This window comes from Bifidobacterium hapali (assembly GCF_002259755.1).
Classification (GTDB): Bacteria; Actinomycetota; Actinomycetes; order Actinomycetales; family Bifidobacteriaceae; genus Bifidobacterium; species Bifidobacterium hapali.
The window spans coordinates 115,343-173,013 of sequence record NZ_MWWY01000025.1 but is presented as its reverse complement, the minus strand read 5'-3'; the positions used below and the strand labels follow the sequence as shown (position 1 = coordinate 173,013).

The 57,671-nt window shown below is 51.9% G+C and carries 47 protein-coding genes (2 of these 47 running past the window's edge); 41 read left to right on the top strand and 6 right to left on the bottom strand.

The features are described 5' to 3' along the window. The 6 genes from BHAP_RS06880 to BHAP_RS06855 form a co-directional block, all read left to right on the top strand. Window positions 1–701 carry the 3' portion of a peptidoglycan-binding domain-containing protein gene (locus tag BHAP_RS06880; protein ID WP_094729994.1) on the top strand. It extends 424 nt beyond the left edge of the window, so only the last 701 of its 1,125 coding nucleotides appear in the window; the start codon falls outside the window, past its left edge; it ends in the stop codon at window positions 699–701. Next, window positions 698–1,396 carry an ABC transporter ATP-binding protein gene (locus BHAP_RS06875; protein WP_094729993.1) on the top strand — a complete coding sequence of 233 codons (699 nt, stop codon included), beginning with the start codon at window positions 698–700 and terminating at the stop codon, window positions 1,394–1,396. Before BHAP_RS06880 ends, BHAP_RS06875 begins: the two co-directional genes overlap by 4 nt. Further along, on the top strand, window positions 1,393–2,610 hold the full coding sequence (locus BHAP_RS06870) for an ABC transporter permease (protein WP_094729992.1): 1,218 nt from the start codon (window positions 1,393–1,395) through the stop codon (window positions 2,608–2,610). The genes BHAP_RS06875 and BHAP_RS06870 overlap by 4 nt, the downstream gene beginning before the upstream one ends. Window positions 2,611–2,688: 78 nt before the next feature. Continuing rightward, entirely contained in the window at window positions 2,689–4,209 is a 1,521-nt protein-coding gene (locus BHAP_RS06865) for a DUF3375 domain-containing protein (protein ID WP_094729991.1), read from the top strand. 9 nt (window positions 4,210–4,218) lie between these two features. After that, complete coding sequence (locus tag BHAP_RS06860; protein ID WP_094729990.1) at window positions 4,219–5,121, top strand: DUF4194 domain-containing protein; 903 nt, start codon at window positions 4,219–4,221, stop codon at window positions 5,119–5,121. Window position 5,122: 1 nt separating this feature from the next. Further along, entirely contained in the window at window positions 5,123–8,674 is a 3,552-nt protein-coding gene (locus BHAP_RS06855; protein ID WP_094729989.1) for an ATP-binding protein, read from the top strand. 75 nt (window positions 8,675–8,749) lie between these two features. Here the strand turns inward: BHAP_RS06855 and BHAP_RS06850 are convergent, their stop codons facing one another. Beyond that, complete coding sequence (locus BHAP_RS06850) at window positions 8,750–9,115, bottom strand: phage holin family protein (RefSeq protein WP_094729988.1); 366 nt, start codon at window positions 9,113–9,115, stop codon at window positions 8,750–8,752. A gap of 59 nt (window positions 9,116–9,174) precedes the next feature. Between BHAP_RS06850 and BHAP_RS06845 the strand changes: the two genes are divergently transcribed. Continuing rightward, window positions 9,175–10,062 (top strand): deoxyribonuclease IV, encoded by an 888-nt coding sequence (locus tag BHAP_RS06845; RefSeq protein WP_094729987.1) that lies wholly within the window; start codon window positions 9,175–9,177, stop codon window positions 10,060–10,062. A 173-nt stretch (window positions 10,063–10,235) separates the two neighbouring features. On the opposite strand, the gene BHAP_RS06840 is transcribed toward BHAP_RS06845, so the two are convergent. Beyond that, window positions 10,236–11,195: an aldo/keto reductase gene (locus BHAP_RS06840; RefSeq protein ID WP_094729986.1), complete on the bottom strand. Its 960-nt coding sequence runs from the start codon at window positions 11,193–11,195 to the stop codon at window positions 10,236–10,238. A gap of 309 nt (window positions 11,196–11,504) precedes the next feature. Here BHAP_RS06840 and BHAP_RS06835 point away from each other — a divergent pair, with 309 nt between their 5' ends. The 23 genes from BHAP_RS06835 to pyrE all read left to right on the top strand — a co-directional run bounded on the left by BHAP_RS06835 (window position 11,505) and on the right by pyrE (window position 36,748). After that, window positions 11,505–12,266: an SDR family oxidoreductase gene (locus BHAP_RS06835; RefSeq protein ID WP_094729985.1), complete on the top strand. Its 762-nt coding sequence runs from the start codon at window positions 11,505–11,507 to the stop codon at window positions 12,264–12,266. A 175-nt stretch (window positions 12,267–12,441) separates the two neighbouring features. Beyond that, a complete protein-coding gene (uvrA, locus tag BHAP_RS06830) occupies window positions 12,442–15,447 on the top strand; it encodes an excinuclease ABC subunit UvrA (RefSeq protein ID WP_094729984.1) in 3,006 nt (1,001 codons plus the stop codon). 23 nt (window positions 15,448–15,470) lie between these two features. Then, entirely contained in the window at window positions 15,471–17,783 is a 2,313-nt protein-coding gene (gene uvrC, locus BHAP_RS06825; protein WP_094729983.1) for an excinuclease ABC subunit UvrC, read from the top strand. Window positions 17,784–17,850: 67 nt separating this feature from the next. Further along, a complete protein-coding gene (locus tag BHAP_RS06820) occupies window positions 17,851–18,792 on the top strand; it encodes a shikimate dehydrogenase family protein (RefSeq protein WP_094729982.1) in 942 nt (313 codons plus the stop codon). Next, entirely contained in the window at window positions 18,786–19,715 is a 930-nt protein-coding gene (gene rapZ / locus BHAP_RS06815; RefSeq protein ID WP_094729981.1) for an RNase adapter RapZ, read from the top strand. The genes BHAP_RS06820 and rapZ overlap by 7 nt, the downstream gene beginning before the upstream one ends. 186 nt (window positions 19,716–19,901) lie before the next feature. Then, complete coding sequence (whiA, locus tag BHAP_RS06810; protein ID WP_094729980.1) at window positions 19,902–20,849, top strand: DNA-binding protein WhiA; 948 nt, start codon at window positions 19,902–19,904, stop codon at window positions 20,847–20,849. Between the two features lie 194 nt (window positions 20,850–21,043). Then, complete coding sequence (locus BHAP_RS06805; protein ID WP_094729979.1) at window positions 21,044–22,249, top strand: phosphoglycerate kinase; 1,206 nt, start codon at window positions 21,044–21,046, stop codon at window positions 22,247–22,249. A 90-nt stretch (window positions 22,250–22,339) separates the two neighbouring features. Continuing rightward, window positions 22,340–23,146 (top strand): triose-phosphate isomerase, encoded by an 807-nt coding sequence (gene tpiA / locus BHAP_RS06800; RefSeq protein WP_094729978.1) that lies wholly within the window; start codon window positions 22,340–22,342, stop codon window positions 23,144–23,146. Between the two features lie 166 nt (window positions 23,147–23,312). After that, window positions 23,313–23,570, top strand: a complete 258-nt coding sequence (gene secG / locus BHAP_RS06795; protein ID WP_094729977.1) for a preprotein translocase subunit SecG — start codon at window positions 23,313–23,315, stop codon at window positions 23,568–23,570. Window positions 23,571–23,733: 163 nt separating this feature from the next. Next, the gene (locus BHAP_RS06790; protein ID WP_094729976.1) at window positions 23,734–24,684 is read left to right on the top strand and encodes an L-lactate dehydrogenase; all 951 of its coding nucleotides are present in this window, start codon (window positions 23,734–23,736) and stop codon (window positions 24,682–24,684) included. Then, entirely contained in the window at window positions 24,684–25,562 is an 879-nt protein-coding gene (locus tag BHAP_RS06785) for an HAD family hydrolase (RefSeq protein ID WP_094729975.1), read from the top strand. Before BHAP_RS06790 ends, BHAP_RS06785 begins: the two co-directional genes overlap by 1 nt. 153 nt (window positions 25,563–25,715) lie before the next feature. Then, on the top strand, window positions 25,716–26,486 hold the full coding sequence (hisF, locus tag BHAP_RS06780; protein WP_094729974.1) for an imidazole glycerol phosphate synthase subunit HisF: 771 nt from the start codon (window positions 25,716–25,718) through the stop codon (window positions 26,484–26,486). Between the two features lie 97 nt (window positions 26,487–26,583). Continuing rightward, on the top strand, window positions 26,584–26,994 hold the full coding sequence (gene hisI / locus BHAP_RS06775) for a phosphoribosyl-AMP cyclohydrolase (protein ID WP_420807720.1): 411 nt from the start codon (window positions 26,584–26,586) through the stop codon (window positions 26,992–26,994). Then, window positions 26,991–28,547 (top strand): anthranilate synthase component I, encoded by a 1,557-nt coding sequence (locus tag BHAP_RS06770; RefSeq protein ID WP_094729972.1) that lies wholly within the window; start codon window positions 26,991–26,993, stop codon window positions 28,545–28,547. The genes hisI and BHAP_RS06770 overlap by 4 nt, the downstream gene beginning before the upstream one ends. A gap of 161 nt (window positions 28,548–28,708) precedes the next feature. Then, complete coding sequence (locus BHAP_RS06765) at window positions 28,709–29,512, top strand: DUF1287 domain-containing protein (protein WP_094729971.1); 804 nt, start codon at window positions 28,709–28,711, stop codon at window positions 29,510–29,512. Between the two features lie 63 nt (window positions 29,513–29,575). Then, window positions 29,576–29,875 carry a DUF2316 family protein gene (locus tag BHAP_RS06760; RefSeq protein WP_094729970.1) on the top strand — a complete coding sequence of 100 codons (300 nt, stop codon included), beginning with the start codon at window positions 29,576–29,578 and terminating at the stop codon, window positions 29,873–29,875. Between the two features lie 176 nt (window positions 29,876–30,051). Further along, window positions 30,052–31,014, top strand: coding sequence for an aspartate carbamoyltransferase (gene pyrB / locus BHAP_RS06755; RefSeq protein ID WP_094729969.1), 963 nt, complete (start codon window positions 30,052–30,054; stop codon window positions 31,012–31,014). Further along, window positions 31,014–31,448 carry an aspartate carbamoyltransferase regulatory subunit gene (locus BHAP_RS06750; RefSeq protein WP_094729968.1) on the top strand — a complete coding sequence of 145 codons (435 nt, stop codon included), beginning with the start codon at window positions 31,014–31,016 and terminating at the stop codon, window positions 31,446–31,448. The genes pyrB and BHAP_RS06750 overlap by 1 nt, the downstream gene beginning before the upstream one ends. Window positions 31,449–31,569: 121 nt before the next feature. Then, window positions 31,570–33,006, top strand: a complete 1,437-nt coding sequence (locus BHAP_RS06745) for a dihydroorotase (protein ID WP_094729967.1) — start codon at window positions 31,570–31,572, stop codon at window positions 33,004–33,006. A gap of 70 nt (window positions 33,007–33,076) precedes the next feature. Next, complete coding sequence (pyrF, locus tag BHAP_RS06740) at window positions 33,077–34,042, top strand: orotidine-5'-phosphate decarboxylase (protein ID WP_094729966.1); 966 nt, start codon at window positions 33,077–33,079, stop codon at window positions 34,040–34,042. Window positions 34,043–34,181: 139 nt separating this feature from the next. Beyond that, window positions 34,182–35,012, top strand: coding sequence for a dihydroorotate dehydrogenase electron transfer subunit (locus BHAP_RS06735; protein WP_094729965.1), 831 nt, complete (start codon window positions 34,182–34,184; stop codon window positions 35,010–35,012). After that, entirely contained in the window at window positions 35,000–35,971 is a 972-nt protein-coding gene (locus BHAP_RS06730; protein ID WP_094729964.1) for a dihydroorotate dehydrogenase, read from the top strand. The genes BHAP_RS06735 and BHAP_RS06730 overlap by 13 nt, the downstream gene beginning before the upstream one ends. A gap of 78 nt (window positions 35,972–36,049) precedes the next feature. Next, window positions 36,050–36,748 carry an orotate phosphoribosyltransferase gene (pyrE, locus tag BHAP_RS06725; RefSeq protein ID WP_094729963.1) on the top strand — a complete coding sequence of 233 codons (699 nt, stop codon included), beginning with the start codon at window positions 36,050–36,052 and terminating at the stop codon, window positions 36,746–36,748. 98 nt (window positions 36,749–36,846) lie between these two features. Here the strand turns inward: pyrE and BHAP_RS06720 are convergent, their stop codons facing one another. Continuing rightward, window positions 36,847–37,152 (bottom strand): HigA family addiction module antitoxin, encoded by a 306-nt coding sequence (locus BHAP_RS06720; RefSeq protein WP_094729962.1) that lies wholly within the window; start codon window positions 37,150–37,152, stop codon window positions 36,847–36,849. Next, window positions 37,124–37,411, bottom strand: coding sequence for a type II toxin-antitoxin system RelE/ParE family toxin (locus tag BHAP_RS06715; protein WP_094729961.1), 288 nt, complete (start codon window positions 37,409–37,411; stop codon window positions 37,124–37,126). Before BHAP_RS06715 ends, BHAP_RS06720 begins: the two co-directional genes overlap by 29 nt. A gap of 94 nt (window positions 37,412–37,505) precedes the next feature. On the opposite strand from BHAP_RS06715, the gene BHAP_RS12225 reads away from it, so the two are divergent. The 4 genes from BHAP_RS12225 to BHAP_RS06700 all read left to right on the top strand — a co-directional run bounded on the left by BHAP_RS12225 (window position 37,506) and on the right by BHAP_RS06700 (window position 43,063). Beyond that, complete coding sequence (locus tag BHAP_RS12225) at window positions 37,506–37,838, top strand: Mbeg1-like protein (protein WP_476693324.1); 333 nt, start codon at window positions 37,506–37,508, stop codon at window positions 37,836–37,838. 299 nt (window positions 37,839–38,137) lie between these two features. Next, a complete protein-coding gene (locus BHAP_RS06710; RefSeq protein ID WP_094729960.1) occupies window positions 38,138–39,061 on the top strand; it encodes a LysR family transcriptional regulator in 924 nt (307 codons plus the stop codon). A gap of 136 nt (window positions 39,062–39,197) precedes the next feature. Next, on the top strand, window positions 39,198–41,144 hold the full coding sequence (locus tag BHAP_RS06705; RefSeq protein ID WP_211279699.1) for an ABC transporter ATP-binding protein: 1,947 nt from the start codon (window positions 39,198–39,200) through the stop codon (window positions 41,142–41,144). Window positions 41,145–41,173: 29 nt separating this feature from the next. After that, window positions 41,174–43,063: an ABC transporter ATP-binding protein gene (locus BHAP_RS06700; RefSeq protein WP_094730021.1), complete on the top strand. Its 1,890-nt coding sequence runs from the start codon at window positions 41,174–41,176 to the stop codon at window positions 43,061–43,063. Window positions 43,064–43,145: 82 nt separating this feature from the next. Here the strand turns inward: BHAP_RS06700 and BHAP_RS06695 are convergent, their stop codons facing one another. After that, on the bottom strand, window positions 43,146–43,775 hold the full coding sequence (locus tag BHAP_RS06695) for an HAD family hydrolase (protein ID WP_094729958.1): 630 nt from the start codon (window positions 43,773–43,775) through the stop codon (window positions 43,146–43,148). Window positions 43,776–44,274: 499 nt separating this feature from the next. Between BHAP_RS06695 and kdpA the strand changes: the two genes are divergently transcribed. From kdpA to BHAP_RS06670, 5 genes are all read left to right on the top strand, one after another. After that, complete coding sequence (gene kdpA, locus BHAP_RS06690; protein WP_094729957.1) at window positions 44,275–45,951, top strand: potassium-transporting ATPase subunit KdpA; 1,677 nt, start codon at window positions 44,275–44,277, stop codon at window positions 45,949–45,951. A 1-nt stretch (window position 45,952) separates the two neighbouring features. Continuing rightward, complete coding sequence (gene kdpB / locus BHAP_RS06685; protein WP_094729956.1) at window positions 45,953–48,127, top strand: potassium-transporting ATPase subunit KdpB; 2,175 nt, start codon at window positions 45,953–45,955, stop codon at window positions 48,125–48,127. Window positions 48,128–48,158: 31 nt separating this feature from the next. Next, window positions 48,159–48,785, top strand: a complete 627-nt coding sequence (gene kdpC / locus BHAP_RS06680; RefSeq protein WP_094729955.1) for a potassium-transporting ATPase subunit KdpC — start codon at window positions 48,159–48,161, stop codon at window positions 48,783–48,785. A gap of 184 nt (window positions 48,786–48,969) precedes the next feature. Beyond that, window positions 48,970–51,882 (top strand): DUF4118 domain-containing protein, encoded by a 2,913-nt coding sequence (locus BHAP_RS06675; protein ID WP_275542102.1) that lies wholly within the window; start codon window positions 48,970–48,972, stop codon window positions 51,880–51,882. Further along, window positions 51,879–52,577: a response regulator transcription factor gene (locus BHAP_RS06670; RefSeq protein WP_094729954.1), complete on the top strand. Its 699-nt coding sequence runs from the start codon at window positions 51,879–51,881 to the stop codon at window positions 52,575–52,577. Before BHAP_RS06675 ends, BHAP_RS06670 begins: the two co-directional genes overlap by 4 nt. 90 nt (window positions 52,578–52,667) lie before the next feature. Here the strand turns inward: BHAP_RS06670 and BHAP_RS06665 are convergent, their stop codons facing one another. Then, window positions 52,668–54,560: a bifunctional ADP-dependent NAD(P)H-hydrate dehydratase/NAD(P)H-hydrate epimerase gene (locus BHAP_RS06665; RefSeq protein WP_420807721.1), complete on the bottom strand. Its 1,893-nt coding sequence runs from the start codon at window positions 54,558–54,560 to the stop codon at window positions 52,668–52,670. Between the two features lie 258 nt (window positions 54,561–54,818). Between BHAP_RS06665 and BHAP_RS06660 the strand changes: the two genes are divergently transcribed. Both BHAP_RS06660 and BHAP_RS06655 read left to right on the top strand, forming a co-directional pair. Continuing rightward, on the top strand, window positions 54,819–56,267 hold the full coding sequence (locus BHAP_RS06660; RefSeq protein ID WP_094729952.1) for a UTP--glucose-1-phosphate uridylyltransferase: 1,449 nt from the start codon (window positions 54,819–54,821) through the stop codon (window positions 56,265–56,267). 193 nt (window positions 56,268–56,460) lie between these two features. Next, window positions 56,461–57,671: the 5' portion of a helix-turn-helix transcriptional regulator gene (locus BHAP_RS06655; protein WP_094729951.1), read on the top strand. The gene runs 733 nt beyond the window's last position; 1,211 of the gene's 1,944 nt are visible here — the first part of the coding sequence; its start codon is at window positions 56,461–56,463; the stop codon falls past the right edge of the window.

The window sequence follows — 57,671 nt, the reverse complement described above, 5'->3', positions numbered from 1 at the left end:
CTGACGTCAAGCAGCTCGAAGAGAATCTTGCCGAACTCGGTTTCTTCACCGGCACGCCAGACGCTCATTTCGACTGGTTAACTCGTGAGGCTGTTCGCCAATGGCAACGCTCCCTCGGCCTGACGGCAAATTCAGTGGATGGCGTATTCCAACCAGCTTCAGTAGCGGTAGTCCCGGCTACACCGATTCGTATTACCACAGTGAACGCAAAACTCGGCGCTTCCGGCGCCAGCCCAGCCAGTTACACCGGTACCGCACTGCATGTTGCAGCCACGCTCACCGCTACACAGGCTGCCACGTTCAAAGCTGGCGATGCAGCGCAAGTCGTCCTGCCGGACAATACGACGATCGACACAACATTGTCCGCTGTCGATCAAGGAGGACAGGCGACCGGTAAAGACGGCCAAGTCACCTCACCATCGGCGCGCATCGACTTTCCTGACCAATCTAAAGTTGCCGCGTTCGGCGCAACATCAGTCAACCTGATCATTCCCAATGCATCCGCTACGGCAACCAGTGAAACGCTGATCGTACCAGTAACCGCGCTTGTTGCGAGCGCAGGCAACTCGTACGCGGTTGACGTCGTACGAGGAGAGCGACTCGAACGTATTGCGGTCGAGATCGGATTAGTCGCGAACGCACAAGTACAACTGACTAAAGCAGACGGGTTGAACGTTGGCGATAAGGTGGTGGTGTCGTGACTGATGACGCACTGCTTGCCTTAGATCACGTAACGAAAGCGTTTGCCGGCCAAGAAATACTGCATCCAACAACTTTATCCATTGCCCGAGGTGAACGCGTGGCAATTGTTGGACCATCAGGCTCGGGTAAATCAACGCTCCTGTCTTTGCTTGGCACGCTTGACATGCCAACATCCGGGTCGGTGTGCTACGACGGCGATGATATTGCGGCGATGAGTGAACGACAACGCAGCGCACTGCGTTCAACACGTATTGGTTTCATCTTCCAGCAGTTTCATTTAATTGCGACAGTGTCCGCATTAGACAATGTGATGACTGGATTGCAATACACGGCATTGCCGCGTAGTACTCGCCGTGATCGCGCAATCAATGCGCTCACGCAAGTGGGATTAGACCATCGGTTGCATCATCGTCCATCGCAATTATCCGGTGGCGAACAGCAACGTGTAGCTATTGCACGTGCGTTGGTCAAACATCCCGACATTATGTTCGCGGACGAACCGACCGGAGCACTCGACAGTGATACTGGACGCACGATTATGGACCTGCTGTTTGCAGCGAGCGACAATGGCGGTGCGAGCCTTGTCGTGGTTACCCATGACATGCATATCGCCGCACGGTTTCCACGACAATTACATATTCACGATGGGATTGTCAGCGAAGTCGTTGATCAGTATCAAGGAATTCAATCATGAGTAACCGTATCAGCGTGAGCAAGCCATTACATACTCGGTTGGCTGATCTTTTCCACACGGCATGGATTGGAGCAACTGGCCGCATCTCACGCACTATTCTTGCCTCATTGGGAATCGCGCTTGGCGTAGCCGCCTACGTAGCATTATCCGGTATCGCCGCATCCAATCAAGCGGCACTGCTCGCCAAGCTGGACGCACTCGGTGCGAATCTGCAAGTTGTTGCTCCCGGGCAAGATGCTGCTCGGCAAACCATTCCGTTGCCAAGCTACGCGCCTGAAACACTCGCACGTCAACCATCGGTCGAACAAGTCGGCGTGTTCTATACACCACCTGACAAAATGCAAGTGTTCAAAAACGATCTCGTACCTACAACCAACGGTAACGCGATCGCGGTAACCATCATGGCACCCCATGCACTCGATGCGCTCGGTGCAACATACGCACACGGGCATGGCATTGACCGCAATAACGAACACCTGCCGGTGGTTATTCTCGGTTCTGAAGCCGCATGGCGTCTCGGTATCACCAACGTTGGCGATCGCATCATCATCGATCATGAATGGTATGGAGTAATCGGCATTCTCGACCCGATGCCTCAAGCTGACACACTCAATACATCCGTGTTCATCGGGCATGCTTGGGCGCTCGCACACTATCCGGACCAAGCTGCTCGCATCGACAGCATTAAAGCCATATACGTGCGCACCACGCCCGGTGATACGGAACAGACACGGCGTATACTCGCCCACGCAGCCAACATTAGCGGTGGCAACGTGCTCGTCACCGCGTCCGCAGACCTGTCCAAAGCACGCAACACTACTGACGACTCACTGACCACACTGGGTTTGATGATCGGTATTATCGCGCTCGCAATTGGCGGTATGAGCATTGCTAATATGATGATCGTCACCGTAATGGAACGCCGTGGCGAAATCGGTTTGCGACGTGCGCTTGGTGCCACTGCAGGCAATATTCGCATGCAATTCGTGACGGAATCGGCTCTATTGTCTGCGTTTGGTGGATTTGCTGGTATTGCGATCGGTGTTGCGACAACGCTAAGCGTTGTGGCGGCGACTGGAATACCATTGGGTTTAGATTGGACAGCGTTGCCATTGGCTTGGTGTGCAGCGGTATGTGTTGGTATTATTGCCGGTCTCTACCCGGCTTCACGCGCCGCACGACTGACACCAACTGAAGCATTACGAAGCGAGTGAGACGCGGCGTGCTCCCGTATATGTGCTAGCGTCGAGTCGTTACTGTGGAAGCTAGCGTGGAAGATGTAAAGGAGCGGCATGGGCGATGTCAGACGGGAGATGGAACGGTTACGACCGGTCTACGAAACCGGAGTGCTTCGCCTGTTACTACGCCAAAACGCTAAACTGTATATCGCATTATTGCGTTCCGCATTCGACCCGTTAACCGGCGAGCTGCCGCGCGAAACCCTTGAGGAACGATTCTCACAAAGTCTGGTCATGCTCGCTAAAACCGGCGACTATACGCCTAAACTCGAGCAAACATATGCGCAAGCTGCGCATCAAATCCTTGTTGACTTAAGTCGAGAAGGCAACGGAGATTACGCGTGGCTTGCCAACTCACTTGATACCGCTTCGCACCGATTCCTGTACCGGCTCACTGCACGAGCACATCGGGCCATTGAAGCATTAAGCCGTCTAGAAGACGAAACTCGCACGCTATCAGGCGCGCAGGCCAACAGCATCATCATGGAAATCGAACATGCACGCATGCAGCTGACCGCCGATCCCGGCGAACGCGTTCGACTACTCAACCAAGAGATCAAAGAACGTAAGCAGGAAATCAAACGCATCCGGCAAGGTCAACAGCATGCTACGCTCAACGATGCTCAAGTCGAAGACGTCATCGCGGTTATTCACAACACCTTGCGCGGAGTACCCATCGATCTGCGCGAACTCGTGCTCGCCGAACGAGACAACGGCGATGCGCTACGCCGACGTATGCAAGCCGGAGACATGAGCGTTGACGAAATCCTCACCGCATACCACGACGAATATCGTCGCTCATTTCAAGAATCAGATTCCGGCCGTCGATTCAACGACGCATTCCAAGTCATCATCACCGACGAAGGTCGCCGACAAATCGACGACGCGCTTCGAGACATCGCCAAAACCCCATATCTGGCAGGCGAATCCGGTGCACTACTCGACCAAATCCGCGACGAACTCGCCCGCATCTATGACGGTTTGGAAGCCGTACGCCGTCAAATGCGCGTCTCGGATGAAGCTGTCAGTCGGCTCGTCCGCCAACAAACCGACACACGATACCGCACGATGCTCAGCACGTTAAACCAGCTCATCGTACAGCTCAACAATGATGCAAGAGCACATCCCAACGATGCATCACGACCATACGCCACCGGCAGTGCAGGCGCACAATTCGCTGCTTTACCAACCCGCCCCGCGCGATCAATGGCACGCGCCGTCACACCAGGACTGTCAGATACGCGCGCAACAGCAAACGACATGTCACCAGTTGATCTCACCGCCATGATCATCGGTGGAGGCCCACGACTCAAACGCATGGCAACCCTCATCCAGCGCAATCCGGTAACCCTTGCGGACGGTCGCATCGACATGGCCGCAAGCTTCAACCAACTCCCCGACGATGAACGCCGAGAAAGCGAACTCGTCGGCTTCTTAAGCGCCATGCCATGCGCAAACGGTAACGACAGTGCCACATGGCATTGCCTCTCCCTAGACGGACAGGCACGCGACTGGATAACACGACAAATACTGACCGACAGTCAAGAACTCGACAGGATCGCGAGGGAAGGATAAGACACGCCGATGCGACCAACAGACAACATCACTCAAGACGAGTCAACACGCGCACAAACAGCATCCGAGACGGCATCCAAGGCAGCATCCGTGCAACCAGCAGACTTGCCGAGCGCCGACCAGCAGAGCGCTGTCAACCCATACGCTCTCTTCGAAGGCGACAGCGGCGACATGACCGCCGACGCACGTCGAGCCGCAATCGCACTCAAACGCGAACGTTACATATCCGGCGACCTCTACGACATCGTGCTCGACAATCGTGACGCCGTCATCCGCTCCCTCAACAACGACCTACTCGAACTGGTCATCAACGAACGCTACCGCATCATGATCGCCATGCCCGTCACCGGTCCAGACATCACCTTGCGCGCACTCAAAACCCGTACCAGTCTCAAACGAGAGGAAGCAGCAACACTCGCCTTCCTACGCATCCGCGTACTCGAATACGAAAACGCGCGCGAAACAAGCGAACGATGGCTCGTCAGTTTTGAAGAAATCCGCGCGGCGCTCGCAACCGGTACCGGCTTTCTTGCGGGACGTAACGATGAGGAAACCGTACTCAAACAGGTTGGTGCAATCGTATCGGCCATGTGTACGTACGGATATCTTGAACGCACGACTGACGATGAGACAATGTATGTGATCACACCGCTCGTGCCAGTGGTTTTGGATCGTGAATTGGCTCGCGCATGGATGACGGTTGCTGATGAGGACGTGCAAGACATTGACGGGACCGTTGACAGTAATGCTCATCAGGATGCAAACGATGCAAGCATTGATGTCGATGACAGTGCCAATCGTGAGACGGCGTTCGCGGAACCGTTATTTGATGGCTTCGATGATGTTGATGATGCAACTGATACGGATGACATGAATAACACAGATGAAGTGGCTGATAGGGCAGGGCAGTGACATGGCAAAAGATATACAGATGATCGCTGATCGATGGATGATGGAGAGTCGACAGCTTGTCAACTGGGGTTCATATGAGGGGTATCACGAGTTTCGCCCGTCTATGGACCGTGATTTGCCGGTGACACTACTTGCCGGTGCGAGCGAGTCGGGTAAATCTACGCTCGTGGATGCGCAAATCTCATTGTTGTATCCGACTGGTACACCGTTTAATAAAGCGTCAAACTCGGGCCGTTCCGAGCGCAGTGATTACACGTATCTGCTTGGTATGATCGGTGTGAGCAATGATGGCGATGGTGATCGGCCGGTGTATTTACGTGGGCGTGATAGCAGCGGTGCGCCGCAAGCAGTATGGGGTGCGATCGTCGACACCTATCGCAATTTGACTGATGGACAAACCTTGTCTTGTGGCAAATTCTTGTATCTTATGCCCGGCGATGAGCGGGGTGCGGTGCGTCGTCAATACGTGGTGTGGGATAAGCCGATTGACCCGCGGTCTATGGACCAGTATCGTGATACGCCGTTTACGCCAACCCAGCTGAAAACCGTGTATCCGCAGTGTCTCACTTTTCCGAGTGCTGAAGCATTCCATGAGCATATTTGGTCGGTTATGGGCTTGAGCGCGGAGGCATGTCGACTATTGGCGAAAATTCAGTCAGCAGATGCGCCTTCACGTCTTGACGATATTTTCAAACAAGGCGTGCTTGGTGTACCGGAAGCACTCGAATTGGCTCGTAATACGGTTGATGATTACGATCGGTATGACGAGAATTTTCGTGCTATGCGAGATAACGCTAATCGTATGAGTCGACTGCAAACCATACGTGATGGTTATACGCAATACGAGCAGGCTCGTCGTCTCGTACGTCATTATTCTCCTGTTGACCCGTCTACAAGCGAAGGTGCGGCAGCAATCCAACAGTGGGTGACCGCGCGCATGACCGATGAAGTCGCCGCACAATTGCCCATTGACGAACATGAGCATGCGTTGCGTCAAGCAGATGCGGTCACGGCTGCGCATCGAGTGGACGATATACGGTCGCGTATTGACGTGATTCGCGATCAAATGCAGGGGCTCGATGGCGGCAATCTTGCTCGTCTCGAATACGAACTTGAGACGGCACGACATACGTTGGATGAAGTAACTGTTACGCGCAATCGTATTGCATCCTCGTTCGATGGGGTTGGCAAAACCATGCCGGCTGATGATGCAGCATGGGAGCAAGCGCGTATTGACGCGGTAATGTTTAAACGCGAGTATGAGCAGCGTGATAATGAACTCGAAAACGCGCGTAATACGGCGTTTGGAGTTCGCTCTCAAACAGCACAAGCGTTACATGCGCTCGAACGGGACTATCAGCGCCAGAGCGCGCAGCGCACGCGCATTACGCAGCAGATGGATGAAACCCGTGCCATGCTTTGCCGTGCGACAGGATTGCAACCTGACGAATTACCGTATGTGGCTGAACTCATGGATGTGCGCGACAGTGATGAACAATGGCGTCTTGCCATGAACGTCGTGTACGCGCCGATTGCGCAAACCATTCTTGTTGACAAACGGTATGAGCAAGGTTTTGCTGCGAAAGTCAGCACTATTGACCCGCAGAGTATGACTCGTCGCACCTGGCAGTTCGTTGATACAACACGCGATTACGACGAGAGTGATGATGCGAGCGTCCAAAGTGCGAGCGGTAACAGTGGCGAATGGATGTCAGACAAGTTGCGGTACCGCGATGATTCCCCGTTCGTTGGATGGCTGCGTACACAGACGTGTTCTGACCGGTTCGATGCACGTTGCGTTGCTGCGATTGATGATGCCAATCACGATATACGTCAAGTACAGCTTGACGGTCAGATTAAGTCTGGCAAGCGCGGTCAGCATGGTGTGAAAGATCGTCAGCAGATCATCGGTTTTGTCAACGAACAGTATCTTGATCTGTTACGTCATCAGATTGATCAGGCTCATAGCAAAGCTGATGATGCGCAGCATGCTTATCAGGATGCGAAAACAGCCGTCGAACAGTTGCAGCGAGAGCGCGAACTTGCTGATCAGCTTGCTTATACTGCGTGGGAACGCGTTGATGTGACCGGCGCGCAACAGCATATCGATGATATCGAAACTACCATCGCCTCGATCACAAACGATCCGCAGCTTGCTCGGCTTGCAACTATGCGCGATAGTCTGAGCGAGGAACTTGATCGCGTGCAACGTCAGCGTATAGAAGCTGAGCAAGCTGCACAATCGGCTGCAGCTGCGGCTACCACCGCACGCGCATGGCTGGATACGCAGCAAAACAGCGATTCTTCCGCGCACACTGTACTTGATGAGGATATTGTCGCTCGTCTCACCCAAGCCTATGAGCAGCGATTCGACGGATTTACTGATACAGCATTACGCGCGCACATGATTATCGGTGCTGGACTGAGTACGTCTGCCCCTGCAACATCCGCGCTTACATCCGTGCAACAGTCGTCGACGACGTTCGCTGACCGCGTTATTGCCGGCGTGAGTAAAGATCTTGCCGCGCATATCACCTCGTTACAAGCGGACGCTGATACCGTACGTACTCGCGTTGAACTCAATATGGCTGACTATGTTGACCGATATGCGGCTGATGATGGTGCGCTTACTGCCAGTGTGAATGATTATCGATATTATCTTGAAGAACTTGATAGTCTGTCACGTGTGACGACAGTGCAAGCCACGGGAACGGAATATCGTCGTTGTCTTGACCAGCTGCTCATGAGCTTGTTGACGATTAAACGTGCGATCGATACGGATGCGGGAGATATTCGCGATCAGCTTGATCGCATTAACGCCATGCTTGACGGCCAACAGTTCGGTCCGCGTCACGGTAGCCTGTCACTGCACGCTGACGTGCGCCGTCCGGATCGCGTATTCTCCACGCAACTGCAACGTGCTATCAGAACGCTCAACGATTGGAAATCCGCATCGAATACTGAAACAGTTGACGATGGGTCAAACAGTGCGCAACGAGCGTTTGCTGCGTGCGCGACAATCATCAGTCTGCTACGTGATGAGCTTGCGCAAGTCAAAGACGTGAACGGTATTCGCAATTATGGTGCGCGTGATCTCGACCCTCGTTGCCGTTCCTCATTCTATGCGATCGTGCATCACGACGACGGCGATGACGAGCGCATCACTTCAACAGGAGGACGCTCAGGCGGCGCATTGCAGGAGCTCACGTCGTTCGTATACGGTGCAGCACTCATGTACCTGCTTGGCGGTGGTATGGAACATCGGTTGAAACCCAGCTACACCACACTGTTCCTTGACGAGGCACTTATCAAAGCTGACGGCCGGTACACGAAACGTGCGTTGGGTGTACTGCCGAGACTCGGCTTCCAAGTCATCGTTTCTGCGCCGGAAAGCAAAACAGGCGAAATCCTTGAAATGTCCACCAAAGCATACGTGACACGTAAAGATCCGCAAACCGGCACCACGTCGCTGCATGAAGCCACATGGTCTGGTTACGTTGATGCACTAACAGAACAAGATAATACGAGTGCAGACAGGATAGTGGATAGATAAGAACAGGACACTGTTGGTACTGTCAGCGAATTCACTGACAGTACCAACATGAATGGTGTGAGTGATCATGCTCGGCTATTCGCCGATAACATCGCCGACGATACTGGAGACAATCGCCATAATCAGCGAACCAAGCACCGACCACCAAAAACCGTGGATGATAACGCCCACATCGAACAGTGTGAACGCCAGCCATGAAGCCAACTGCATAAACAACCAGTTGAGTATCAGCGCAAACAAACCAAAACTCACAATGGAAATCGGCAGCGCAAGCACATGCACCACCGGTTTAATCGACGCATTAATCAACGCCATAAATAACGAAAACGCGGCAATACCAAGAATAGGAGGCTCACCAACAGCCTCCATGCCAGGCAGCAGCGCGACCATCACACCGGCCGCAATAGTTAACACCAACCAGCGAGAAACAAAATGACTCATACCTACAATTATCCCAGTACGAATGTTATCGAACCGTAATCATCGCAAGGAGAAACCACATGACAGAATTATTCATCGGCTCACACTTATCAACGAGCGACGGATGGAACGCGCTCCTCAAACGATCTCACGATGAAGGCGGCACCACATTCGCATTCTTCCCGCGCTCACCATACGGTAGCCGCTCAAAATCACTCACTATTGACGGCGCAGCCAACTTCGCGCACCAACTCGTCGCCGAACACTACGGGCCACTTGTTGCACACGCCCCATACGTATACAATCTCGCCGCCAAAGATCAAGAAAAACGAGTATTCGCCATCACTGCGCTCGCTGAAGATCTCCGCCTGCTCGCATCAATTAAGGCAGCCGGACAAGAAATCTATCTCAACATTCATCCAGGAGCACATGTAGGGCAAGGCGCCGAAAAAGGATGCCAACTCATTGCTGAAGGGCTCAATCGCGTCTTCGATGCGCTCGCAGTAGATGATACGAACAGTGACACACACGCTCATGTACCGATTCTGTTAGAAACAATGGCGGGAAAAGGAACTGAATGCGGCCGTAGTTTCGAGGAATTGGCGACGATAATTAACCATGTTGACTCTAGTGTTGCACCCTTGATCGGTGTGACTGTTGATACATGCCATGTGTTCGACGCTGGATACGACGTACTCGATCATTTCGATGACATAAAACGCTTACTCAATGATGTGATCGGCCTTGATCGAGTACAAGCAATCCATGTGAACGATTCCCAGTTCGGATTTGAATCACATAAAGATCGTCACGCCAACATTGGTGATGGAAAACTAGGTCTTATGTTCTTTGAACAACTCGTCAACGATTCGCAATTATCGTCACTGCCGATGATTCTTGAAACCAAAGAACTCACCCCAACCACGCACCGCGATGAAATCGCAACACTGCGTGGATTACGGCACTAATATCCTACGCCATTCATTCGTTACAAATCCGCTATCCTTTAGTTAGAATAGCTCCCCTTGTCAGGGGAGCTGGACGCGAAGCAGTCTGAGGGGTAGTCACACTCTTGGAACGTTCAACTCGTGTGCTTATCGTGTACCTACCCCTCAGCCAGCTGTGACAGCTTGACTGGAATCTACTTGGCAAACGGTGCAGACACCTGATCAAGGGCCGCAAGCTCATCAGCAGTCAAATCGAGCGACACGGAATCAAGCAACGCTGGCAACTGCTCAGGAGTGCGAGCCGAAGCAATCGGACCAGCAACTTCACTCTGATGACGCAACCATGCCAACGAAACAGTAGCAATCGCCGTATCATGCGCTTGCGCTACCTCATCAAGCACGTCAATAAGTGCAAACCCATCAGCGTTGAGATAGTCAGCAACCATACCCTGACGTGCCTTGCCCTCAGCATCAGCCGCAGAACGATACTTGCCCGTCAAGAAGCCAGCAGCCAGCGAGAAGTATGGGAATACTGCAAGATTCTCACGTGCCGCAACCGGGGCAAGCGAACGCTCATAGTTACCGCGAGCCACGAGATTGTAATGCGGCTCCAACGCAACCGGTAGCGCATACCCGTTCTCACGAGCAATACGGAACCACTCCTCAATACGATCCGCTGTATAATTCGACAGACCGATCGCGCGAATCTTCCCAGCCTTCACCAGCTCATCAAACGCAGCAGCCGTCTCCTCGAGCGGCGTGTTCTTGTCGTCGAAGTGGGCGTAATACAGGTCGATAGCATCAACGCCAAGACGTAACAGCGACTCATTCGCAGCGGCAAGCACATTATCATGCGACAGACCCTTGTACTGCGGATGCTCGCTCACCTTGGTGGCAATAACCACATCGTCACGATTGCCGCGCACCGCCAGCCAACGGCCGAGAATAATCTCGGATTCGCCGCCAGCATTGCCCGGAGCCCACGCCGAGTACACGTCAGCGGTATCGATAAAGTTGCCACCCGCCTCAACATACTCGTCCAACACCTTGCGACTGGTGGCCTCATCACTCGTCCAGCCGAACGTGTTACCACCCAATACCAGCGGGAACACCGTCAAATCGCTATTGCCCACTTTGACACGCTGATCGCTCATGCCATCATCCTTTCGTCGTTGACGAGAACGTTCACTTACCGTAACCGGCATACATGGTATACACACAAATAAGCCACGGTAACACTCATTGTTACGCGCACACCACAATCTGAAAAGACCAACACGCAACTTCCGCTCTCGGCTAAGACAGCGTTAAGATTTACAGCCAGCAGATCGCCAATGCCACTGAACAGCCCTCTTCGCTGGCATTAAGACGCGACTATCATAGACACCGACAGAAGGTAGCTGACGCTGACCATCAACTACACGGCATATAAGCATATTCACAAGTTCAAGAGGAGCCTGACCATGAACGACAGTAAACGGGCAGTGGTTACCGGAGCATCAAGCGGCATCGGAGCAGCAAGCGTGAGAGCACTCGTCGCAGACGGATGGGCCGTTGTCGCACTCGCACGACGCGAGGAACGACTCAAAGCGCTCGCTGACGAACTCGGTGACGCAGTGAGCTATGCAGTATGTGATATTACTGATGAAGCTAGTACGCAGGCTGCGGTTGACCAAGTATTAGCCGGTGGCCAAGTTAAAGCGCTCGTGAATTGTGCTGGAGCAGCATTCGGCAAAGACCCTGTTGCTACGGCTAGTCTTGATGACTGGCGGAACATGTACGAGTTGAATGTGCTCGGCACGCTACGTATTACGCAGAAGCTACTGCCAGCGTTGAAGCAGGCGCCGGGTGGCGGCACGGTGCTGGTGATTTCTTCGACGGCTGGTATTGAACCGTATGAAGGCGGCGCTGGATATTGTGCGTCTAAGTTTGCTGAAAAAGTTATGGCACGTGTACTTCGTCTTGAGCAAATCGGCGAGCCGGTGCGTGTGATCGATATTGCACCGGGCATGGTGCACACAGACGAGTTTTCGCTCAAGCGTTTCGGTGGCGATGAGCAGCGTGCGCAAGCTGTATATGCTGGTGTGCCAAGTCCGTTGACGGCTGAAGATATCGCAGAATGTGTGCGTTGGGCACTTGGGCAGCCTGATACGGTCGATATTGATTCCATTGTGGTGCGGCCGCGTGCGGAAGGTTCGTATACAAAGGTATATCGAGAACACTGATAAGTGCTCTTGTAAATGGTCTTGCCGAACGTGGGTTGTTTCGATTACGGCGTGTGGTAGTGAGAGGATACGGCAACACGCCGATCGAACATGTGTTCGAAATCTGTCGTGAGATCGGGTATTCTAGGCACAGAATCGGTCGAAGAAAGTTTCGGATCACGGAAGGCGGACGGTGATGGCAGCGAAACGAGCAACCTCGAATAAAGCTAGTGGCAGGAATGGTAGCGTGACAGTCGAACGCGTGATGACGAGCGATTCGTTTCTGTCGCGTGAAATTGCGAAGGCACCGATGCGCCGCACGGACACTTCGCTTGTAGCAGATATTACGCGTATTCCTAACGATCTTAAGATCACTATTCAAGGTGCGCGCGAGCATAATCTTAAAAATGTAGATCTTGCAATACCTCGTAACCGCATGGTAGTGTTCACTGGGCTGTCTGGTTCAGGTAAATCATCGCTGGCATTTGACACGCTTTTTGCTGAAGGTCAGCGGCGATATGTTGAATCATTGTCGGCGTATGCGAGGCAGTTCCTTGGCCAGATGGATAAGCCGGATGTTGATTTTATTGAAGGTTTAAGCCCAGCTGTTTCAATTGATCAGAAAACTACAAACCGTAATCCTCGTTCAACGGTGGGAACAATCACTGAAATCTACGATTATTTGCGACTGCTATTCGCGCGCACTGGCGTACCGCACTGCCCAGTATGTGGCGAGCCAGTGAGCGCGCAGACTCCACAGCAGATGGTTGATGCGCTTCTTGCGAATCCGGAGCGTACTCGTTTCCAAATTCTCGCTCCTGTAGTGCGTGGTCGTAAAGGTGAGTTTGAAGATCTACTTGAACTGTTGCGTGGTGACGGTTATGCTCGCGCGCTGGTCGATGGCTCGATGGTGCAGTTGAGCGACGATATTACGCTTGCCAAGCAGAAGAAGCACACTATTGAAGTAGTAGTCGATCGTTTGGTTATCAAAGATGGTATCCGGCAGCGGCTTACTGATTCGATTGAAACTGCGTTGCGACTGGCCAAAGGCATCGTCGTTATCGATTATGTGGATCGTGATGAAAACGATCCGTTGCGCCGCCAACCATTTTCAGAAAAGCGTGCTTGTCCGAACGGACATCAGCTTGAACTTGATGAGATTGAGCCGCGCACGTTCTCGTTTAACGCGCCATATGGTGCGTGTCCTGACTGCACAGGTATCGGTTATTCGCTAGAGATTGACCCAGAATTGGTTATTCCTGATCCCAGTAAAACTCTCAATGAGGGAGCAATCGAACCGTGGGGATTGACGAAGGGAACGGGAGAGTACTATCGCCACGTGCTCGAGGGTCTTGGCGAAGAAATGGGCTTCGATCTTGACACCCCGTGGCAGGATCTGCCTGAAGATGTGCGCCATGCCATCATGTATGGGCGTAATTTCGAGGTGAAGGTATCCTATCGTAACCGTTGGGGGCGTATGCGCGAATACTCAACCGGTTTCGAGGGCGTTATACGCACGCTCATGCGGCGGCATGATGAGACTGACTCTGATCAGATGAAGCAGTATTACGAATCGTATATGCGTGAGGTGCCATGTCAGACGTGTAAAGGTCGTCGACTTCGTCCTGAAGTGCTCGCAGTTACGATTAATGGTAAATCGATTGCCGATGTGTGCGATATGTCTGCTGAACGAAGCCTTGCATGGGTGAATGGGCTTGAGCTTACTGGAGCGGCTGCGCAAATTGCGGGGGAAGTACTTAAGGAAATACGTGCCCGACTTGGATTCCTCAATGACGTTGGCTTGAACTATTTAACACTGTCACGTGCTGCAAAGACGCTGTCTGGTGGTGAAGCGCAACGTATCAGGTTGGCTACACAAATTGGATCTGGTCTTGTCGGTGTTATGTATGTGCTTGATGAGCCGTCCATCGGTTTACACCAGCGCGATAATGAGCGGCTTATTGAAACATTGCATCGTCTGCGTGATCTCGGCAATACACTCATCGTCGTTGAACACGATCAAGAAACTATTGAGAAAGCCGACTGGCTTGTCGATATTGGTCCGGGTGCTGGCGAACATGGTGGTGAAGTGGTGTATTCCGGACCCGCATCGAAACTTGTTGAAGCGCCTCGATCTATTACTGGCGACTACATTGCTGGGCGACGTCAAATTGTTGTTCCGGATCATCGTCGCAAAACACATCAGACCAAGCGACTTCGAGTTGTTGGAGCACGGGAAAATAATCTGAAAAATCTCACCGTAAACTTCCCACTCGGTGTGATGACCGTGGTGACTGGCGTTTCCGGTTCCGGCAAGTCTACGCTCGTCAATCAGATTCTGTATCCCGTGCTCGCTGACAAGCTTAATGGTGCGCGTATTGTGCCGGGCAAGCATACGCGAGTCGAAGGTGTTGACCAATGCGACAAAGTTATTCATGTTGACCAAAATCCCATTGGACGCACCCCGCGTTCTAACCCTGCTACATACACAGGTGTGTGGGATAAGATTCGTACACTTTTTGCGAAAACACCTGAGGCTCAGGTGCGTGGTTACGGTCCGGGTCGTTTTTCCTTTAACGTGAAAGGCGGTCGATGTGAAGCCTGCCACGGCGACGGCACGCTCAAGATTGAGATGAACTTCTTGCCTGACGTATACGTTGAATGCGAAGAATGCCACGGTCAGCGGTATAACCGTGAGACACTCGAAGTCAAATACAACGGTAAATCCGTCTCTGATGTCTTGGACATGCCTATTGAGGAAGCTGCGCAGTTCTTCAAAGCATATCCGTCAATCTCACGCTACCTTGACACGCTTGTTGAAGTCGGTCTTGGCTACATTCGTCTTGGTCAGCCTGCTCCAACTCTTTCAGGTGGCGAATCGCAGCGCGTCAAACTTGCTACGGAATTACAGCGACGCTCTACTGGCAAAACCGTGTACATTCTTGACGAGCCGACTACGGGTTTGCATTTTGAAGATGTGAGAAAACTACTCTTGGTGTTGCAAGGATTAGTAGATAAAGGCAATACGGTAATTGTTATCGAACATAACCTTGATGTGGTCAAATCAGCGGATTGGATTATCGATCTCGGCCCTGAAGGCGGTGACGGTGGCGGCACAATCGTCACTGAGGGAACCCCAGAACAAGTTGCACAATGTGAGCAATCGTGGACGGGCCGATTCCTTAAACCAATGTTGAAATAGTGGTACAGCGGAAAGAAATGTGAATGACCAACGACATCGAACGGCATGCGCCAGATGTATGGCGCAAGACGGCAGATGCGCTGCAGCGTGACATGAACGCGGTTGACGCCTCTCATGGAGTCAATCGCAATGGCGCGCCTCTGCTGGGTGATACGCGTGACCTGTTCCGGCCTAAAACGGGAGATATTCCCGCACAACCTGGCGTTTACAAGTGGCGTGACGGTGAAGGTCGTGTGATTTACGTAGGTAAAGCGAAAAGTCTACGCAACCGGTTAACTAACTATTTTCAGCCGCTATACCTTCTCCATCCGCGTACACAGACGATGGTTCTCACCGCGCGAAGCCTCGAATGGACCGTGGTCGGCACCGAGCTCGAAGCATTAACGCTCGAATACACGTGGATTAAGGAATTTGACCCGCGATTCAATGTGCAGTTTCGTGACGATAAAACCTACCCTTATCTTGCGATTTCGGCAGGGGAGAAGTACCCACGCGTGTGGGTAACTCGCAGTCGCAAACGGCGAGACAGTCGATATTTTGGCCCTTATGCCAAAGTGTGGGAGCTGCGTAAATCATTGGACCGATTGCTACGCACGTTTCCGGTCCGCACATGTACTGACAGTGTGTTCCGTAAGGCTGAATTGACCGGACGACCTTGTCTGCTTGCGTCCATCGGCAAATGCTCAGCACCTTGTGTGCACCGTGTTGAACCGGCGGAGCATCGACATATGTGCGAGCAGCTAGTAGGTGTAATGACTGGGCGACTGGGTAAAGCGTATGTTGCACAACTTACTCGAGATATGAAAGCAGCCAGTGCTGAGCTTGAATTTGAGCAAGCGGCACGACTACGTGATGAAATCCAGATGCTGCGCACGGTTATGCAACAGAATGCGGTTGTCTTTGATCAAGATGTGGATGCAGACGTGTTTGGTATGGCATCTGACGAGTTGGAAGCGTCAGTACATGCGTTCTATGTCAGAGACGGGTCAATTCGTGGCGAGCGCAACTGGAGTGTCGAACGAGTTGAGGATGTCAGTGACGCTGAACTTATTGCTGATCTCATCGTGCAGGTATATGCGGATGCTACGAATAACGATACGACTGCATTTGCTACCACTGTTCGTGAACAGCGTGACGCGATTGGATCAACCCAATCGTTGACAGCGACAGATGCGCTATCTCGTGCGCAAGCAACACGCGAACGTCATGAACGTCAAGAGCAAACTGGTAGAGCAGACCTGCTTGCGCCAATCTCGCCAATCCCGCGTGAGGTTATCGTACCGATTGAGCCGGCGCGACGTGAGGAGCTTGAATCGTGGTTGTCCTCACTGCGTGGAGCAGCGGTAACAGTTCGTACTGCTAGCCGCGGTGAGAAGAAAGCGCTTATGGATCGTGCTGTTGACAATGCCGGTCAAGCGTTGCAGCGCAGTAAGATGAGCCGCATTAGTGATATGGGTGCACGTTCTGATGCGATGAACGATGTGGCTCAAGCATTGGGATTGAGCCAAGCTCCATTGCGTATAGAATGCTACGACATTTCAAACACGATTGGTGGAGCGTTCCAAGTTGCTTCGATGGTAGTATTCGAGGATGCTATCGCGAAGAAGTCTGAATACCGGCGTTTTGCTATTCGCGGTAAAGATGGCAACGGTGCGGTGGATGATCTGAGTGCATTGTATGAAACACTGACACGTCGTTTCCGTCACGGCAATATTGCTGGAGATACTGGCGAAAGCATGGATAATGAGCGACGTGAGCAAGTAGCATTGGTATCTTCTGTGAGTAACGGCAATGCGGCGCAAGATAACGAGGACAATACTGAACCAGTCGTGCAACAGAGTACTGATCGTCGTAAATTCGCATATAAGCCTAATCTGATTGTGGTAGATGGTGGTCAACCTCAGGTTATGGCTGCTGCGAAAGCGCTTGTTGATTGCGGTGTTGACGATGTGGCATTATGCGGATTGGCTAAACGGTTGGAGGAAGTTTGGGTACCAGACGACGATTATCCCATTATTCTCAAACGTCAATCTCAGGGCATGTATCTGCTACAGCGAGTACGCGATGAGTCTCATAGGTTTGCGATCACCTATCATCGTCAAACACGTCGTAAAGGTGTGCTGCGCTCAGCTTTAGACGATATTCCAGGCATTGGTGAAGCGTATCAGAAACGATTGTTGAACCATTTCGGCTCTGTGCGCGCTATGCGCGAAGCTGACGTTGAGGATTTTGAACAAGTGAAAGGTGTCGGGCATGCCAAAGCAGAAGCTATTTATGCCGCGTTGCATCAATCTCAGGCACAGTCCCAACCGCAGACTCCAACTCAGCAAGAATGATTGCGGTGAGCGTGCAACAGTAATCCATGAGCACATGCGCTAGGATGGAACACAACGAAGGAGGGGTATGGTCCAGATCAACCATCGATGCGCTGTACTTGGCAGTCCGATTGCCCATTCATTATCGCCCGTGTTACATATGGCTGCATATCAGGCTCTTGGTCTTAATGATTGGGCATATGAACGGCATGAGGTTACCGAACAGGATTTGAATGGATTCCTCAATGGGCTCGACTCGACATGGCGCGGCCTGAGTTTGACTATGCCACTCAAGCGGACTATCCAACCGTATGGCAGTCCAGCAGACGCATGGGTTGCATCGTTACATGTCGCCAACACAGCAGTGTTTGATTGGAATAATGCTGGTAATGATTCCCCTCGCATTCGCCTCTACAATACCGATGTTCCCGGCATCATGTATGCCTTCCAGCATGCTTTTGCTTTGAGCGGTCAATCGTTAGAAGATACTGTCATTGCCAAAGCAGTGGTGATTGGTAACGGTAATACTGCTGCTTCTGCAGTCAGTGCAGTTTCAACGATATGTGGTGCTTGTACTGACTCTCATGAACGTGGAACCATCACGGTAGCGGCACGTCATCCTGGTAAGAATCCTGATCTTGCTCGCATTGTGTCCAACGACGATACTGCGGACTTTCACGAGATCGAGTTGAGTCAGATCATTGAGGAACTGCGCGGAGCAGGTATCGTGGTAAGCACTATTCCTGGTCATGCAGCAGATGTTATCGCTGAATCTATTGCAACTGATGACTCGTTCTTCCCACGAGGAACACTGCTTGACGTAGTCTATGATCCTCGTCCTAGTGCACTTATTCGTGCATGGCGTGCTAAAGGTGGCAACGCGATTGGCGGCGAAGAAATGTTGCTTTATCAGGCTATTCTGCAAGTGCAGTTGATGACGGGTGAAGAAGGTAAGACAGCACTCGGCGGGCGTGATCTTATTGCAACATTGGAACCACCGATGCGACGTGCGCTAGAGGAGGCATTGTGAGTGAGGACGACCGAATTACGAATACGCCGTCGCCTGCCGACGACTTCGAGGTGTTATTGATCACTGGTATGTCGGGTGCTGGCCGTTCACATGCGGCCGATAGTGTCGAAGACATGGGATGGTATGTTGTCGATAATTTGCCCCCCAAACTACTTATCCCGTTGGTAGACATGATGACGCAAGGTGGTGGGCGATCTGGCAACGGCGTGCATAAACTTGCTGCTGTTATCGATGTACGTTCTCGTGAATACTTCGACGATTTGTCCGCAGTGCTCAGCCATCTCGATGATCTCGGTGTGAGAACACGTATTCTCTTCCTTGACGCGAGCAACGATGTGTTGATCAAACGGTATGAGTCGGTACGTAGACCGCATCCATTGCAGCACGGTAACCGACTTATTGACGGTATTCAAGAAGAACGTACACTGCTGATGAATCTCAAAGAACGTGCCGATGTCGTTATCGATACCTCTGCCTTGAGTATTCATCAGCTGTCAACCAAATTGTATGAAGCGTTACTCGGCTGCGGACCTAAAACGGTAGCCGTACATATTTTCAGCTTTGGCTTCAAATATGGGGTTCCTCTTGATGCTGATTTTGTGGCTGACGTACGTTTTCTGCCGAATCCATTCTGGGTGCCAAGTTTGCGTGAACTTACTGGACAAGACAAGCCAGTTGCTGATTATGTACTGAGTAGCGAGGGAGCAACAGCGTTCCTCGATGCATATGAGCAGGCTATTCTCGTGGCGATGAAAGGCTATGCTCAGGAAGACAAGCATTTTGTGACCATTGCTATCGGGTGTACTGGTGGACAACATCGATCGGTTGCGATGAGCGAGGCGTTAGCTGCGCGATTGCGTGCTCACGGACTTGCTGTCAGCGTTTCTGCCCGCGAATTGCAACGCCGTCATGGAGATCGTTAAGGTGATCGTTAAATACACAAGTCTGACCATCAATGACCACATGGCGAGAAAAAAGCGCCCGAAGTATGAATAAATACGATTGAGTTGTCCAAGTGATTAGGTATCACAGTAAGCCGATGGCACGATGGGTTGACGCCCAAGAAAAGGCCGAAACGGCGAAGAGAACGGGAAGTAGGAGGTTGGCTCTTGGCTCTTCTGGATGATGTCAAAAGCGAACTCGCCGCAATCGATAACGAACTGCCAGCGGCCCGCAAGGCGCAGGTCACCGCAATGATTCGTTTCGGTGGCGGGTTGAGGCTCGTACAGCGGCAGATCATCGTGCAGGCTCAATTTGATTCCTTAGAAGCGGCAAAATGGCTGCAGACTAATATTCAAGATCTGTATGGCCATGAAGCAGTGCTTACTCAGGTTGCTCGACAGACTCCTAGCGGCACAGTCCAGCGCTATCTTGTACATGTTGATCGTGGCGGTGCGGCTCTTGCATTGCAGACCGGACTGCTTGATCGTCGTAAGCAGCTTGTGCGTGGGTTACCTGCTGAAATTGTCAACGGTAACATTGCACAGGTTAAAGCAGCATGGCGTGGTGCGTTCCTTGCACATGGAGGATTGTCTGATCCGGGTAAGGCAAGTTATCTCGAAATCACGTGCCCGTGTAATGAAGCTGCTCTCGCTTTAGCAGGTGCCGCGCGTCGTCTTGGTATCGGTGCGAAACCACGCCAGCTACGCAGTTCGGAACGCGTCACGCTTAAAGATCCTGATGCGATCGAACGCATGCTGAACCTCATGGGGGCGCCGCGTTCTGCTCGCGAATGGACTGGCAAGCGTTCCGACGGCGAAGCTCGTGGCAAGGCAAACCGTTTGGCCAATTTTGACGATGCGAACATGCGTCGTAGTGCCAAGGCTGCCGCTGAAGCGAGTGAAAAAGTACGTAAGGCATTTGAGATTCTTGGCGATGATGTTCCAGACAATCTCAAGGCTGCTGGACAGTTGAGACTTGATCACGGTGATGCCAGTCTTGAGGAACTCGGTCGTCTGGCCGATCCGCCTATTACTAAAGATGCGATCGCTGGTCGTATCCGTCGTTTGCTGCAACTTGCAGATAAGACGGCTAAGGCTCGTGGCATAAGCTTCTAAATGATTTCTCAACAAAATACTTAGCTCAACGCCAGTAGTAAGAACGCAACACACCGTCATCGCATCACGCGAATGACGGTGTTTTTGTTCGTTCAGCCTTGTATCATCGCAAGTGGCGTATCCACGTCACCACTCTTCCCGTGGTTTGCAACATCGCAAGATGGTTCAAGCTGCGCGGTTAGGAAAGGATATTCATGAAGACACTCAAGGATCTTGGAGATCTCAAGGGCAAGCGCGTACTCATGCGCGCTGATTTCAACGTCCCGCTGGACGGCACCACGATCACCGATGACGGTCGTATCAAGGCCGCGCTGCCGACCATCAAGACGCTGCGTGAAGAAGGCGCTAAGGTTATTCTGATGGCTCACCTCGGCCGTCCGAAGGGCAAGGTTGTCCCCGAACTGTCTCTGGCTCCGGTTGCTGCTCGCCTCGGTGAACTGCTCGGCATCACCGTGCCGCTGGCTAAGGACACTTATGGTGAGGATGCTCAGGCCAAGGTTGCCGCAATGAACGACGGCGATGTGGTGCTCCTCGAAAACGTACGTTTCAACCCGGAAGAAACCAGCAAGGACCCGGAAGTACGCGCTCCGTACGCCAAGAAGATCGCTGCTCTTGGTGAGGTCTTCGTCTCTGACGGTTTCGGTGTCGTGCACCGTGCTCAGGGTTCTGACTACGATGTGGCCGCTGATCTGCCGGCTGCTGCTGGCCTGCTGGTTGAGAAGGAAGTCAAGGCTCTGTCTCGCGCTACCGAGAACCCGGAACGTCCGTTCACCGTGGTGCTCGGCGGTTCCAAGGTTTCCGACAAGCTCGGTGTTATTGAGAACCTGCTCGACAAGGCTGATCGTCTGGTTATCGGCGGCGGCATGGTGTTCACCTTCCTCAAGGCCAAGGGCTACGAGGTTGGTACCTCCCTGCTTGAAGAGGACCAGCTCGACAAGGTTAAGGGCTACATCGAGACGGCTGAGAAGAACAATGTTGAACTTGTTCTGCCGACCGATATTGTCGTAAACCCGGGCTTCCCGAAGTCTGACGCTGACGTGGCTCCTGAAGTTGTGGCTGCTGACGCAATTCCGGCTGACAAGATGGGCCTCGATATTGGTCCTGACTCCCAGAAGCTGTTCCACGACAAGATCGTGGATTCCAAGACTGTGGTGTGGAACGGCCCGATGGGCGTGTTCGAAGTCTCCGCGTTCGCTGACGGTACTCGTGCTGTGGCACAGGGTCTGGTTGACGCGACCAAGGCTGGCGCATTCACCATTGTCGGTGGCGGCGATTCCGCTTCCGCAGTGCGCAACCTCGGCTTCCCGGAGGATGGCTTCTCGCACATCTCCACTGGTGGCGGCGCTTCCCTTGAGTTCCTTGAGGGCAAGGAGTTGCCGGGCCTGAAGGTGCTCGAGTAGTAATTATCACTCTATAGGTGACGTTATTGTGGCTCTCCTCGCGACTGAGGAGAGCCACAATTGCTAGAAGGAGCTTAAGGAGGTATTTTCATGGTATCCAAGCGGATTCCGCTAGTGGCTGGCAACTGGAAGATGAATTTTGATCATCTTGAAGCAACCTATTTTGTGCAAAAGCTCGTATGGCTCTTGCGTGATGCGCATTTTGACTACCACCGCTGTGAGATCGCTCTTATGCCATCGTTTACCTCTATTCGTAGCGTGCAGGTGCTTGTCGAAGCAGACCATCTGAACATTCGATACGGTGCACAGTCTGTGTCCGTCACGACACAAGGTGCTTTCACTGGTGATGTATCAGCTGACATGCTTGCCGCTCTCGGCTGCTCGTATGTGATTGTCGGGCATTCTGAACGTCGCAAATATCATCCTGAAGATGATGCCAATATCGTGGATCAGGTGCGCGCGGTCCTCACTGCCGGGATGCAGCCGATTTTATGCGTAGGTGAAAGCTATGAAGAACGGCGGCAGGGCATCGAACTTGATTTCGCAGTCGGTCAAGTACATGATGTAACCCGCGATTTGTCAAGTGATCAAGCCGCCAAGCTCATCATTGCTTACGAACCAGTTTGGGCTATTGGCACTGGCATGGTTGCCACTCCACAAACAGCACAGGATGCGGCGCGAGCCATTCGCAACGATCTTGCAGCCACGTTTGATACGAATGTCGCGGATAGCGTACGTATTCTCTACGGTGGGTCCGTATCGTCAAAGAACGCCGCTGAACTCATTAGCGAACCGGATGTTGACGGATTTTTGATCGGTGGTGCGGCACTCGACACGGATGAGTTAGCTGCCATCGCTCGTCTTACGGTTAAAGCAACATCTCAGACTCGTCGTTAGAGATTTTATCGTGGCTCCCTTTGTCGGGGGAGCCACGAACAGCGAAGTAATGAATATAATGAACACAAAATACACGAATATTCCGCTATAGGAACGCATAAGCGCTCTTTTCAAGACCCTGCGCTATTGTGTAGGGCAGTGTGATTTTGAACTGGAGGTTCACCATATGTCCGCTTGGGCCATTGTTAAGCTCGTGCTGCAGATCATCGTCGTTATCTTCAGCCTGCTCCTCACCCTGCTGATTCTGATGCACAAAGGTAAGGGTGGTGGCCTGTCCGACATGTTCGGTGGTGGCCTCACTCAGAATGCAGGTTCGTCGGGTGTTGCTGAGAAGAACTTGAATCGTTGGACTGTGATTATCGCGCTGCTGTGGGTCGCAATTATTATTGCGCTCGGCCTGATGACCAAGTTCAATCTCGTCTGACGTAGTGTTGCGTTAATTCATAACGCATTTGATTCGAAAACATTTATATAAGCCATGATCCGCATTCGATCATGGCTTTTTTCATGAACATCGGTGGTCATTCGCGATCAGAATCACTGACAGCAAGAGAATAAGTTCAGGCAGGAAAGGGAACGTATTTCATATGGTTACTATGAATCGCAATCGCGTCGTCATCGTCGGCGCAGGGCAGGTTGGTTCGACTGTTGCATTCTCAATCGTCACACACGGATTGTGCAACGAGTTAATTCTTATTGACCACGTACCTGAGAAGGCCATCGGGGAAGCCCGTGATCTCGATGACGGCAGTGAATTCCAAGATCGTCATGTGAAAGTACGTGCCGGTGACTATGCGGATTGTGCGGATGCGGACATTGTAGTTATCACTGTTGGTCGCAAACCGCCGGCAAATTCCAACCGCATGGCTGAACTTGGATTCACGGTTGGTTTGGTTGGCGATGTGGTTGACCATGTTATGTCATCTGGGTTCAATGGCGTGATTGTTATGGTGTCCAATCCCGTTGACGTGATGGCATGGTATGCGTGGAAACGTTCCGGTTTACCTCGTGCGCAGGTGCTTGGTACGGGCACTGCACTTGACACGTCCCGTCTCAAAACCATTATTGGAGAAGAAACTGGCCTTGATCCGCGTAATGTGGGTGGCTTCGTCATGGGGGAGCACGGTAACTCGCAGTTTGCCGCATGGTCTACGGTGTCGCTCGGCGGCAAACCGTTTGCACGGTTCCTTGCTGATAATCGCAGTCGTTTCTCATCGGTATCTACTGACGAAGTAGAAGAGCACACACGGCGTCGCGGTGACGATATTGTCAGAGTGAAAGGTGGCACGAATTTCGGTATTGCCTCGACTGTTGCTGGCATTGTACAGACCATTCTGTGGGATGAGCGTCGTATTGTGCCTGTGTCTACGTTGTTGGACGGTGAATACGGTGAACATGATGTGTTTTTAGGCGTGCCAACTGAGCTTCGTGCAAACGGTGCAAATGAGATCGTTGAACTTGATTTGACTGACGACGAGCTTGCGAAATTGCATCATTCTGCTCAGATTGTTCGTGCTCACTGTGAAGGGCTTCTGTGATGACAACGAATACGGATGGTCTCAATACTCATCACGGTGTAAACAATCACGATATTCGGCTGGTTGTTGCCGATCTCGACGGTACGTTACTGCATGGCGCGCAAACGTTTGAAGAACGGTTTGTCTCTGAACGATCGGTTGCAACGATCAATCGCATGCATGAAGCCGGATATCTGTTCGCGATTGCTACTGCACGGCCGGTAAGTACTGGTTTTGTGTTTGCTGATCGACTGCCAGTTGATGCTGTCGTCTATCTCAATGGTGCGCTGCTGGACTTTGATCCTGTGCATTCTGACATGAAACTGCTCACTGGCGCACGTCCTGCAGCAGAGGGTCATCTAACGAAGATCGGCTTCTCGTCATTGCGTGCGTGCGAAGTATGCCGCGATGTGCTGAAAGCAGTACCTAGCGTAAAGATTGGTATCGTTATGGACGATGTTCGGTACACAAACTTTGACGTGACTGAGTATTGGAAAACTCAAACATGGCAATACACTGATTTTTCTGATGGTGATGTGCCTGATGGCGTGGCTGACAAAATCATCCTGTTTCCGAACGATGATGAAAGTGAGCGTTTGCGAGCTGTTCTTCCCAACGATTTTGAGCTTTCGATTAGTGAGGGCACACTGTGGATGCTCATGAATCCTAAAGCTAATAAGCGTGACGCACTCAACACGCTCTGTCAACACTTTGCTATTACTACAGAGCAGACGGTCACGTTTGGAGACGATCTCGTAGACATTGGCATGATGCAAGTATCTGGACATGCTATCGCCGTCGCCAACGCAAACCCGCAAGTGTTGGCTATTGCTGATGAGATCTGCCCATCGAATGATGATGACGGCGTCGCCCAATGGATCGAAGAACGCCTCTTGTAATGCTGCTGGCATGACAGAAATCTATGAGAATTTGCCATGAAGCGTATCAGTGGTCGTACAAGATATTCCACGTAACGGAACTGTGACCACTAACTGTAACGATCGCACGTTAACCTGTTGTGCGGTATTGAACATACAACCACAGGAGTGAATATGTCGTTGGCCATACGAGTCATCCCATGTCTGGACGTTGATGCGGGGCGCGTGGTCAAAGGTGTGCATTTCGAGAATCTGCGCGACGCTGGCGATCCGGTCGAGCTTGCTGCTGAATACTACCGTCAGGGTGCTGATGAACTCACGTTCCTCGATGTGACCGCATCAAGTTCTCATCGACAGACCATGATCGACGTGGTGGCTCGTACTGCCGAGCAGATTTTTATTCCGTTGACGGTAGGCGGTGGCGTACGTACACCTGAAGACGTGGACTCACTGCTGCGTTGCGGTGCAGACAAAGTTGGTGTGAATACGGCGGCGATCAACGATCCGTCGCTTATTAGCCGAGTGGCAGACCGATTCGGTAACCAAGTGCTTGTCTTATCTGTAGATGCACGACGTGAACAGGGCGAACAGCACACACAGTCTGGTTTTGAAGTGACTACGATGGGCGGTCGCAAGTCCACTGGTATTGATGCGATTTGGTGGGTGAAGCGTGCTGAGGAATTGGGCGCGGGGGAGATTCTGCTCAATTCGATGGATGCTGATGGTACGCAGCAAGGCTTTGATCTGGAAATGATTCGTGCTGTACGTCGCGAAGTTAATATTCCAATTATCGCATCCGGTGGCGCCGGTAAAGCCTCTGATTTTCCTCCTGCGATTGAAGCTGGCGCGGATGCTGTGCTTGCTGCATCAATCTTCCACTATGGCAAGGTGACTATTGGCGAAGTGAAGGATGAACTGCGTCGAGCTGGGTATGTCGTTCGCTAAATAACTACGTTGAACGATCTCACGTAGCGTTTTATCAGCTATGTAACGCAGTGTATACATTATGTAAGCGTATTTAAGCAAAGGTATGACATCAATCATGGAATACGATAACAGTACAGTACTCGATGAGCGTATTGCCGCGCGTCTCAAGCGAGACACGAAGGGATTAGTCACAGCTGTTATTCAGCAATATGATACGCACGAAGTGCTTATGGTCGGTTATATGAACGACGAGGCATTACGTCGCACGCTCACGACTGGTCGCGTTACATTTTGGTCGCGTTCGCGTCAGGAATACTGGCGTAAAGGTGACACCTCTGGCCATGTACAGTATGTGAAATCTGTGTCGCTTGACTGCGATGGTGATGCGCTGCTTGTCGAAGTTGATCAAGTGGGTGCTGCCTGCCATACTGGCAAGCGTAGTTGTTTCCTAGAAGGTGGCTCACTGCCATGCGTTGAAGGACATCGCACGGCTGAACAAGAACAAGAACGGGAGGAACGCGCATGAGCGAGTGCAGCGTCGAACATTTAACATGGGGAGCGACGTGGCCAAGCCGAGAACAGTTCCACGAACTCGCTGATGAAGGCTATCGCGTTATTCCGATTGTGCGACGGCTCCTTGCTGATTCACTTACTCCAGTCGGCTTTTATGAGCGTCTTGCTGGAGGACGGACCGGTACGTTTATTCTTGAATCTGCTGAATATGGCGGTACATGGAGTCGGTACAGTTTTATTGGTGTCAATTCGATGGCACAGTTGCGTTCCGATAATGGCAAGGCAAATTGGTTAGGTACCGTGCCAGCTGGCGTTCCTACAAGCGGTGATGTGATTGAGGTCGCGCACGCTACGTTGAAAACGCTGAACGCACCGCATGTAGTTGGTCTGCCGAATTTAACGAGCGGCCTTGTGGGCACGGTTGGCTGGGATGCGATTCGTCACTGGGAACCAACGTTGCGTGCGCAAGCTCCCAATGAGACCGGTCAGCCGGAGACTGTGCTCGCTTTGGCAACTGATATTGCGGTAGTTGACCATGTGTCTGGATCGGTATGGCTGATCGCGAACGCAGTGAACGTTGACAATAAGCCAACACGTGCCGACGCAGCGTACGATGAAGCGGTAGCGCGATTGGACTGTATGCAGCGCGACGCCGCAACCCCGACGACTGGTGAAGCACGCGTCAATGTGCTTGACGAGTCCGTTACTCAGCCTCAATTGCGGTTCCGTACGGAAAAAAGTCATTATGAACAGGCCGTTGAAGCAGCTAAGCGACATATCGTAGACGGTGATGTATTCCAAGTCGTTATTTCACAACGCCTCGATATTGACTCACCAGCCGACCCATTTGACGTGTATCGCGTGCTGCGCACGCTGAACCCGAGCCCGTACATGTATTTCATGGTGCTTACCGACGCGTCTGGCCGTGATTTTAATGTCATCGGCTCTAGCCCTGAAACACTGATTAAAGTCGACAATGGTCATGCAATGACATTTCCGATCGCCGGCTCTCGTCCACGTGGCAAGACTCCTGAGGAAGATGCACAGCTCGCTAAAGAGTTGCTTGCTGATCCGAAGGAACGCAGTGAACACATTATGCTCGTTGATCTCGCACGCAATGATTTGAGCCGTGTGTGCGATCCGACTACCGTTGAAGTGGTTTCCTTGATGGATATTAAACGGTTCAGTCATATCATGCACATTTGCTCGACGGTCACCGGCCGTGTCAATCCTGATATGACCGCGTTTGACGTGTTCACGTCCGCATTCCCTGCTGGTACATTGTCAGGTGCACCTAAGCCGCGCGCAATTGAAATCATTGACGAGTTGGAGCCTGCTGATCGTGGCATTTACGGCGGTACTGTCGGCTACTTCGACTTTTCTGGCAACCTCGATATGGCTATTGCGATTCGTACCGCGTTCATTCGCGACCATGAAGCAAGTGTGCAAGCTGGTGCGGGTATCGTACTCGATTCAGTACCTGCTAACGAATGGCAAGAGACACGCAACAAGGCTGAGGCCAGTGTTGAAGCGGTGAAGATTGCAGCGCAGTTGCGCGAACTCTAATGGTAGCGTTTCTGTTCGCAGGAGCTACCTCCTGTGAAACAGTAGGCCAGTGTAATACCTCTTCAGGTTTACTGCATCAGACTAGATGTTCTTACTCGGACAGCCGATAAGATAGTAGACAGTAAACGATTGTCTGACACGGAAGACTGGAGAGGTTTGGCATGACTAGACATGTGGATCGAGGACCTACTTCAGCAAGAGTTCGTACGACGAAACGACGTACATATGCTGTCATTATCACCGTAATGGTGTTGGCGTTGTTGATCGGTTGTGGATCGCTTGCAGTGCGTCATCTTAGGGGATTGCCGTGGCAGTCACTGATACAGTCGTCCATTGGTGTCGAGTCATCAGTTATGTCGTCACATGAAACAGCACGCCTGTATCCGCGTGAGGCAAGTCCAGTCGATTTTAATAATAATGGAACTGACGATTACGCTGATATTGTTGCGGGAGCTCGTGCCGATGCGCAACGTCATCCAACCTATGACAGCGGATATTATGACGGTGGCTATCCGCCGGACGACCGCGGTGCATGCACTGACGTAGTGTGGCGCGCATTTCGTGAAGCAGGATATGACCTGAAAGCGATGGTTGACGCCGACATTGCTGCTCATCCAGATCGTTACGCAACGGTCGCACCGAATCCTGATCCGAATATTGACTTCCGCCGAACCGGTGTATTGGACGTGTTTTTCACAACATATGGACAAACACTTACCACGGATATTTCCGATTACGCGCAATGGCAAGGTGGCGATATTGTCGTGTTTGAGACGAGCAGACACATCGGCATTATTTCAGATAAACGCGATACGCAAGGAACCTCATACGTGATTCACAACATGGGTCAACGCCAGCGAGAAAACGATTATCTAGCGTTCGCTAAGCACATGAAGGTCACTGGCCACTACCGTTTCGACGCGTCGAAAATACCAGATAATGTGCTCAAAGCGTGGCTTCCCTGACAAGGGGGAGCCGAGATGTCAATTCGGGTTTAACAGAGCCAATACAACAAGGGGGAATTTAATATGTCATTGACGAGTGAACAGCGTGCAGCGACTATTCAAGAATTTCACGACAATATGGCATTGCTTGGAATAACTGCGGAGCAGATCGGCAAAGATTTTGGAGTCAGCGGTAGCACTATTGACCGTATTATTAATTTGCGTTCTGGTGTGCTTGAATATCCGTGGATTGTACGCAGATATTTGCTTGATAAAGCGGCTGCAGCAGGAGTTACGCCAGTGCCGTTTAGTGCATTGCGTGGCGACCCACATGACTATTGGTTCCTTGACGACCGCGTGATTGATGCGAATCAGCTGAGCTAATGCATTGATATCGCGACACTGACATCTTCAAGCATGAACACGAGGTAAACACGCTGAAGTCGCGCGACAGGGCAGAACGCGTGTATAGTCGGATAGGTCACTTCTGTGGCCACCTTATCCGCTTGACGCAAGAAAGGTGAGCCGTGTCAGTAACAGATGAGTCGGTGGAAACTCCGATGGTCGGCAAAAGCGTTATTTCGCTTGATGATCTTTCCCTTCCGCAAATCAGAGAATTACTACATAAGGCGCAGTATATTGATTCGCATAGGCGCGAAGTAGCGCATACCTGCGATGGTCGGGTACTCGCCACACTGTTTTATGAACCGAGCACGCGCACTCGACTGAGTTTCGAGACAGCGATGCTGCGTTTGGGCGGCAAAGTAATCGGTTTCGCTGGTTCACAGTTGTCAAGCGCGTCTAAAGGTGAGTCAATCGCCGACACGCTCAAAACGGTATCGAATTATGTTGACGTTGTTGCTATTCGACATCCGAAGGAAGGCGCAGCACTCGTCGCTTCTCGCGCTGCTAGTGTTCCAGTGATCAATGCTGGCGATGGTGGACACATGCATCCTACGCAGACGCTCGCTGATCTTGCCACGTTGCAGTCGCGATTCGGCCGCGTCACTAATCTGACTGTCGGCTTGTGCGGCGATCTAATGTTCGGTCGTACTGTTCACTCGCTGATTGAAACGTTGTGCCGATTTGGTAACGTGCGATTCGTACTCATCAGTCCTGATGAACTCAAGACTCCGCAGTACGTACTCGATCGTATCAACGCGACTCCATCTTGCTCGTATGTTGAAGTCAAAGATCTCGTTTCAGTGATCGGCGATCTTGACGTGCTGTATATGACCCGCGTGCAGCAGGAACGCTTCTTCAATGAGGATGACTACCTGCGTCTTCGCGACACGTACATCCTTGATGAGGACAAGCTTCAGCTCGCCAAGCCGGATATGGCCGTATTGCACCCGCTGCCGCGTATTAACGAAATCGCGGTCGAAGTGGACAACGATCCTCGTGCCGCCTACTTCGAGCAGGTGAAGAACGGCATGCTCATGCGTATGGCACTCGAAAGCTCCGTAGTGGGAGACGAACTGCCCGGATATGTTCCGCTCGAATCCAAGGAGGCAAGAGTCTGATGGAAGTCACCAGCATTGTTAACGGCATCATTATCGATCATGTTCCTGCCGGAACTGCGTTGAAAGTGCTTGACTATCTCAAAATCAACCCAGCAAAAACCAAGCTGGCACTCATCATGAACACTGATAGTCACTTGTACGGCACGAAAGACATTATCAAGATCGAAGATGAGGATGGTAAGAAAACGCCATCTATCGATCTCGATGTGCTCGGACTGGTTGCGCGAACGGCAACCGTCGGCATCGTTCGCGGTGGCACTATTGTAGAAAAGAAAACGCCCACGCTGCCGGAACATGTGGTTAATATTCTCACCTGCAAGAATCCGCGGTGCGTGACCACTACCGAACGCGGCATTGACCAGATGTTCCATCTGACTCATTCAGAGCGTCAAGAGTACCGTTGCGATTATTGCGATGAGGAAGCTAAGCTCTGACATTCATTGCTGATGCTTGCGGTGTACTGGTGGAAGTATAGGAAACAGTAGAGAATCGCTACAGTTCACCGCAATCATCAGCTACAGCAATGACCAATGTATTGAACGGCAAGGAACCAACATGCTGACCCTGCGCAATATCACGGTGTGGGACACCGGAGAAACAATTGATCTCGTGATTCCGAACACCGATGAGGACCGCCTATTCACGGAGTCTGGAGCGGTCACAGACGGTGAGTTTGATGCGACTGGACTGACAGTTGCACCCGGTTTTGCAGATCCGCATGTGCACTTCCGCGATCCCGGACAAACGTACAAGGAATCAATGATTTCTGGTTGCCGTGCATCGGCGTCAGGCGGATATACGAATGTGCTGATTATGCCGAACACAGTGCCAGCGATGGACGGTGAGCCGGTCGCCGCTGGCGAGGCGGGTGCCGCTGAAGTGCTTGATGCCGGCTATGTCACAGTGATTGATTACTTGCAGCATTATGAGGCTGTGCATAATGTGGCGTTGCCAGTGCAGTATGACTTGTGTGTATGCGCGTCAAAAGGTCGCGCGGGCGGTGAGGCAAGCGACCCGAATCATTGGCGTGATTACCTGCCAGATAGTAATACCGTGCGCGCAGTGGCGAAGGATGCATATCAGCTTGCGCATCCGGTTACTGCGGTCAGCGATGACGGTGCGGCTGTGACGCCCGGCATTCTTGACCAAGTATTGCACAACGTGCAAGAGACGGGACTGTATCTTATCGAGCATTGTGAGCATCACGACACTGGTGCCGTCAACGATGGTCCAGTGGCGCGTGAACTCGGTGTCCCTGGTATCCCTGAAGATACGGAGCTCAAGATTGTTGCTCGTGACATTGCTCAAGCGCGCGATACGGGTGTCCACGTACATTTTCAGCATGTGAGCACTGCGATTTCGTTTGACGCGATTCGTGCGGCGAAAGCTGAGGGATTGCCTGTTACCTGCGAAACTGCGCCACACTATATTGCTTTGTGTGATGAGGATTTGTTGCGCTACGGTACGCTTGCCAAAATGAATCCGCCACTGCGTTCAGCTGCTGACCGTCAGGCAACGATTGCAGCAATTGCCGACGGTACCGTCGACATGCTCGCCACCGATCACGCGCCGCATACGCTTGCGGAAAAGGAACGTGGATTCCTTGACGCGCCCAATGGCATTATTGGACTTGAATGCGCGTATGGCGTTGCGCACAAAGTGCTTGTCGACGGCGGTTATATCGACGATAAACGGCTTATTGAGCTGATGTCACTGGCTCCTCAACGACTTATGGGACATGCGCCTACTGACGTGGCAGGACTGTTGAACACATCTGCCAAGTGTGCTGTTAAGCGCACTCTGGATGTAAGCCATGTTGAGCATCCAGAAAACGTTAATCTAGTCATTTTAGACACGGCACAAGAGTGGACAGTAGACCCTGAAGCCTTCCATTCTGCTGCACGTAACACACCGTTCGGTGGGTGGCAAGTCACTGGCCGACCGCTTGCTACAGTGATCGGTTCGCGATTGGTGTTCAGCAGGATTCACTAACACGTAAGCCACGTATGCCAAGGATTAGTAAGGGACTGGTTTTAAGGGACTGGTAAGGAAAGGACCCGTCATGGATCGACTGACCGAAGCGATTGAGCGCACGCAAAATCCGAGCGTTGTTGGACTTGACCCGACGCCTGCACTTGTGCCGCCGCAGGTTGTTGCATCGTTTGCCGATGAGGTGCGCGAGAGCGTCGAAGATGAGAGCGAGTTGCCGGCGGCGCAACTTGCTGTTGCCTACTTTGAATTCAATCGTACGATTATTGATGCGGTCGCTGATATTGTGCCCGCGGTCAAACCGCAGATTGCCATGTATGAGGCGATTGGACCGGCTGGCATTGACGTATACACAATGACGTGCGAATACGCGCAGCAGCAGGGACTATACGTGTTGGGCGATATCAAACGCGGTGATATTGGTTCAACTGCAGCCGCTTACTCGGGACATTTAAGTGGTGTCGCGACTGATGAAACGGTGTTTGATCCGTGGCATGAGGATGCGGTTACTGTCAACCCGTATCTCGGCACTGACGGTATCACGCCGTTCGTCGAGGCTGCAACTGCGGCAGATAAGGATATTTTCGTGCTCGTACGCACGTCGAACCCGTCGAGCAAAGAGCTGCAGGAGCTTGAACTTGCGGACGGTGGCAAGCTATACGAACACGTCGCAGATCTAGTTGAAGGCTGGGGCAGCCAGACGATTGGCAAGCATGGTTATTCTCGTGTGGGCGCTGTTGTTGGCGCAACTCATCCTGAGGAAGGTGCTGCGTTACGCGCACGTATGCCGCACACGTTTTTCCTCGTACCTGGTTATGGTGCGCAAGGTGGTACTGCGGCTGGTGTTGCCGGCATGTTCGATCAGGATGGTTCCGGTGCGATCGTGAACTCGTCGCGAGGCATTATCGGAGCATGGAAGAAAACCGGCGAATACCGCGACGATATGAGCGCCGACGAAGCGCTTCGGGTGGTCGCTTCTGCTGCTCGCAAAGCCGCTGAAGATATGCGTGACGATTTGCGCGTGAATGCGTGGCGATAAACCGTTATCACATGAGCCGTATGTTGTGCTAGTGTCTTATGGCACCTCGCAGATACTCGTGCAATATACGGCAGACCTTAGCGTAAGCTGATGTATTGGTGCCGAAAGATTGACGTAGACGAGGAGAAGTACGCACGTAATGCCCACAGCAACCTTCACGCCTACTGCTGACGTAGTCGCTGAAGCGACCCAAGCCGGTTATTTTCCCGGCCGTCATACTGTCGAAATCACGCAGGTTACGCAACTTACTGACGGTGTATACCGTTTGACGTTCCGTGACTCTTATATTGCGCAGCATGCGCGTCCTGCGCAGTTTGTCAACTTGTTTAGTCATGATCCGCTACGACTGTTACCACGTCCGTTTGGAGTCAGTGAAACGAATGGTGATCTGGTCAGCATTATTTTTGCTGTTGTCGGCACCGGTACTGACGAATTCTCACATTTGACCGCTGGCGATAGTGTTGATGTACTTGGTCCGCTCGGCCGTCCGTTCAACACAAAGTCGCCGGCACATTACATTCTTGTCGGTGGTGGTCTTGGTGTGCCGCCGCTTATTTATACAGCGCAGCGTTTGCGTGACGATGACCAGTCTTGTGCTACTGCTGTATTCGGATATCGTAACGATCATTTCGCTGATCATTATGTATCCCAATATGCGGATACAACCGTGAGTATTGATGAGCGTGAAGGCAATGTCATCACCTTGCTTGATCGCATGGAAGCAAACGATGAACTGACTCGTAACGGATTGGAACCGGTGATTCTGTCATGCGGTCCTCTGCCGATGATGAAAGCAGTCGCCAAGTGGGCGTCCAAGCGTGGTATTGCCTCACAGTTGAGCATGGAACAGCGTATGGGCTGCGGCTACGGAACCTGCGTGGTGTGCGTGGTGGATACCGTAGACGGACGCAAGAAGGTGTGTTCAGATGGGCCAGTGTTTACCGCACAGCAGCTTGGATGGGAGGCGTGACCATGAGTGCGAATGACAGTAATGCCTCGATCAACGTGTATGAGCAGCATGAGTGGAAGCACAAGACCATTGTTGCTGGCGTTGAATGGAAGAATCCTGTTGGCACCGCGTCTGGTACGTTCCAGTTGGCTGCGTGCCGTTGGTTTTACGATGTGAGCCAAATGGGTGCAATCTCCACAAAGGGTGTTTCTCCTGTGCCGTGGGAAGGTAATCCCGGCCCCCGCACGGCAGAGTCTCCAGCCGGTATGGTGAACGCCGTCGGTTTGCAAAATCCCGGTGTTGACCATTATCTTGTGGACGAACTGCCTAAGCTCAAAGAACTTGGCGCCACTGTGGTCACGAACGTCGCCGGTCACAGTGATGACGATTATGCTCAGGTTGTCGCTAAACTCGCCGATTCGCCTGCTGATATGCTTGAAATCAACGTGAGTTGCCCGAATGTGAGCCACGGCGGCATGTCTGTCGGTACTGATCCGGTTGCGTTGAGTCGTCTTATCGGTCATCTTCGCAAATTGACATCTAAGCCGATGATCGTCAAGCTATCGCCAAATGTGACCGACATTGCGACTATCGCGCGCGCCGCCGCTGAAGCGGGTGCCGACGCGTTGAGTCTCATCAACACACTGGTCGGCATGCGTATTGATATTCGTACTGGAGAGCCGATTATTTCTAACCGTACTGGTGGTGTGAGCGGGCCAGCGATTTTCCCGATTGCGCTGGGCTTCGTGTGGCGAGTTCGTCAAGCATTGCCTGACATGCCGATTATTGGCATTGGTGGCATCGACTCTGGAGAGAAGGCACTTGAGTTCCTGTATGCTGGCGCGAATGCGGTGGAAGTCGGTGCGGCTGCACTGTATGATCCGACGGCTCCTATTCGTGTAGCTCGCGAACTTGATGATCTGCTTGACTCACGTCCGGAACTTGCAGCGAAACTTGCTGTGGGCGACACGTGGCGCTGAACGGCGACAAAACGACGTTAACTGTTTTCACGTTGACTGTTCAAACAGTTGACTAGTCACACAAGGAGAACACTATCCATGACTCACGCATCACTCGACCATCGCTTCACTGAGTTTCTACTCGACTCACAAGCGCTCAAGTTTGGCGATTTTACGCTGAAATCAGGTCGCAAGTCGCCATACTTCATCAACGCTGGCGCATTTAATGATGGTCGCAAGATCGCAACGCTCGGCGCGTTCTACGCCGAAAAGATCGTCGAGGAGATCAAGGCCGGTAATCTGCCCGTCGATATCGACACCGTGTTCGGCCCGGCATACAAGGGCATTCCACTGGGCGTGTCCACTGCGATCGCGTTGACCTCAGCACATGGTATGGAAGTTGGCTACACGTTCGACCGCAAGGAAAAGAAGGACCACGGCGACGGTGGCATGATGGTTGGCACTCAATTGACGGACGGCATGAAAGTGCTGCTCGTTGACGATGTGATGACCGCCGGTACTGCTGTGCGCGAGGTTATCCCCAAGCTCAAGGCTGAGGCAAACGTCGAGGTTGTCGGTCTTGTCCTGTCTGTCGACCGTATGGAGAAGACCAAAGACTGTGATCTGTCCGCAGTGAAAGCCGTTGAAGCTGAGTTCGGATTCCCTGTGTTCGCTATCGCTAACGTGCGTGAGATTTTTGAAGCTGGCCAGCATATCACCACTGCTTCTGGCGAACCATATGTGACTGAAGAGATTAAAGCCGCCGCCGACGCATACCTTGCTCAGTATGGTGCGTAACCACAATAATCGAGGAGTTGTTGATCGAGAGGCGAGTTTGCTTCTCGATCAGCAACTCCTCGGAATGCTGATCGGTTCGGCAACCGAGCGGCATCGTGTTATGCGGTGATGAGTGGGCGGATGTCGCCGAGACTGGTCGGATCGAAGGTAAGTAGATCATAATCGTTCTGGAGATTGCTCCAGAATTCCGCGGTGGTGCCGAGTGCTTTGGACAGTCGCCATGCCATCGCAGTGCTAATGCGACGTTTGCCGTTGATAATCTCTCCGATAGCGGTTTCGCTCACGCCGATTGCCTTGGCGAGCCGGTAGCGACTAATGCCGAGTGGCTGGAGGAATTCTTCGTTGAGAATCTGGCCTGGCGTGCTGTAGTAGTTGTTAGTTGTGGTAGTCGTCGAAGTAGACATCGGTTGCCTCCCTATTGATTTCATCCCATCGGAATACGAGTCGCCATTGCTGGTTGACGCGAATACTCCAATAGCCTTGTAAATCGCCTTTAAGTGGTTCGAGCCTGTTACCGGGTGGTATGCGTAAGTCTCGCAGCTCGCGTGCTGCTTTGAGCATCTGGAGCTTGCGCATGAGGATGCGCTCAAGACCGGCTGGATAGCCTTTGGGGTATCGACCTCCATAGAGGAAGTCGGTGAGTTCCTTGGTTCTGGTTTCCACAATCTTATACTAACGCAATACGTTACTAACGTCAAATGTTACCATATTGTTGAGATCGTTGAATATCGCGTAACCGTATGCAACGGTATTACTGATGGGAGGCACGGCACGGGTAATATCACCGACGACATTAGAGTCAACTTTGACATATACGCACAGCGGCCATTCAACGAAACGGATAGTCTGGCGTTGTCTTAACTGGCGTACGCTCGCATGCCTAGTAACGTGTCATGTTATTGGGATACTATCAATGGTTTGCGCGACGATTACACGCAAACCATCACGATACACCGTCGTGCATAACGATGACGTCGGTATTATGCAACACTTCGCACTCAGCTGGCAGGTTGATCACGGATTTTCGCACAAGCCGACGGTCTGTCAACCAGCTCCAGATATCTCGCTCGTACCATCAACGACTGGATGAGTAAATACGTGTGACGAACACAGGCGGAATTTCATCGAAAACCTGTTCTCTATTCTTGAAGCCGGCGGATATGCTACGTTCGGCGAACTCACAGCACATTGGACACAATCATTGCCACTTATGCTCGCCCGCGCCCGCGTTGTCGATCCAGCAGACCGAGAAGTGGCACTCGCTATCGTCAAAGGCTTAGTCTCTTCTGCTGCCACAGCAGTCATTCCATCTGCACTGTAGTATGTGGGAATAAGGATGCGGTATATAATCTGATATACCGTATCGGGGGAGTGCTATAACTTTTATTTATGACACTGCTGCAGTTGAAATATATTGTCAAAATTGTTGAATGCGGGTCCATGAATGAGGCGTCGCACGAATTGTACGTTTCTCAGCCCGCGTTGAGCTCATCCGTGAAGGAACTTGAGAACGAACTAGGCATTGAGATCTTCACTCGCTCATCACAAGGTATCGCGCTCACCGTCGACGGCGCGGAATTCCTCACCTATGCCCGCCAAGTGCTCGATCAGGCTGCATTGCTTGAAGAACGCTACAAGAATGCTAAGCCGCGCAAGCAGCTGTGCTCCGTGTCCACCCAGCACTACATGTTTGCCGTTGAGGCGTTCGTTGAGATGATCAACTCTATCAAGTCCGACGAATACGAGTTCACGATTCGCGAGACGCGCACCAAAGATATCATTAATCAGGTTGCCAACATGCTCTCCGAAATCGGTATCCTCTATCTTTCGGACTTCAACAAGGATGTCATCGGCAAACTGTTGCGTGAAAAGCATCTTGAATTCCATCCGCTGTTCCGTGCACCGTTGCATGTTTTTCTTGCACGTACAAACCCGCTAGCAACCAAGAAGCGGCTCACGATGAATGATCTTAAGCCGTACCCGTTCATCCAGTACGAGCAGGGCGAAGATGGCAGTTTTTATTTCGCTGAAGAAGCGGTCTGGCCTGAATATAACCCGAAGCAGATCAATGTGACCGATCGCGCTACGATTTTGAACTTCATCGTTGGTCTTAACGGGTATACGGTGTGCACCGGCATCGACAATGGCGATCTCAACAATGAGAAGATCGTCACGGTACCGCTCGACTCCGATGAGACGATGCTGGTGGGGTGGATCACGAACGAGCGTGCGAAACTGTCGAAGGCAGCTGAAGACTACTTGTCTAAGTTGAAGTCAGTGGTCGCCTCCCACGGTTATAAGCTCATTGACTAAATAAACCATAATCTAGCGAAGCTGCCGGCAGACGTATACGTATCGCCGGCAGCTTCACCATTGAATAAAACCATTATTCATGGCCATTATGCGGGATATATGAGCAACTACAGGCCCACGATGTTGCTAGGCTGAGATGGTTTGCACATGCATGGAAGCCAGCGAAGTAGGAGAGCAACACGTGAAGACAGTAAAGGTACTGTTTCGGCATATCACCGGCTTTGGTCGAGATTCGATTCTGACACCATTATGGATGATCGGTGAAGTAGCTTGTGAGATGATCATTCCGTTGCTTATGGCCACGCTTATTGATCAGGGTGTTGAACGTGGCGATATGAGTGTAATCGCACGCACGTCCGGTATTATGATTGCAGTCGCATTATGCGGGCTCACGTTTGGTTGCTTGGGTTCAGTGTTCGGTTCACGTGCGGCTACCGGTATTGCAAAGAACTTGCGGCAAGATCAATATGACAATATACAAACGTTCTCGTTTGCGAGTATTGATCGATTTTCTACACCGAGTTTGGTCACGCGTCTGACGACTGATGTGATGAATATTCAAAACGCGTACATGATGATTTTGCGTATGGTGCCACGCGCGTTTTCGAGTCTCATTATCGCCATGTGTATGGCCTTCGTGGTTTCTGGCACGATGGCATTGATTTATCTCGGAGCGGTTGTCGTTCTTGGTGTGGTTCTTGGCGTACTCATGAATATTGCAGCGAAATACTACCGTCAAGCATTCCCTGAATATGATGCGATGAACGAGTCAGTTGAGGAAAATGTTACAGCTATTCGCGCGGTGAAAGCGTTCGCCCGCGAGCCGATGCAGATCAACGTGTTCAAAGTCACGTCAAAACGAATCTACGATATTTTCATGAAGGCCGAACTCGTGCTGTCTTCGGTTGATCCAATCATTCAGATCACAGTATGGGGCTGCCTGCTGCTGATCAGCTGGGTCGGTTCGCACCTAATCGTGCAGAACCAGCTGACGACCGGCGATCTGACGAGCTTGCTCATGTACTGCATGAATATTCTCATGAGTTTAGTTATGCTCTCAATGACGATTGTTATGATCACGATGTCTGCTGCGAGCGCGCGTCGTATCGCTGAAGTGCTCGACGAGAAGGATGATATGCCGGTAGCGGCGCATCCAGTTGAGACTGTTGCTGATGGTTCGATTGAATTTAGCCACGTCAGTTTTGCGTATCCTGTTGTCAAACTTTCTGAAAATGATCCGGCTGCTAAGCGTCGAGCTGAAGCCACTCGTCAGCTTATTACTAAAGGCCCGGAAAACGTACTCACGGACATCAATCTAACGATTCCTTCTGGTTCGGTAGTTGGTATTATCGGTGGCACTGGTTCGTCGAAGTCTACACTGGTTAATCTTATTCCGCGCTTGTATGACGTTACTGGTGGTTCGCTTAAGGTTGGCGGCGTGGATGTGCGTGATTATGATCGCAATGTGTTGCGCGACAAGGTTGCTGTTGTGTTGCAAAATAATGTGCTGTTTTCTGGCACGATTTTGTCCAATATGCGTTGGGGTAAACCAGATGCAACTGTTGAGGACTGCAAACGAGTCTGTGCGATCGCATGTGCTGACGAATTTGTTGACCGACTGCTTGATGGGTACGAGGCAAAGGTTGAACAGGGAGGTCAGAACTTTTCTGGAGGTCAAAAACAGCGTTTATGTATTGCTCGAGCACTGTTGAAGGACCCGAAAGTGTTGATTTTGGATGATTCCACTTCAGCGGTTGATACTGGCACGGATGCGAAGATTCGCCGTTCGTTTGCTAGTCAAATGCCTGATGTGACGAAGATTATTATCGCGCAGCGCATTTCCAGTATTCAAGATGCTGACATGATTATTGTGCTCGATGATGGGCGAATCAGTGGCGTTGGCACACATGACGAACTCGTACGTTCCAACGAGATATATCGTACGATCGTTGACCTGCAGACGCGTGGCGGTGGCGACTTTGATGAGGAGCAGTTTGCGCAACTGTCTGATACCAACACTGCGATAGCCAGTGGTGCTCACAGCGATACCGTTGATACCAATGATGATAAGGAGGCACGCTGATGCCGGGACCACGGGGTAATGCTGGTCGTATGGCGGCCGAAGCAAAAAAGGGACGTGAACTCGATCATCCGTTCCGCACGTTTATGCGTCTCATGCAATTCGTGTTCAGCATGTATGGCTGGCAGTATGGTGTGGTGATCGCGCTTATTGTTGTAACGATCTATGCGCAAGTACGCGGCAATCTTTTCTTCCAGACACTGATTGACAACTACATTACGCCGATGCTTAAGTCCGGTGATCACGATTTCGGGCCGTTATTAAGTGCGGTTGGTGTGATGGCAGCAATCTATGCGGTCGGTGTTGTTGCCGCCGCGATCAGTGCGGTGCTCAAAGTGTTCATCACGCAGGGTTTCATGATGAAGTTGCGCAATCGCATGTTCACACATATGCAAAAACTGCCGCTTGGATATTTTGACACGAATTCTCGTGGCGATGTGATGAGCTTGTACACCAACGATATTGATACGTTGCGTCAAATGGTGTCCCAGTCGATTCCTCAAATCATCAACTCGTTGTTCAGTATTGTCATGATTTTGTTGAGCATGATTTATCTGAGCGTGCCCCTTACTGTAGTGGTACTCGTAGTGTCAGCGTTGATGATCTGGATGACGAAGATTATGACCGGTAAATCTGGCACGTTTTTCTCGCGTCAACAGAAATCAGTGGGCGCACTCAACGGTTATGTTGAAGAGATGATGAGCGGACAGAAGGTTGTCAAGGTATTTACCCATGAGCAGGCTGCGAAAACTGATTTTCGCACGCTCAATGATGCTTTGTTTGACGCGTCGAATAAAGCAAACATGTTTTCTGGATTCCTTGGGCCAATTAATAACCAGCTCGGTTACGTGGCATACGTATTGTGTGCGCTTGTCGGTGGCTGGCTGGCGGTCACTGGTACGACTGGGTTGACGTTGGGTGGTTTGGTAAGTTTCTTAACGTTCGTGAAGAGTTTCACTATGCCGATTAGTCAGGTGAGTCAGCAGCTTAACGCAATTGTGATGGGTCTGGCTGGCGCAGATCGTATTTTCAAATTGCTTAATCAGCAGGAAGAATCGGATGATGGACAGACGACATTAGTGAGTGTACGTCGTGATTCTGCATCCGATGCGCTGGTCGAAACAACTGATCGTACTGACCAGTGGGGTTGGCGTGCTGCAGATGGTCAGATTACGCCGATGCGTGGCGATATTCGACTTGATGATGTGACATTCAGTTACGTGCCGGGCAAAACAGTTCTGCACGATATGACCATGTTTGCTAAGCCTGGCCAGAAGATCGCACTCGTTGGTTCGACTGGTGCAGGCAAAACCACGATTACGAATCTGATTACGCGCTTTTACGATATTGATTCCGGTACGATCACATATGACGGTATTGATATTAGGAATATTCATAAAGCTGATTTGCGACGTTCGCTTGGCATGGTACTGCAGGATACGCATTTGTTCTCTGGCTCGATTATGGAGAACATTCGTTTCGGTCGGCTTGATGCAACTGATGAAGAAGTGATTGCTGCAGCGAAACTTGCAAACGCGCACACGTTTATTGAGAAGTTGCCGAATGGATATGATACGCAGCTGACGGGGGATGGCGCATCGCTAAGTCAAGGCCAACGGCAGATGCTGGCTATTGCGCGTGCTGCGGTCGCTGATCCTCCTGCGCTGATTCTTGACGAGGCAACATCATCGATTGATACGCGTACTGAAGCACTCGTGCAGGAGGGTATGGATGAGTTAATGAAGGGACGTACTACGTTTGTGATTGCGCACCGTTTGTCAACCATTCGCAATGCTGATTGCATTATGGTGATTGAAGCAGGTCGTATTATCGAACGCGGTACGCATGATGAACTCATCGCCCAACAGGGACGCTACTACACGTTGTATACAGGTCTTAAAGGGCGATCGCAAGAGGTTTGATCATGATATAGATCATTGATATAGGGTGGGCTTTTCCTTGTTGAATAACAAGGAAAAGCCCACCCTATTCGTGGAGCATTTACTACAGTCGTACACCAAGCGAGGAAAGTGATTCACGGGCTTGTAACGCATTGTCAAACAGTATGCCGTGAATACCAACCTCATTCGCGCCAACAATGTTTTTCGCAGTGTCGTCAAAGAAGACACACTGTGACGCGTTGAGATTAAACCGGTTCAACGTCAACTCATAAATATCAGCATTTGGCTTATGCATCTTCTCCACGCCCGACACAACAGTGCCATCAAGCAATTCAGCAAGCCTTGGGAACTTATCAAACGCAACATGGAACGTTTCATGCGACCAATTCGTTAAACCCCAAACGCCATAACCATGACGTTTAAGATCCGCAAGCAATTCCACCATACCGGGCATCGTACGAGGTAATGCGTCATCGTAATGATCAATGTAATAGCGGAAGATCTGCGCAATATCCTCGCCCTGTTCACTCACCACATCAGGGTAAATGCTCGCAAAATCCTCGCCCGCATCCATACGATCCTCATAACGGAAGAACCCATGCGGATCGTCAGCAGCACAAATACGTGCAACCACTTCATCGGGGAAATGGCCAGTTAAACATGCGCGTGTATCCCAATCAAGCAGTACACCGCAGAAATCAAAAATGACATCAGTGATAGGGGAGTCGGCCATACAAGCTCCTTATACATACTTATACATATGAGACAATATTCGTGCCCGTATAACCAGTGTACGAACAAAGCTGATATATCTAATAACACACGCAAATGTTAGTAAACCGTTAGCAAATCGCCGCACAAAACCTTCACAATCGTATGTGAGCCGTAAAAAATCCTCACACCACCAAACATCGTTCATACGATAGAACATGCAATGACCCGATGAAGCGTACGTCGTCATGCCCGAGAGGGTACGACTAAGACGCAACATCGGGTTTTGTTCGATGGTAAGGAGAAAGACATGCCCTGGTGGGTTGATGTTGCCTATGTGGTCGGCACGATCGTGGTATTCGTCCTGTTCGACCTGTTCGGAAAGTGGGTGGACAAGCTATGACCGTCCTGTTTGACGTCCTTGGCGCGGTACTCGCGGTTGCTGGGATCATCTACATGATCTATTCGCTGTGCCGTCCTGAGAAGTTCTGAGAAACTTAGGAAGCAAAGGTCTCATCACTATGGTGTACTTTTTCGCGGTAATGGCGTTTGCGTTAATTGCCATTATCCTAGCGGCAATCTACAAGCCGCTGGGTGACTACATGTACAATGTGTTCACATCCGACAAAGATCTCTTCTTCGAAAAGTGGATCTACAAAATCATCGGCGTGGACTCCAAGAAGGGCCAGACATGGAAAGCATACCTGCGCGGTGTGCTTGGATTCTCCCTGCTGAGCGTATTGGTACTCTACCTGCTCCAGCGCATCCAGCACTGGCTCCCCTTCAATCTGGGCTTTGACAACGTGCCCGGCCCGCTGGCATTCAACACTGCTGCATCGTTCGTTACCAACACGAACTGGCAGTCCTACTCGCCAGATGTGACCCTCGGCTACACCGTTCAGTTCGCCGGCCTTGCCGTACAGAACTTCGTATCTGCAGCCGTCGGTATCGCCGTCGCCATCGCTCTTGTGCGTGGCTTCGCATGGCGCAAGTCCGACACAATCGGCAACTTCTGGGTCGACCTGACTCGTTGCACTATGCGCATCCTCATGCCGATCGCCATTGTCATGGGCATCATCCTCATGGGCCTCGGTGTTGCACAAAACTTCGCAGGCTTCGTCAACGTGACGACCATCGCAGGCAACAATCAGTCCATCATGCAAGGACCGGTCGCATCACAGGAAGTCATCAAGGAACTCGGTACTAACGGTGGTGGCTTCTTCAACGCCAACTCCTCACACCCGTACGAGAACCCGAACATGTGGACCAACCTCATCGAGATCCTCCTCATGCTGTGCATCCCGGTCGCACTCACCCGCACATTCGGCCGCATGGTCGGCAACATCCGCCAAGGATACGCACTGCTCGGCGCAATGGTCATCCTCTTCGGCATTAGCTTCCTGTGCGTCGTGACCGCCGAATCCTTCTCAGTCGACCCGATCACCACCCTCACCGGTGGTTCGATGGAAGGCAAGGAAAACCGCTTCGGCATCGTTTGGTCCGGCCTATTCGGCACCACCTCAACCTCAACCTCAACCGGTGCAGTCGACTCCATGCATGACTCGTACACGGCCCTCGGCGGCATGATGTACCTGTTCAACATGATGCTCGGCGAAGTCAGCCCGGGCGGCGTTGGCGCAGGCCTCTACGGCATCCTCGTCATGGCCGTCGTTGCCGTATTCATCGCCGGCCTCATGGTTGGTCGTACCCCTGAATACCTCGGCAAGAAGATCGGTCCACGTGAAATGAAGATGGCATCCCTCTACTTCCTCGTCATGCCGATCACCGTAGTCGTCGGTGTATCACTGAGCTTCGCACTGCCATTCGCACGCGAATCAGTCTTCAACACCTCGCTCAACAACAGCGGCAACCACGGCTTCTCCGAAGTGGTATACGCCTTCACCTCGGCAGCCAACAACAACGGCTCCGCGTTCGCCGGCCTCACCGCCGACACCCCGTGGCTTGACACCGCTCTCGGCATGGCCGTCCTACTCGGCCGCTTCCTGCCGATCGCGCTCGTGATCGCACTCGCAGGATCGCTTGCCAAGCAGGACATCGTCCCGGCAACATCCGGCACGATGAAGACCGACACTCGTCTGTTCGCCTTCCTGCTCGTGTTCGTTATCTTCATTATTTCCGCGCTAACGTTCTTCCCGACACTTGCACTGGGACCGTTAGCAGAAGGTTTGGTGGCGTGATATGACTTCCGCAACTGTCAACGACGTGTCCGTCGACGCGAACGCGCTCGCAGACAACGTCAAGAAAACCAACAACAAGTCGCTTGGTGCTATGCTTGGCAAGAGCCTGCCGGATGCGTTCCGCAAGTTCGACCCGCGCAACATGTGGCACAACCCCGTCATGTTCATCGTGTGGGTGGGTGCTGCATTCCTGACGCTGCTTGGTATTTGCCAACTGTTTGTCCCAGCACTTACTAAAGGCGAGCCTGTCTACTTTACGTGGATTGTTGCAATTGTCCTGTGGCTGACGGTTCTGTTCGCTAACCTCGCTGAAGCTGTGGCTGAAGGCCGTGGTAAGGCACAGGCTGACGCGCTGCGTCGTACGCGTACCACTACGCCGGCTCATATTGTTAAGGGCTATGACGAGAAGAACGACCCTGATGTGCGTGGACCGGAACATGGTGAAGGCCCTGCATACATCGAAGAGGTTCCGAGCTCGGAATTAAAGCTCGGTGACGTGGTCGTGGTCTCCGCTGGCGAACTGATTCCTGGTGATGGTGACATCATCTCTGGTATTGCGTCAGTCGATGAGTCCGCTATCACTGGTGAATCTGCTCCAGTTATTCGTGAATCCGGTGGTGACCGTTCGTCCGTGACCGGCGGCACCCGTGTCCTGTCTGACCGCATCGTAGTGCGCATCACGCAAAAGCCTGGCGAATCGTTCGTCGATAAGATGATCGCGCTTGTCGAAGGTGCGAACCGTCAGAAGACGCCGAACGAGATCGCGCTTGACGTGCTCTTGAGCTCGCTGACGATCATCTTCCTCGTGGTGGTGCTGTGCATCAATCCGCAGGCAAGCTCTGTCGATACGTCGGTAAGCCTTACGGTACTGGTTGCTCTGCTGGTTTGCCTTATCCCGACCACCATCGGTGCTCTTTTGAGCGCTATTGGTATCGCAGGTATGGATCGTCTGGTCCAGCACAACGTGCTCGCCACTTCTGGCCGTGCTATTGAGGCCGCTGGTGATGTCACTACGCTGCTGCTTGACAAGACTGGTACGATCACGTACGGCAACCGTCAGGCATCTGAATTCCATGCACTGCCGGGTGTCACTCACGATGAAATCGCTAAAGCTGCGGCGTTGAGCTCGCTCGCTGATGCGACACCTGAAGGTCAGTCCATCGTCACTCTTGCTCGCGAAGAAGGCTTTGAGCTTGACGAAGTTCCGGGATCGACGCCAGTCGCATTCACCGCAGAAACTCGTATGTCCGGCCTTGATCTGCCGAACGGCGATCGCATCCGCAAGGGTGCTACCTCCGCTGTTGAAGCGTGGATTGACAAAGAAGGCGGCACGTTGCCAGCCGAAGTGCGCGATGCGCTGCACGATCGTGTCAACGCAATCTCTGGTCAAGGCGGCACCCCGCTTGTTGTCGCTGAACAGTACGCGAACGGCGAAGTCAAGGTGCTCGGCGTCGTCCAGCTCAAGGACGTTGTCAAGAAGGGCTTGAAGGAGCGTTTCGCTGATCTGCGTAAGATGGGCATTCGCACCGTTATGGTCACTGGCGATAACCCGCTGACCGCTAAGGCTATCGCTCAGGAAGCTGGCGTTGACGATTTCATCGCTGAAGCTAAGCCTGAAGACAAGCTGCGTTACATTAAGGCTGAGCAGGCTAAGGGCCAGCTGGTCGCTATGACCGGTGATGGTACGAACGACGCCCCGGCTCTCGCCCAGTCTGATGTCGGTGTGGCTATGAACTCTGGTACTTCCGCTGCGAAGGAAGCCGGCAACATGGTCGATCTCGACTCCGACCCGACCAAGCTGATCGATATTGTTCAAATCGGTAAGCAGCTGCTCATCACCCGTGGTGCACTGACTACCTTCTCTATCGCCAACGATATTGCGAAGTACTTCGCAATTATTCCGGCCATGTTTATGGAGAAGTTCCCGGGCCTCGGCCTGCTCAACATCATGGGCTTGCACAGCTCACTGTCCGCAGTGCTCTCGGCAATCATCTTCAACGCAATCATTATTGTGCTGTTGATTCCGCTGGCGCTTAAGGGTGTCAAGTACCGCGCTGAAGCATCTGAGAAGATCCTCAGCCGTAACCTGAGCATTTACGGTCTAGGCGGTATTGTTGCGCCGTTCGTTGGCATCTGGATCATCGACCTGTTCGTCCGTCTGATCCCGGGCTTCTGATCGAACGGAAACTTAGGAAAGAGTGAATGCAATGAAGAACAGCATTTCATTGAATCTGCGCAGCTATTGGGCTGGATTCAAAGCCGTGATCGTCTTCACCGTCATTGTGGTTGTCTACACGTTCGTGATGACCGGCATCGGCCAGCTCGGTATGCCTGACAAGGCTAATGGCTCGCTCGTCAAGAACGCAGACGGTGAAGTTGTCGGCTCATCGCTGATCGGCCAGTCGTTCGTTGATGCGAACGGCGACGCGCTGCCTCAGTACTTCCAAGCTCGCCCGTCTGCAGCATGTGTTGATGACAACGACAAGGCATGCTACAACGCTGCTGGCTCCACCGGCACCAACAAGGGCCATCAGGACGAAGATCTCATCAAGTCTGTCACCGACCTGCGCAAGCAGATCGCTGAGCGCGAAGATGTGAGCGTTAAGGATGTTCCGGCAGACGCCACTACGTCATCCTCTTCCGGCCTTGACCCGCATATCAGCCCCGAATACGCTGCTATTCAGGTCAAGCGTGTCGCCAAGGAACGTGGTCTGAGTGAAGAAGAGGTTGAAAAGCTGGTTCGTGAGAACACTACTGGCCGTGGCCTCGGCTTCGTCGGTGAGCCTGTGGTGAACGTGGTCACGCTGAACCTCGCACTTGACAATCTCAAGTAAGCTACAAGTAAGCAAAAGTGATCGTCGTGTGATGCGCTACATCCATACAACGCATCACACGATTTCGACACAAGCGTAAGCGATGAAGGACGTTTTGGCCGCGATGGCCTTCGCCCTTCATCGCTTTTTGCGGTATTGTCATATATATGTACGGCCGGCGGTGGCCGAGAGGGGATAATACAAATTGGCAAGGGCACGAGGATCGTTCAGGGTGTTGCTCGGCGCTGCACCCGGTGTGGGTAAGACCTGCGCCATGCTTAAGGAAGGCCGCCGGCTCAAGTCCGAAGGTAAAGACGTAGTTATTGCACTGCTTGAAACGCATGGGCGTAAAGCTACAGAACGTGAAGCCAAAGGACTCGAACGGGTACCATTACGTCGTACTCGGTATCGTGGCATGTGGCTCGAAGAAATGGACTTGTTTGGCGTTATTGAGCGCCATCCAGATGTGGCGCTTGTCGACGAGCTCGCCCATACCAATGCTCCAGGCTCTATGCACGACAAACGTTGGCAAGACGTTGAAGATTTGCTAGATGCTGGCATTGACGTTATCACCACGATTAACGTGCAGCATATTGAGTCACTCAACGATGTGGTTCGCGAGATTACCGGTAGCACGCAAAAAGAAACAGTGCCAGATAAAGTATTGCGTTCTGCCACGCAGGTTGAGCTCGTCGATTTGCCTCCTGAAGGTCTTCGCGAACGCCTCTCTGCCGGTCTTGTCTACAAACCTGATCGTGTTGATGCGGCACTGAGTAATTACTTCCGCGTCGGTAACCTTACCGCCTTGCGTGAGCTAGCACTGTTATGGTTGGCTGGTCGTGTTGACGAAGCGCTTAAGGAATACCGTGACGAACACCATATCAACGCCAAATGGGAAACACGAGAGCGTGTCATTGTCGCTCTGTCTGGAGGGCCAGAAGGCGAACAGTTACTACGACGTGGTGCTCGTGTAGCGCGCGCATCTGGCGGTGGCGATCTTATTGCCGTACATGTGACTTCCGAAGATGGCCTTGCCGGGTCAAATCCTGGTCTTTTAGTTAAACAGCGTGCGCTCGTTGAACAGCTTGGGGGTACGTATCATCAGATTGTTGGTGAAGATATCGCCGACGCGCTCCTCGATTTTGCTCGCGCGAACAACGCTACTCAGGTGATCGTCGGCGTATCACGGCGTAGTGCAGTCAGTCGTTGGTTTGGTAGGCCATCGGCAACCACTGGCATCATTTCTAAATCAGGCGATATTGATGTTCATATCGTCACTCACTCGTTCGCAGCCCAAGGTTTCCGACTCAAGTTACCGTCGCACAAAACAGCAGTTGATCCGCGACATCGACTCGCTGGACTTGCATTTGCATGTTTGTCAGTACTGTCAGTCAGCTTATTGTTATCTGTTTTCAGTAATCCGACAGCAGGGCAACGTGACGCGCTTATTTTGCAGTTACTCGTTGTCGTCTCCGCAGTGATCGGCGGCATCGTACCAGCTATAACCGCAGCTATACTCAGCGGCTTAGCGTTGGACTTCTTCTATACTGCTCCAGTCGGCACCTTTCACGTAATGCGCGCTTCCGACGTTGTAACGATCATACTGTATGTGATTGTCGGCGTGATTGTTTCATCTGTTGTTGATCGAGCCAATACTCGCGCTCGTGAAGCTCAACGAGCTAGTGCAGAATCGGAAATTCTCGCGAACGTGGCTGGAGCTGTATTGCGCAGTGATGACCCATTGCAAGCGATTGTGCGTCGCACTCGTGAAGCATTCGGATTTGATTGCGTGCGTGTTATACGCGATAAACGTATCCTTATGTCTGACGGTGAGCCGATCGTCTCACCGAACGTAAGTGATAAGGACGATAATCTGCACGACACTATCACGTTAGACGGATCTGTACACGCGCCGTCTCTTGAATTGTATGGTCGTGCAATTGAAGCGTCTGATCAACGTATGCTTATGGCTATCCTGTCGCAAATCCAAGCAGTTATCGAGCATAATGATCTTGAACGCAAAGCCAAGGAAGTTGGTCCTCTTGCCGCCGCAGAAAAGGTGCGTACTGGTTTGCTCAATGCAGTAAGCCACGATCTACGCCGTCCTCTGGCTTCGGCTACTGCAGCTATATCTGGTTTGCAACGTATCGGTGACCGTATGAGCGAGCAAGATCGTCATGAGTTGCTTGCAGTCGCTGCCAATGGTTTGAGCCAGCTAACGAAGCTGGTAACTGATCTACTTGACGTATCTCGTCTGCGTGAAGGCGCGTTGCCACTTTCGCTCGTTGCTACTGATGTGGGAGAGACAGTTATTTCAGTATTCGACGAACAAGGCATAGAACCGTGGTCAGTTGATATTGATATTGCTCCCGAACTGCCGCTTGTTGTCGCTGATCCGCCGTTGCTGCGTCGTGCGTTAGCGAACGTGTTGATTAACGCCATGCGATTTACTCCGGATGGTCGGCGTGTTCGTATTTCCGCGTCAACATTCAACGGTCTGGTTGAGATTCGCGTTGCCGATCAAGGTCCAGGTGTACCTGATGACCGTAAGAACGACATTTTCCTGCCCTTCCATCGACTCGGTGATACCGATAACAAAACTGGGCTTGGACTTGGTATGGCTTTGTCCAAAGGATTCGTGGAATCGATGGGCGGTACGATTACGCCTGAAGACACTCCAGGCGGAGGTTTGACAATCGTTATTGCGTTGCGCGCTGCAGATCCAGCGTTACATTCGAGTCAACCGATTCCTAAGAGTCAGCAACCCGATCCCAATGAAATTCTCGCTCAAGATACGTTGAACGTTTCTGGCGCAGTATCAGACGTTATTTTACCGTTGCCCGGTAATGGTAACTCTGATGAGCGTGGTCTTGACCGATTCATCAACTATGGCATTATGCGTGGCGGGCCAGCTGATGATGCCGCGAGCGATAACACAACGACTGATAATACAGAATCGGCCAATGAAATTGATAATAACGTTGATCAGTCAGCTAATAACGAGTCTGCAGCTCAACATGATAATGAAACCGTTGCAGAGCCGAGTGACAGTGCTATAGCAGCTGATACACCCAATGATGACCGTACCCATGACCCTAAGGAAGGAACGGATCGATGAAGATACTGGTAGCGGACGATGATCCGCAATTCCTCAAAGCATTAAAAATTACATTACACTCGCAGGGCTATGCTATTGTGACTGCACGCGACGGCGTTGAATGTATTACAGTCGCTGTACGCGAGCACCCCGATCTATTCGTGCTCGACCTTGGCATGCCCAAAATGGATGGTATGGGCGTTATTCAAGGTGTACGCGGATGGACTGATGCGCCGATATTAGTCGTTTCTGGTCGTACTGATGCGCGAGAAAAAGTTGCGGTGCTTGATGCTGGCGCAGATGATTATGTGACAAAGCCTGTGTCGATTGATGAACTGTTAGCTCGTATTCGAGCCCTGCTGCGTCGCGTCCCACAAAATGGTGAGAACGATAATGAAACACCTTCAGTATCATTTGGTGACATAACCGTAGATCTGACAGCACATGCGGTATTTCGTCGGTCATCGTCCGGACGGCAGAGTCGTGTACGTTTGACACCAACCGAATGGAAAGTACTTGAAATGTTGGTGCGTAATGCTGGCCGACTTGTTACTCGTCAAGATTTGTTAACTGAGATCTGGGGTGCACAACATGTGAATGATACCGGTTATCTACGGTTGTATATTTCACAGTTGCGTAAAAAGATAGAACCAGACCCAGCACATCCACGCTATCTGAAAACTGAACCCGGAATGGGATATCGATTGGACGTGTGACAAGCCAGTAATGTGTTGTGTTTCGTATAGTTAGTTTCTTCTGATTGCCGAGAAGCTAACTATACGAAACACAGGGACACAGTATGTTACCTATGACAGCAGCTGTGCAAACGCACTTGGAATAGCTGCAATTACATCAGATGCGACAATCGGGTGTCCAAGAGAGCCAACCGAATGCCGAAGAGCGGTACCGTACACTGTAGGTGGATTGAACCCACGCTGATCAGAGCCAGAAGCAACTGCGGCAGCATAGCCGTGCAGGTATGCAGCAGCCGCTACGGTATCCATAATCGATTCGTCCTCATCCTGCTGCGCGAGTAATGCACCGGTCATACCAGCGAGTACATCGCCTGCTCCTGCAGTAGCTAGCCAAGCTGGAGCACGACCTGCAACGAGTACACGTGGGCGCGTATGAGTTGTCGCCTCTGACGTAGCATTATCACTAAAATCAATTTCGTCGGCTTCATCTCCATCCAATGACCCGGCTGATGTTCTGCGAGCTGTTTGTGTTTGTGCGTCAGATGTTGCTGTGTGATCGTTGAGCGCAGTATCGGCAATGCCACTATGCTCACCGACGATAATGCTAACCGCGCCCTTTAACAGCACAGTTGCACCTGTGAGCTCATGCGCACGCATCGTCCATCGCAACGGTTCAAGTTGTACATCATGCGCATCTACATCTTCACCACGATCGCGCAGTAAAGCAGCCAATTCGCCAGCATGAGGAGTGAGTACTACTTGTGATGGTACTTCTTGTGGCAATAGATCTAATGCGCCGGCGTCTACCACAACCGGTGGCATCTCGAACGCAAGATCAGGATCATCACTGTTGACATCCACTGCATAATGTGACAGCAACTTCGCAATTGTCTGTCGCTGCACATCAGCATCGTCCTCATCCGCAACACCGTCAGGAACGCCAGAACCCACAACCCACGATTGGACACGACCTTTACCAATCACAGCCTCCGGCACTGCAGACAGCACCATAGTTCGAGTACGCTCTGGTCCCATATAGCGAATCATGCCTACGTTCGTAGCACTTGCAGCACGGCAAGACAGAACAGCTGCTCCCGGATATCTCACAGAGCCGGTAATCAGCCCAGTTACACCGCGCGTATACTTCGTATCTGCCAAACGCGGCAAGCGAATTGCATCGCTCACGTTGTCGCCGGATACGGCTTCAACTAACGGCTGGTATGGTTCAGGGTCGAAACCAAAATCAACAAGCGTAACGCGACCGCATGCATACGAAGCAGGAGGTAACATAGCACACGGTTTGAGCGCGCCAAACGTTACTGTCACATCAGCCGGAATATATGGACCATTGATAGCCCCATCATCCACGCCGACACCAGATGGCACATCAACTGCAACGACGAATGGAAACTCACCAGCCGTATCGCCATCCGGCAGCGCAGTACGGTCGGGAACACTGTCCTCAACGCCGAGTGATGCCGCCATTGTGCCAGCAATACCACGTAGTGCACCGTCTAACCCAATTCCAGTCATTGCATCAATGATGACGTGAGCATGCTGTGCTAATTCGACAGCTGCACGCAGTCGTTCGCCAGCCTCGCCAGCGCTGAAACCAGCTGCACAGCCAGGAATCTCAGACTCAGGATTGAGAATGAGTATTTTACCGCCAGAGCGTACAAACGCAGCGAACGCTTCTTCATGAATAGTTCGACCTACTGCTACAGCTGTTACAGCAGCGCCGCTTTCAGCGAGCGCTGCTGCCGCGTACAGACCATCACCGCCATTGTCTCCCGAACCAACAAGCAGGGTAATGCGTGCATCATCAAGGGCTATGCCTTCATCGTCGAGCAGATGAGCGACGGTATGCGCTAATGCTGTTGCCGCCATGCGCATCAGGGGAGTGCCATTGTCTAGCAAGGGTCGTTCCATCGCGCGAACATCGGATGCGCTATATGCGGCATGACGCAACATATGTAGTCTCGTTCCGTCGTTCTGCTCAGCCACATTGGTAGCCATTAACAACCCCCTTGCCTCTAGTCTTGCGCGTCGCCACGTAGCGAAACGCTGTATCAGTACCACTCTACTCGTATTCGTATTGTTTTGCTGGACGCTGGCTTACTGTTTTGTCCAAGTAGAGTCGACGTGCGACTGTGAGTTCCCAAACACGCTCGCACAATCCATATTCACGCAGAATTCACTGAATAACGCTCTTGAGGGGGTAAGATACTTCGATTATCGGCTAGACTAGTCACAGTCTCGGCAATGAACAGGAAGGAATGTGCAGTGACTGACGTGTTCGACCTCTCCGCGAACAAGATGCGCGACGCTGGCATGAGTGATGTCGCTATCGCGCAGTTTAAGCGGCTGTATGATGTGTGGCGCAATGAAGAGTCCAGCAGTTGGATTCGCGAATCAAGTATAGAACCACTCACTGGTGTGCCGAGTTTCCACGATGTATACGAGACGATCGACCATGAAAAGGCGATTGGAGCGTTTGAAAAGACGGCGTTTTTGAAGCTCAATGGTGGTTTGGGTACGTCGATGGGCTTGTCGTGTGCAAAGTCGCTGCTGCCGGTGCGTCGTCATAAGGCTAAGCAGGTGCGGTTTATCGACATCATCATCGGACAGGTGCTCACTGCTCGTAATCGTCTCGGTGTGCCGCTGCCATTGACGTTGATGAACTCGTTCCGTACGTCTGAAGACACGATGAAGGTTATTAAGCGTAACCGTAAATTCCATCAAAGCGATATTCCGGTGGAAATCGTGCAACATCAGGAACCTAAGATCGTAGCGGCTACTGGTGAGCCAGTGTCGTTCCCGGCTAATCCTGAGCTGGAATGGTGCCCGCCGGGTCATGGTGATCTGTTCTCCACGATTTGGGAGTCTGGCTTACTCGACAAGCTTGAAAGCAAAGGCTTCAAGTACCTGTTTATCTCCAATTCAGATAATCTTGGTGCTCGTCCGTCTCGTACGCTTGCACAGCATTTTGAGAATACTGGTGCTCCGTTCATGGTTGAAGTTGCAACGCGTACCTATGCGGACCGTAAGGGTGGTCATATTGTGCGCGATAAGGCTACCGGTCGGCTCATGCTGCGTGAGATGAGCCAGGTGCATCCGGACGATAAGGCTGACGCGCAAAATATTCACAAGCACCCGTACTTCAACACGAACAGTTTGTGGGTGCGTATTGATGCGCTGAAAGCTAAGCTCGCTGAGTATAACGGTGTGCTGCCGCTGCCCGTGATTCGAAATCACAAAACTGTTGATCCGACCGATTCGAATTCGACACCGGTTATCCAGCTGGAAACCGCGATGGGTGCAGCAGTGAGCCTGTTTGACGGTGCAATTTGCGTACAGGTGGACCGTATGCGCTTCTTGCCGGTTAAGACTACTGATGATCTGTTCATTATGCGATCTGACAGATTCCACCTTACGGACTCGTATGAGATGGAGGATGGTAACTACATTTTCCCGAACGTGACGCTCGATCCTCGCTATTACAAGACGATTGCTGACTTCGATGAGCGCTTCCCGTATGGGGTTCCGTCGCTGGCTGCTGCGAACTCGGTGACGATTGACGGTGACTGGACGTTTGGCCGCGATGTGATCTTCTTCTCGGATGCCAAGCTCACTGATCAAGGTGAGCCAAGCTACGTACCGAATGGCGAATATGTCGGTCCTCAAGGCATTGAGCCGGATGACTGGGTGTGATCGACACGTTTATGGCTCATTTCCGCGTGTTTTACGCTATTAGGTAAGACACGCGGAGATGAGCTAACAGGAAAAACAATGGTCTTTTTTCGGGAAAATGACGCCATCGGCAAAAATAGCCTCTAATATGGAGTGAAGGTGCCGCGGATGCGGTGCACACTTAAAACGAAATGCTAACGATACGTGAGGACTAATGGCAGAGGGAACCAACGGAAGGCGGCGTTTTTCCGACAAGTGGGGCAAGCACGAGCTTGATGTATTAGCCGTATTGTCATCCGCGTTTCCGCAATGGCTTACCTCCCGTCAGATCGCGCAGCGCGTGAAGGCCTACGCCGACTCGTACGGGGAGCTTGCGGACCAGGCAGCGAAGGCGGCATTTGCCAAGCAATTCCAGCGAGACCGTGCTAAGCTCGCTGCGATGGGCATCGCTATTGAATCGCGTCAGCCTGAATATTCGTCCAAGTCTGAAGGTCAGGATTTTGCATCCTACCGACTCCAGCTCGGTGACGAACCGCGCATCCGGCTTCATTTTGAGCAGGATGATTTGCCAGTGTTGGCGGCAGCGAATTACCTGGCTCGCTCTATTTCGGTATCATCTACCTCAGCTAAGCAGGAACAGGCACAGCAGCATGCTTCGCGCACTACGCCGCGTGTACCGCAGACTCCGATTCCTGGTCTCGGTCTTGACTCGATTGCACCGGGTCTTGGTACTCAGACTATTCCTGAGACGCTGGTTAAGGTAATTGATTCACGTCGCTTTGCTGCAACAGTTGATGTTGACGGTGAGCATATCAATGTGGCATACACCGACTCTGACGATCTTGCAATGTTCGTTCTCGAACATCCCGGTGCGTATGTTGTCAGCCCGCAGGAGGCTGTCGCTGCATTCCATCGTCGTCTCAACGCTGCCACGCAGTTTGTACTGGCGGACGAGTCTTCAGGAGACAATAGTGCGACTGTAGTTACTTCGGCAATCAGCAGTCATCATGATCACGATGAGGACGATGATGATCCTGAACTATCGAAGGCACATCAGAAGAAGAACACCTCGTTCCAGACTGGCAGTGAAGTTGACCGTCGACTGCGTCTTATGCTGTTCTTGTCCGCGCATTTGGGTGAAGAATACTCATTGGCAGAGCTCGCTGAGCGATTCATTGGCAAAGCCAAGAGCGATGATGAGCTTAAGAAGCATGTGAACGTTATCCACAAGGATATTAATACACTCACCACTGTTTCTGACGATGGAGAAATGGCTGGAAGTCAGTTCTTCGATATCGACTGGTCGTTGCTTGATGCTGAAGGTATTGTGTCGGCAACCAACTCGCTTGGCTTAGAGAGACTTGCTGGTATCTCACCACAGTATTTGAGTCTGTTGACCGCATCGGTAAGCTATCTGGCGCATTC

Coding starts and splice junctions, on each gene's coding strand:
- BHAP_RS06870 (WP_094729992.1), top strand. CDS start 1,393: ATGAGTAACCGTATCAGCGTGAGCAAGCCATTACATACTCGGTTGGCT.
- BHAP_RS06865 (WP_094729991.1), top strand. CDS start 2,689: ATGGGCGATGTCAGACGGGAGATGGAACGGTTACGACCGGTCTACGAA.
- BHAP_RS06860 (WP_094729990.1), top strand. CDS start 4,219: ATGCGACCAACAGACAACATCACTCAAGACGAGTCAACACGCGCACAA.
- BHAP_RS06855 (WP_094729989.1), top strand. CDS start 5,123: ATGGCAAAAGATATACAGATGATCGCTGATCGATGGATGATGGAGAGT.
- BHAP_RS06850 (WP_094729988.1), bottom strand. CDS start 9,115: ATGAGTCATTTTGTTTCTCGCTGGTTGGTGTTAACTATTGCGGCCGGT.
- BHAP_RS06845 (WP_094729987.1), top strand. CDS start 9,175: ATGACAGAATTATTCATCGGCTCACACTTATCAACGAGCGACGGATGG.
- BHAP_RS06840 (WP_094729986.1), bottom strand. CDS start 11,195: ATGAGCGATCAGCGTGTCAAAGTGGGCAATAGCGATTTGACGGTGTTC.
- BHAP_RS06835 (WP_094729985.1), top strand. CDS start 11,505: ATGAACGACAGTAAACGGGCAGTGGTTACCGGAGCATCAAGCGGCATC.
- uvrA (WP_094729984.1), top strand. CDS start 12,442: ATGGCAGCGAAACGAGCAACCTCGAATAAAGCTAGTGGCAGGAATGGT.
- uvrC (WP_094729983.1), top strand. CDS start 15,471: ATGACCAACGACATCGAACGGCATGCGCCAGATGTATGGCGCAAGACG.
- BHAP_RS06820 (WP_094729982.1), top strand. CDS start 17,851: ATGGTCCAGATCAACCATCGATGCGCTGTACTTGGCAGTCCGATTGCC.
- BHAP_RS06805 (WP_094729979.1), top strand. CDS start 21,044: ATGAAGACACTCAAGGATCTTGGAGATCTCAAGGGCAAGCGCGTACTC.
- tpiA (WP_094729978.1), top strand. CDS start 22,340: ATGGTATCCAAGCGGATTCCGCTAGTGGCTGGCAACTGGAAGATGAAT.
- secG (WP_094729977.1), top strand. CDS start 23,313: ATGTCCGCTTGGGCCATTGTTAAGCTCGTGCTGCAGATCATCGTCGTT.
- BHAP_RS06790 (WP_094729976.1), top strand. CDS start 23,734: ATGGTTACTATGAATCGCAATCGCGTCGTCATCGTCGGCGCAGGGCAG.
- BHAP_RS06785 (WP_094729975.1), top strand. CDS start 24,684: ATGACAACGAATACGGATGGTCTCAATACTCATCACGGTGTAAACAAT.
- hisF (WP_094729974.1), top strand. CDS start 25,716: ATGTCGTTGGCCATACGAGTCATCCCATGTCTGGACGTTGATGCGGGG.
- hisI (WP_420807720.1), top strand. CDS start 26,584: ATGGAATACGATAACAGTACAGTACTCGATGAGCGTATTGCCGCGCGT.
- BHAP_RS06770 (WP_094729972.1), top strand. CDS start 26,991: ATGAGCGAGTGCAGCGTCGAACATTTAACATGGGGAGCGACGTGGCCA.
- BHAP_RS06765 (WP_094729971.1), top strand. CDS start 28,709: ATGACTAGACATGTGGATCGAGGACCTACTTCAGCAAGAGTTCGTACG.
- BHAP_RS06760 (WP_094729970.1), top strand. CDS start 29,576: ATGTCATTGACGAGTGAACAGCGTGCAGCGACTATTCAAGAATTTCAC.
- pyrB (WP_094729969.1), top strand. CDS start 30,052: ATGGTCGGCAAAAGCGTTATTTCGCTTGATGATCTTTCCCTTCCGCAA.
- BHAP_RS06750 (WP_094729968.1), top strand. CDS start 31,014: ATGGAAGTCACCAGCATTGTTAACGGCATCATTATCGATCATGTTCCT.
- BHAP_RS06745 (WP_094729967.1), top strand. CDS start 31,570: ATGCTGACCCTGCGCAATATCACGGTGTGGGACACCGGAGAAACAATT.
- pyrF (WP_094729966.1), top strand. CDS start 33,077: ATGGATCGACTGACCGAAGCGATTGAGCGCACGCAAAATCCGAGCGTT.
- BHAP_RS06735 (WP_094729965.1), top strand. CDS start 34,182: ATGCCCACAGCAACCTTCACGCCTACTGCTGACGTAGTCGCTGAAGCG.
- BHAP_RS06730 (WP_094729964.1), top strand. CDS start 35,000: ATGGGAGGCGTGACCATGAGTGCGAATGACAGTAATGCCTCGATCAAC.
- pyrE (WP_094729963.1), top strand. CDS start 36,050: ATGACTCACGCATCACTCGACCATCGCTTCACTGAGTTTCTACTCGAC.
- BHAP_RS06720 (WP_094729962.1), bottom strand. CDS start 37,152: ATGTCTACTTCGACGACTACCACAACTAACAACTACTACAGCACGCCA.
- BHAP_RS12225 (WP_476693324.1), top strand. CDS start 37,506: ATGGGAGGCACGGCACGGGTAATATCACCGACGACATTAGAGTCAACT.
- BHAP_RS06710 (WP_094729960.1), top strand. CDS start 38,138: ATGACACTGCTGCAGTTGAAATATATTGTCAAAATTGTTGAATGCGGG.
- BHAP_RS06705 (WP_211279699.1), top strand. CDS start 39,198: ATGGTTTGCACATGCATGGAAGCCAGCGAAGTAGGAGAGCAACACGTG.
- BHAP_RS06700 (WP_094730021.1), top strand. CDS start 41,174: ATGGCGGCCGAAGCAAAAAAGGGACGTGAACTCGATCATCCGTTCCGC.
- BHAP_RS06695 (WP_094729958.1), bottom strand. CDS start 43,775: ATGGCCGACTCCCCTATCACTGATGTCATTTTTGATTTCTGCGGTGTA.
- kdpA (WP_094729957.1), top strand. CDS start 44,275: ATGGTGTACTTTTTCGCGGTAATGGCGTTTGCGTTAATTGCCATTATC.
- kdpB (WP_094729956.1), top strand. CDS start 45,953: ATGACTTCCGCAACTGTCAACGACGTGTCCGTCGACGCGAACGCGCTC.
- kdpC (WP_094729955.1), top strand. CDS start 48,159: ATGAAGAACAGCATTTCATTGAATCTGCGCAGCTATTGGGCTGGATTC.
- BHAP_RS06670 (WP_094729954.1), top strand. CDS start 51,879: ATGAAGATACTGGTAGCGGACGATGATCCGCAATTCCTCAAAGCATTA.
- BHAP_RS06660 (WP_094729952.1), top strand. CDS start 54,819: ATGAACAGGAAGGAATGTGCAGTGACTGACGTGTTCGACCTCTCCGCG.